The 56,501-nt window shown below is 68.4% G+C and carries 50 protein-coding genes and 5 pseudogenes (1 of these 55 running past the window's edge); 10 read left to right on the top strand and 45 right to left on the bottom strand.

Features of this window, described 5'->3' with window-relative positions; translation table 11 throughout:
- Positions 1-174: pseudogene (locus tag IG94_RS44435) on the bottom strand (IS701 family transposase); its annotated part reaches 596 nt to the left of the window's first position; the annotation flags it as partial.
- Between the two features lie 661 nt (positions 175-835).
- Between IG94_RS44435 and IG94_RS0132210 the strand changes: the two are divergent.
- The 3 genes from IG94_RS0132210 to IG94_RS0132200 all read left to right on the top strand — a co-directional run bounded on the left by IG94_RS0132210 (position 836) and on the right by IG94_RS0132200 (position 4,338).
- On the top strand, positions 836-1,513 hold the full coding sequence (locus tag IG94_RS0132210; protein ID WP_031045472.1) for a DUF3159 domain-containing protein: 678 nt from the start codon (positions 836-838) through the stop codon (positions 1,511-1,513).
- A gap of 224 nt (positions 1,514-1,737) precedes the next feature.
- Complete coding sequence (locus tag IG94_RS0132205) at positions 1,738-2,391, top strand: TetR/AcrR family transcriptional regulator (RefSeq protein WP_043485180.1); 654 nt, start codon at positions 1,738-1,740, stop codon at positions 2,389-2,391.
- Positions 2,392-2,673: 282 nt separating this feature from the next.
- On the top strand, positions 2,674-4,338 hold the full coding sequence (locus IG94_RS0132200; protein WP_078892512.1) for an MDR family MFS transporter: 1,665 nt from the start codon (positions 2,674-2,676) through the stop codon (positions 4,336-4,338).
- Here IG94_RS0132200 and IG94_RS43775 read toward each other — a convergent pair.
- From IG94_RS43775 to IG94_RS0132175, 6 genes and pseudogenes are all read right to left on the bottom strand, one after another.
- Positions 4,277-4,601, bottom strand: a pseudogene (locus IG94_RS43775) (NADP-dependent oxidoreductase); the annotation flags it as partial. The gene IG94_RS0132200 and the pseudogene IG94_RS43775 overlap by 62 nt on opposite strands.
- Positions 4,602-4,626: 25 nt before the next feature.
- Positions 4,627-4,974: a helix-turn-helix domain-containing protein gene (locus IG94_RS44430; protein WP_157852371.1), complete on the bottom strand. Its 348-nt coding sequence runs from the start codon at positions 4,972-4,974 to the stop codon at positions 4,627-4,629.
- 132 nt (positions 4,975-5,106) lie between these two features.
- Entirely contained in the window at positions 5,107-6,279 is a 1,173-nt protein-coding gene (locus IG94_RS0132190) for an ABC transporter permease (RefSeq protein WP_031045464.1), read from the bottom strand.
- Between the two features lie 11 nt (positions 6,280-6,290).
- Entirely contained in the window at positions 6,291-7,004 is a 714-nt protein-coding gene (locus IG94_RS0132185; protein ID WP_052410965.1) for an ABC transporter ATP-binding protein, read from the bottom strand.
- On the bottom strand, positions 7,001-8,218 hold the full coding sequence (locus IG94_RS0132180; protein WP_124275113.1) for an efflux RND transporter periplasmic adaptor subunit: 1,218 nt from the start codon (positions 8,216-8,218) through the stop codon (positions 7,001-7,003). Before IG94_RS0132180 ends, IG94_RS0132185 begins: the two co-directional genes overlap by 4 nt.
- A gap of 14 nt (positions 8,219-8,232) precedes the next feature.
- Complete coding sequence (locus IG94_RS0132175; RefSeq protein ID WP_052410963.1) at positions 8,233-8,745, bottom strand: hypothetical protein; 513 nt, start codon at positions 8,743-8,745, stop codon at positions 8,233-8,235.
- Positions 8,746-8,875: 130 nt separating this feature from the next.
- Between IG94_RS0132175 and IG94_RS0132170 the strand changes: the two genes are divergently transcribed.
- Together IG94_RS0132170 and IG94_RS0132165 are read left to right on the top strand one after the other, a co-directional pair.
- Positions 8,876-9,532, top strand: a complete 657-nt coding sequence (locus IG94_RS0132170) for a response regulator transcription factor (protein ID WP_031045446.1) — start codon at positions 8,876-8,878, stop codon at positions 9,530-9,532.
- Between the two features lie 66 nt (positions 9,533-9,598).
- Positions 9,599-10,723, top strand: a complete 1,125-nt coding sequence (locus tag IG94_RS0132165) for a sensor histidine kinase (protein ID WP_211269705.1) — start codon at positions 9,599-9,601, stop codon at positions 10,721-10,723.
- Between the two features lie 83 nt (positions 10,724-10,806).
- Here IG94_RS0132165 and IG94_RS43770 read toward each other — a convergent pair.
- The 3 genes and pseudogenes from IG94_RS43770 to IG94_RS0132155 all read right to left on the bottom strand — a co-directional run.
- Positions 10,807-10,954, bottom strand: a pseudogene (locus IG94_RS43770) (IS982 family transposase); the annotation flags it as partial.
- Positions 10,955-11,050: 96 nt separating this feature from the next.
- The gene (locus IG94_RS0132160) at positions 11,051-11,548 is read right to left on the bottom strand and encodes an FBP domain-containing protein (protein ID WP_031045443.1); all 498 of its coding nucleotides are present in this window, start codon (positions 11,546-11,548) and stop codon (positions 11,051-11,053) included.
- A gap of 54 nt (positions 11,549-11,602) precedes the next feature.
- Entirely contained in the window at positions 11,603-13,168 is a 1,566-nt protein-coding gene (locus IG94_RS0132155; RefSeq protein WP_031045441.1) for an MFS transporter, read from the bottom strand.
- Between the two features lie 865 nt (positions 13,169-14,033).
- On the opposite strand from IG94_RS0132155, the pseudogene IG94_RS44425 reads away from it, so the two are divergent.
- Positions 14,034-14,488 (top strand): annotated as a pseudogene (locus IG94_RS44425) (transposase family protein); the annotation flags it as partial.
- Between the two features lie 95 nt (positions 14,489-14,583).
- Here IG94_RS44425 and IG94_RS43765 read toward each other — a convergent pair.
- The 3 genes and pseudogenes from IG94_RS43765 to IG94_RS0132140 form a co-directional block, all read right to left on the bottom strand.
- Positions 14,584-14,932 (bottom strand): annotated as a pseudogene (locus IG94_RS43765) (CocE/NonD family hydrolase); the annotation flags it as partial.
- A 175-nt stretch (positions 14,933-15,107) separates the two neighbouring features.
- The gene (locus IG94_RS0132145) at positions 15,108-15,362 is read right to left on the bottom strand and encodes a hypothetical protein (RefSeq protein WP_031045440.1); all 255 of its coding nucleotides are present in this window, start codon (positions 15,360-15,362) and stop codon (positions 15,108-15,110) included.
- A 1,202-nt stretch (positions 15,363-16,564) separates the two neighbouring features.
- Positions 16,565-17,218 (bottom strand): GOLPH3/VPS74 family protein, encoded by a 654-nt coding sequence (locus IG94_RS0132140; protein WP_031045437.1) that lies wholly within the window; start codon positions 17,216-17,218, stop codon positions 16,565-16,567.
- 563 nt (positions 17,219-17,781) lie between these two features.
- On the opposite strand from IG94_RS0132140, the gene IG94_RS0132135 reads away from it, so the two are divergent.
- The gene (locus IG94_RS0132135; protein ID WP_031045434.1) at positions 17,782-19,674 is read left to right on the top strand and encodes a S9 family peptidase; all 1,893 of its coding nucleotides are present in this window, start codon (positions 17,782-17,784) and stop codon (positions 19,672-19,674) included.
- Positions 19,675-20,867: 1,193 nt separating this feature from the next.
- Here IG94_RS0132135 and IG94_RS41005 read toward each other — a convergent pair.
- The 5 genes from IG94_RS41005 to IG94_RS0132105 are packed head-to-tail and all read right to left on the bottom strand — an operon-like array spanning position 20,868 to position 26,525.
- Positions 20,868-21,506 carry a DUF6262 family protein gene (locus tag IG94_RS41005; protein WP_206432614.1) on the bottom strand — a complete coding sequence of 213 codons (639 nt, stop codon included), beginning with the start codon at positions 21,504-21,506 and terminating at the stop codon, positions 20,868-20,870.
- The gene (locus tag IG94_RS40015) at positions 21,503-24,091 is read right to left on the bottom strand and encodes a tyrosine-type recombinase/integrase (RefSeq protein ID WP_043485173.1); all 2,589 of its coding nucleotides are present in this window, start codon (positions 24,089-24,091) and stop codon (positions 21,503-21,505) included. The genes IG94_RS41005 and IG94_RS40015 overlap by 4 nt, the downstream gene beginning before the upstream one ends.
- Positions 24,084-25,244 carry a site-specific integrase gene (locus IG94_RS0132115; RefSeq protein ID WP_043485199.1) on the bottom strand — a complete coding sequence of 387 codons (1,161 nt, stop codon included), beginning with the start codon at positions 25,242-25,244 and terminating at the stop codon, positions 24,084-24,086. Before IG94_RS0132115 ends, IG94_RS40015 begins: the two co-directional genes overlap by 8 nt.
- Positions 25,245-25,275: 31 nt before the next feature.
- Positions 25,276-26,013, bottom strand: coding sequence for an NUDIX hydrolase (locus tag IG94_RS0132110; protein WP_078892509.1), 738 nt, complete (start codon positions 26,011-26,013; stop codon positions 25,276-25,278).
- Positions 26,014-26,063: 50 nt separating this feature from the next.
- The gene (locus tag IG94_RS0132105) at positions 26,064-26,525 is read right to left on the bottom strand and encodes an NUDIX hydrolase (RefSeq protein WP_224326646.1); all 462 of its coding nucleotides are present in this window, start codon (positions 26,523-26,525) and stop codon (positions 26,064-26,066) included.
- 267 nt (positions 26,526-26,792) lie between these two features.
- On the opposite strand from IG94_RS0132105, the gene IG94_RS0132095 reads away from it, so the two are divergent.
- Positions 26,793-27,164: a hypothetical protein gene (locus tag IG94_RS0132095; RefSeq protein WP_031045416.1), complete on the top strand. Its 372-nt coding sequence runs from the start codon at positions 26,793-26,795 to the stop codon at positions 27,162-27,164.
- A 128-nt stretch (positions 27,165-27,292) separates the two neighbouring features.
- The gene (locus tag IG94_RS39025) at positions 27,293-29,785 is read left to right on the top strand and encodes a tetratricopeptide repeat protein (protein ID WP_052410960.1); all 2,493 of its coding nucleotides are present in this window, start codon (positions 27,293-27,295) and stop codon (positions 29,783-29,785) included.
- A 215-nt stretch (positions 29,786-30,000) separates the two neighbouring features.
- On the opposite strand, the gene IG94_RS0132085 is transcribed toward IG94_RS39025, so the two are convergent.
- The 6 genes from IG94_RS0132085 to IG94_RS0132060 form a co-directional block, all read right to left on the bottom strand.
- Positions 30,001-31,635 (bottom strand): hypothetical protein, encoded by a 1,635-nt coding sequence (locus tag IG94_RS0132085; RefSeq protein WP_031045411.1) that lies wholly within the window; start codon positions 31,633-31,635, stop codon positions 30,001-30,003.
- A 638-nt stretch (positions 31,636-32,273) separates the two neighbouring features.
- Positions 32,274-32,660 carry a helix-turn-helix domain-containing protein gene (locus tag IG94_RS39795; protein ID WP_078892508.1) on the bottom strand — a complete coding sequence of 129 codons (387 nt, stop codon included), beginning with the start codon at positions 32,658-32,660 and terminating at the stop codon, positions 32,274-32,276.
- Positions 32,660-33,892, bottom strand: a complete 1,233-nt coding sequence (locus IG94_RS0132075; RefSeq protein ID WP_078892507.1) for a tyrosine-type recombinase/integrase — start codon at positions 33,890-33,892, stop codon at positions 32,660-32,662. Before IG94_RS0132075 ends, IG94_RS39795 begins: the two co-directional genes overlap by 1 nt.
- A gap of 120 nt (positions 33,893-34,012) precedes the next feature.
- Positions 34,013-34,750 (bottom strand): NUDIX domain-containing protein, encoded by a 738-nt coding sequence (locus IG94_RS0132070; RefSeq protein WP_224326647.1) that lies wholly within the window; start codon positions 34,748-34,750, stop codon positions 34,013-34,015.
- Positions 34,751-35,040: 290 nt separating this feature from the next.
- A complete protein-coding gene (locus tag IG94_RS0132065; protein ID WP_031045401.1) occupies positions 35,041-37,005 on the bottom strand; it encodes an ABC transporter ATP-binding protein in 1,965 nt (654 codons plus the stop codon).
- A gap of 437 nt (positions 37,006-37,442) precedes the next feature.
- On the bottom strand, positions 37,443-38,651 hold the full coding sequence (locus tag IG94_RS0132060; RefSeq protein ID WP_031045398.1) for a hypothetical protein: 1,209 nt from the start codon (positions 38,649-38,651) through the stop codon (positions 37,443-37,445).
- A 166-nt stretch (positions 38,652-38,817) separates the two neighbouring features.
- Between IG94_RS0132060 and IG94_RS0132055 the strand changes: the two genes are divergently transcribed.
- Positions 38,818-39,324 (top strand): NUDIX domain-containing protein, encoded by a 507-nt coding sequence (locus tag IG94_RS0132055; protein WP_228126009.1) that lies wholly within the window; start codon positions 38,818-38,820, stop codon positions 39,322-39,324.
- A gap of 20 nt (positions 39,325-39,344) precedes the next feature.
- Here IG94_RS0132055 and IG94_RS0132050 read toward each other — a convergent pair whose 3' ends face one another.
- From IG94_RS0132050 to IG94_RS0131950, 21 genes are all read right to left on the bottom strand, one after another.
- The gene (locus tag IG94_RS0132050; RefSeq protein WP_031045392.1) at positions 39,345-39,890 is read right to left on the bottom strand and encodes an NUDIX hydrolase; all 546 of its coding nucleotides are present in this window, start codon (positions 39,888-39,890) and stop codon (positions 39,345-39,347) included.
- The gene (locus tag IG94_RS0132045; RefSeq protein WP_031045389.1) at positions 39,887-40,732 is read right to left on the bottom strand and encodes a class I SAM-dependent methyltransferase; all 846 of its coding nucleotides are present in this window, start codon (positions 40,730-40,732) and stop codon (positions 39,887-39,889) included. The genes IG94_RS0132050 and IG94_RS0132045 overlap by 4 nt, the downstream gene beginning before the upstream one ends.
- A 60-nt stretch (positions 40,733-40,792) precedes the next feature.
- Positions 40,793-41,722, bottom strand: coding sequence for a DUF2797 domain-containing protein (locus IG94_RS0132040; RefSeq protein ID WP_031045387.1), 930 nt, complete (start codon positions 41,720-41,722; stop codon positions 40,793-40,795).
- 36 nt (positions 41,723-41,758) lie between these two features.
- Positions 41,759-42,451, bottom strand: a complete 693-nt coding sequence (locus tag IG94_RS0132035) for a dTMP kinase (RefSeq protein WP_031045385.1) — start codon at positions 42,449-42,451, stop codon at positions 41,759-41,761.
- Complete coding sequence (locus IG94_RS0132030; protein WP_031045383.1) at positions 42,448-43,527, bottom strand: hypothetical protein; 1,080 nt, start codon at positions 43,525-43,527, stop codon at positions 42,448-42,450. The genes IG94_RS0132035 and IG94_RS0132030 overlap by 4 nt, the downstream gene beginning before the upstream one ends.
- On the bottom strand, positions 43,524-44,351 hold the full coding sequence (locus tag IG94_RS0132025) for a hypothetical protein (protein WP_031045377.1): 828 nt from the start codon (positions 44,349-44,351) through the stop codon (positions 43,524-43,526). Before IG94_RS0132025 ends, IG94_RS0132030 begins: the two co-directional genes overlap by 4 nt.
- Positions 44,348-44,977, bottom strand: a complete 630-nt coding sequence (folE, locus tag IG94_RS0132020; protein ID WP_031045374.1) for a GTP cyclohydrolase I — start codon at positions 44,975-44,977, stop codon at positions 44,348-44,350. The genes IG94_RS0132025 and folE overlap by 4 nt, the downstream gene beginning before the upstream one ends.
- Before the next feature lie 56 nt (positions 44,978-45,033).
- The gene (locus IG94_RS0132015; protein ID WP_031045371.1) at positions 45,034-45,777 is read right to left on the bottom strand and encodes a 7-carboxy-7-deazaguanine synthase QueE; all 744 of its coding nucleotides are present in this window, start codon (positions 45,775-45,777) and stop codon (positions 45,034-45,036) included.
- Positions 45,774-46,184, bottom strand: a complete 411-nt coding sequence (locus IG94_RS0132010; RefSeq protein ID WP_031045368.1) for a 6-pyruvoyl trahydropterin synthase family protein — start codon at positions 46,182-46,184, stop codon at positions 45,774-45,776. Before IG94_RS0132010 ends, IG94_RS0132015 begins: the two co-directional genes overlap by 4 nt.
- Positions 46,185-46,243: 59 nt before the next feature.
- Positions 46,244-46,711: a DUF6082 family protein gene (locus IG94_RS0132005; RefSeq protein ID WP_031045365.1), complete on the bottom strand. Its 468-nt coding sequence runs from the start codon at positions 46,709-46,711 to the stop codon at positions 46,244-46,246.
- Positions 46,712-46,784: 73 nt separating this feature from the next.
- Positions 46,785-47,360, bottom strand: coding sequence for a DUF6624 domain-containing protein (locus IG94_RS0132000; protein ID WP_031045362.1), 576 nt, complete (start codon positions 47,358-47,360; stop codon positions 46,785-46,787).
- Complete coding sequence (locus IG94_RS0131995) at positions 47,357-47,812, bottom strand: hypothetical protein (protein ID WP_248783097.1); 456 nt, start codon at positions 47,810-47,812, stop codon at positions 47,357-47,359. The genes IG94_RS0132000 and IG94_RS0131995 overlap by 4 nt, the downstream gene beginning before the upstream one ends.
- 191 nt (positions 47,813-48,003) lie before the next feature.
- Positions 48,004-48,450 carry a helix-turn-helix domain-containing protein gene (locus IG94_RS0131990; protein ID WP_224326650.1) on the bottom strand — a complete coding sequence of 149 codons (447 nt, stop codon included), beginning with the start codon at positions 48,448-48,450 and terminating at the stop codon, positions 48,004-48,006.
- 167 nt (positions 48,451-48,617) lie between these two features.
- Positions 48,618-49,871 (bottom strand): acyl-CoA dehydrogenase family protein, encoded by a 1,254-nt coding sequence (locus IG94_RS0131985; RefSeq protein WP_031045354.1) that lies wholly within the window; start codon positions 49,869-49,871, stop codon positions 48,618-48,620.
- 83 nt (positions 49,872-49,954) lie between these two features.
- Entirely contained in the window at positions 49,955-50,596 is a 642-nt protein-coding gene (locus IG94_RS0131980; protein WP_031045350.1) for a GAF domain-containing protein, read from the bottom strand.
- Positions 50,596-51,186 carry a GTP-binding protein gene (locus IG94_RS0131975; RefSeq protein ID WP_043485169.1) on the bottom strand — a complete coding sequence of 197 codons (591 nt, stop codon included), beginning with the start codon at positions 51,184-51,186 and terminating at the stop codon, positions 50,596-50,598. The genes IG94_RS0131980 and IG94_RS0131975 overlap by 1 nt, the downstream gene beginning before the upstream one ends.
- A gap of 52 nt (positions 51,187-51,238) precedes the next feature.
- Positions 51,239-51,646, bottom strand: a complete 408-nt coding sequence (locus IG94_RS0131970) for a DUF742 domain-containing protein (RefSeq protein ID WP_031045345.1) — start codon at positions 51,644-51,646, stop codon at positions 51,239-51,241.
- Entirely contained in the window at positions 51,643-52,158 is a 516-nt protein-coding gene (locus IG94_RS0131965; protein WP_031045341.1) for a roadblock/LC7 domain-containing protein, read from the bottom strand. The genes IG94_RS0131970 and IG94_RS0131965 overlap by 4 nt, the downstream gene beginning before the upstream one ends.
- 66 nt (positions 52,159-52,224) lie before the next feature.
- A complete protein-coding gene (locus IG94_RS0131960; RefSeq protein ID WP_031045338.1) occupies positions 52,225-53,742 on the bottom strand; it encodes a sensor histidine kinase in 1,518 nt (505 codons plus the stop codon).
- Positions 53,743-53,768: 26 nt separating this feature from the next.
- Positions 53,769-55,670, bottom strand: a complete 1,902-nt coding sequence (locus IG94_RS0131955) for a glycoside hydrolase family 15 protein (protein ID WP_031045335.1) — start codon at positions 55,668-55,670, stop codon at positions 53,769-53,771.
- Between the two features lie 234 nt (positions 55,671-55,904).
- On the bottom strand, positions 55,905-56,279 hold the full coding sequence (locus IG94_RS0131950; protein ID WP_228126007.1) for a DUF6415 family natural product biosynthesis protein: 375 nt from the start codon (positions 56,277-56,279) through the stop codon (positions 55,905-55,907).
- Positions 56,280-56,501 lie beyond the last annotated feature (222 nt).

Here is a 56,501-nt window from a genome sequence, read left to right as displayed (position 1 = left end):
GCCCGCAGGATCATCGCGCGGGCCCCCTCCCTTGGTCGCGAAGCCACGACTGTCAGGGACTTTCGCCGCCCGGTACCGGTCCGCCTCCGCAGTCCAGGACCTGGGCAGGTAAAGCTTCCGGTCCACCAGAGCCCTTTCTCCTGAGGAGGCATACTCGACGAAGACCCCGATCTGGTAGGACACCGGCTCGCGGTAATGATCGTGAGCCGCGACGGGGCCGGTCTCGCCCGGAGAGGGTGCGCGGGTCAGCTTCGACGCCGTCGAGGGCTCGCGTGAGCGGAGCGGCATCGGGGGTTCGAGCCATCGGACCACTCCTCCCTGATTCAGACGACGCCGACATCGCCTGGTCTGCCCACGTGTGAAAAGCACGTCGAAATCCGGCTCTCCCACACAGAGATCACCGAGCTGATCGCCCCGTGCACCCACGCCCTGCCAGGAAGGCTTCGGACGGCGAGCGGCGGATTGTGGCTGCACCGTGGCAGGCCCATCAGCCACGGCTCGAACGCCACGCATCCGACCGCGAGCTGGTCGGCGCGCCGCGCCGGAGCCGGTCAACCTGAGGTTTGGTTCGGCGGCATCGCGCTGTTCGATCCGTTCACCATCGCGCGATGCGGGACACCTCCCGAGGGTCCGATCAGCCTCAACGCCGTGATCGCCGCACCGTCGTACGGACCCTGATCGCCGCGTGATGACGGGCGACTGGCTGAGCGGGGGTTTCGCCGAGGCGTGACTCAGGTCACGTCGCGCGAGGTGGCTTCGTTCGCCACTTGATGTCAAGGTGTCACTTAGTGACGCAGAGTTTGCCCCCAAGACGAACCCGGAAGAGCTGATCACCATGCAGACCACCAGTCCCCAGGAGGCGGCGCTCGACATGCAGGCGGCAGACCAACGGACGAAGAAGTCGGCGCTCGAACAGGCGGGCGGCACCAAGGGGGTCATCTACTCGGCGCTGCCCGCTGTGGTGTTCGTCGTCGCCAACAACGCCAGGGGACTCAAGGTGGGCGTCCTCGCTGCCCTGCTCGTCGCCTTGGGCATCGCGGTGCAGCGGCTGATGCGCAAGGAGTCGATCCAGCCCGCGCTCGGCGGCATGTTCGGCGTGGCGATCGCCGCCGGCATCTCCTGGTACACGGGATCCGCCAAGGACTTCTTCCTCATCGGCATCTGGCTGAGCCTGGTCGGCGCCGTCGCCTTCGTCCTTTCCGTGGTGCTGCGGTGGCCCCTGGCCGGCCTGATCTGGAACTCGACGACCGGCAAGGGCACCGTCTGGCGGGCGGACAAGCGTTCGCGGTTCTACTACGACATCGCCACCCTGGTGCTGGCCGCCATCTTCGGCGCCCGGTTCGCCGTCCAGCAGTACCTCTACCAGGCCGACGAGGTCGGCTCCCTTGGCTTCGCCAAGATCGCCATGGGCTACCCGCTCCTCGCCGTCGGCTTCCTGGTCGTCGCCTGGGCCGCCCGGGCTTCCGACAAGCGACTGAAGGCCGTAGGGCTGCTGCCCGCCAAGCGCAGCTAACCGACTCCCCGCTCCCCGTCCGTGCCGGACGGGCCCCACGGCCCGTCCGGCACACGCGTCCGCACCGCGGAGCGACCACGGCCGATTTGGGCGTCGTCTCTTGTGGGGTTGCCGACCTCCGCACCGCCGCTGCGAGCACACGGCCGGGCACTTCCAGGCCCTTCGCCGGCATAGCCGCAGCTGAACGACGTCTTTGTCCCACGGCCGAATGACGAGGTGACCCCATGCAGGTGAGCAATCGCGTCGGACCTGGGATGAGCGAGCAGCGGGGCTGCCGGATCCGGTTGGAGATCTCTCGGGAGGCGTCGCGTCTCTTCTGGGAGCAGGGCGTTGCCGCGACCAGCGGCGACCAGATCGGCGAAGCAGTGGGCCTGTCGACGCGTACCATCTGGCGGCACTTCCGGAGCAAGGAGAGCTGCGCCGAACCGATCATCTTGCATGGCGTCGCGTGGGAGATGGCCGCCCTGCGCCGCTGGAAACCCGAACTCTCCCTCGATGACCATCTCGCCGATGAGATGAGCAGGCATGGCCGCGACGCCGACAGGGCGGAGCGCGCCGACGACGCGCTCGCGATGAAGATGATCGCGCTCAGCAGCAGGGAGCCCGCGCTCCGCACGGTCTGGCTGATGGCCTGTGACCAGGTAGAACGTGAGCTGGCCGGGAGCATCGCCGACCGACTTGACCTGCCGGCCGACGACATCAGGGTGCAGGTGCACGCGGCGGCCGCCTCGGGCGCCCTACGAGTCGTCAACGAGGAGATCGGCGATGCCCTGCTCGGCGGTGCCGACGTGCGCCGGTTCGCACATGCGCACCAGCTCCTGGCCCAGGCGATCCGCGGTGCCACGGGAGGCGCCGTGGGGGACGCGGCTACGACCTGAGATCCGTACGCGACGACCCCGTCAGGTCGCACAAACACCGGCATTGAGTGTCCCGTTCGGCATGCGCCTGAGCGGGCTGCCCGCGCTGTTCGCCGTGTGTGACACAGGCCGGGTGGCAGGTCGATCCACCGGCGCCGGATCGGATACCGCCCGTTCCCGATCCCTCGAAGCATTCCCGTCAGGTGGCGCTCGGTACCCAGTGTGTACGCCACCTGCTGTCCTTGATTGGAAGACTCAGTGACTACCGACTATTCCCCTGCGACGAAGCCGGAAGCGGTGACGATGCCGCCCCGGCAGGTGCTTCAGGCGGTTTCCGGGCTGGTGGCCGGTTTGTTCGTCGCCATCCTCGCCGGAACCGTGGTGGCCAACGCGCTGCCCAGGATTACCGCTGAGCTGGGGGCGAGCCAATCCTCATACACCTGGGTGATCATCGCGGAGCTGCTGGCCATGACGGCCACCGTTCCGTTGTGGGGCAAGCTGTCCGACCTCTACAGCAAAAAGCTGCTCCTCCAGATGTCGCTGGGCCTATTCGTGGTCGGCTCGCTCGTGGCCGGGTTCTCCCAAGGTGTCGGCATGCTGATCTTCAGCCGGGTGGTGCAGGGTGTGGGGGCCGGCGGACTCACGGCACTGACGCAGGTCGTGATGGCGGCCGTCATCCCCCCGCGGAAGCTGGGCAGGTACTCCGGCGTCTTCGGCGCCGTCTTCTCCGGCGCCACCGTGGCCGGCCCGCTGATCGGCGGCCTCCTGGTGGACACCTCCTGGCTCGGCTGGCGGTGGTGCTTCTTCATCGGTGTGCCCTTCGCACTCCTTGCCATCGCGCTGCTGCAGCGCACACTGCACCTTCCGCACGTCCGCCGCGAGGTGAAGATCGACTGGCTCGGTGCCCTCCTGATCGTCGCCGGTGTCAGCGCCCTGCTCATCTGGGTCTCGATGGCGGGCAGCACGTTCGACTGGTTCTCCTGGCAGACGGCCGCCCTGGGCGGTGGCGGAACGCTGCTGCTGGCGGCGGCCGTCCGGGTCGAGTCCCGGGCCGCCGAGCCGATCATCCCGCTGAGCATCTTCCGTAACCGCACCGTGGCGCTGACCAGCCTGGCCTCCCTGCTGGTCGGTGTCGGCCTCTTCGGCGGCACCGTCTTCCTCTCGCAGTTCTTCCAGGTGGCCATGGGCAAGTCGCCCACGACCGCCGGTCTGATGAGTCTGCCGCTGGTCCTGGGATCGCTCGCCGCCTCCACGTTCGCCGGACACCGGATCAGCGCGACCGGCAGGTGGAAGCGGTACCTTGTGGCAGGCACCGTCCTCATGACCGCCGGCCTCGCCCTGCTGGCCACCATCGGATCCCACACGCCCTTCGTTCTGCTGAGCGTCTACATGGCCGTCCTGGGGACCGGCGTCGGCATGCTGACGCAGAACCTGGTCCTCGCCGCGCAGAACGACGTGCCCGCCGACACTCTGGGCAGCGCGACCTCCGTCCTGTCCTTCTCGCGCAGCATGGGCGGGACCGTGGGCACCAGCGTCCTGGGGGCGGTCCTCGCCCACCGCGTCGCCACCGAACTTGCCGACGGCCGCACGGCGGGAGGTGACACGCCGGGAGGCGGAGCCGGGCACGGTGTCCCCAACGTGATGACCCTGCCCGCGCCCTTGCGCGCGCTCGTGGAGAACGCCTACGGCATCGCCACCGCAGAACTCTTCTTCTGGGCCACCCCGTTCGCCCTGCTGGCGCTGATCGCCGTCCTGTTCATCGAGGAGAAGCCGCTCAAGACGACCACCAGCACGGAGCGACTCGCCGAGGAGAGCGCCCTCGCCGCCGGCGGCCGCGCCCTCCCGACCTCCACCGACACCCCCCGTGCCGACCTCGCCGAGCCATCGACCAGAGGCAGTGGAGGGTGCCCAGGCACCACCCGCCTGCTTGGCCGGCGACCGTCGCGACGCGCGTCGGGTCGCCCGTGAGCGCGACGAGGTCGACCAGCGAGCCGGAGCCGCAGTGTCGAGTGTCAGGTCGACGCAGTGCGGAGCGAGAGCGGTGAGGCGCTGTGCTAGACCGGGGCCGTAGGTGGTGGGAACGGCGCCGAGAGAGGTGGGGAGTGGTTGCGTTCATTGGCTGTCCCGATCACGGTGGCACCTTGTGCTACAGCGATCTTGACTGCCGCGCTCCCCACGCCTCCCTCGACGACCTCGACGACCTCGACGACCTCGACGAGGAGGGTGCGCCCCGCAGGTCCAGGTCGCGCAGTCGGTTTAGGCCGCGACGCACGAGGATGCGGTAGCCGGCGCCACGGTGACGGCGTGCAGCCGCTCAAGTTCTGCGGCGAGCCGGGCAGGCCCGTACTTGGTCTGCCGCCGCAGCGCTTCCACCAGGTCGGCGATGCCCTCGCTGGTGCGCGTAGGGCTGGCAGGCGGTCGGGAGGAGGGGGCGAGCAGGCCGCCCTCGCCGTGTGTCCGCCATCGGGCATAGCATTTCGCCAGGCAGCGACGCGAGATCCCGGCTTCCGACGCGATGTGCGCGATGGGGCGTCCAGCGTCGACGCGTAGGAACAACCGGAGCCGCCCTTCCGGGGGGAGGGGCGCGTTCGCGTGCACAGTCATGACCCACCGCGCGCCGCAGCTCGTGCTGCGGCACACGGGCCTCCGTTCGTATCGAGCAGGATCATCGAAGCCCCGGAGTGGGACGGGCACGACGCGATCGGGCATCCAGACCTTGGACGTGCCCGCCTGGGATCAGGCCCCGGACAGCGCCTCCGTCGGGGGCAGCCGGGACGCCCGTACGGCGGGGTACAGGCCGGCCAGGGCCCCGATGGCGAGGGTGGCGAGCAGGCCGCCCGCCATCGCCCAGGCCGGGACGACTGCCGGCCAGCCCTGCGCGACGGCGTACGCGGTGGTGACGCCCACCCCGATGACGACTCCGGCGATCCCGCCGAGTCCTGCCAACAGCTGGGATTCCGCGAGGAATTGGGTGCGGATGTCGCCTCGCCGTGCGCCGAGGGCCCGGCGCAGGCCGATCTCGGCGCGGCGTTCCAGGACGGAGATGACCATGGTGTTGGCCACGCCGACCCCGCCGACAAGGAGCGCAACGCCGCCGAGGCCGAGCATCAGGCCCGTGAAGGCTTTGTCGGTGGCGCCCTTGGCGGCGAGGGCGTCCGAGGGGCGGCTGATGGTCACTTCGGTGGGAGCCTCGGGGTTGACGGTGGCGGCGAGGACGTCGCGTACGGACGTGACCGCGCTGTCTGTGGTGCGGACGTAGATTGTCGTGGGGTGTCCGTCGAAGTCCAGGTACCGCTTGGCGGCGTCCCAGCCGACGAGCGCGCTGTCGTTCAGCTCGGGTGCCAGGAGCGCCTCGTCGAGGATGCCGACCACACTGAACCACTGACCGCCGAGCCAGACCCGGGTGTCCGGGCCGACTTCCCCGATACCCAGGCGGTCGGCGGCGCCGCTGCCGAGTACGACGGCCGGGTATTTGGCGGTGGCGGCGTTGAGCCAGTTGCCGCGGGAGAGAGCGCCGCCGACGGTGTCCAGGAGGTCGAGGCGGGCGGCCTTGACGTTGATGCTGCCGGTCTCGGCGGCCGGGATGTGGTCGTTGCGATAGACGTACGCCGTCACCTTGCCGGTGCCGGTTGCGGACTCGACCGGGGCGATCCGGCCCGCCATGTCGATGGAACGCTCGGGGAGTTTGGCCTCGCCGCCGGTGAAGGTTCGGCCGGGGGACGCGGTGAGGAGGTTGGTGCCCAGGCGGTCGAGAGTGCGCTGCAGTTCGGCGTGGCTGGAGGTGGAGATGCCCACCACGCCGATCATCGCCGCGATGCCGATGGCGATGCCAAGCGCGGAGAGGAAGACCCGCAGCGGGCGGGCGCGCAGCCCAGAGGCGCCGACGCGTACGACGTCGCGGGTGCTCATGCGGGAGACCTTCAGCACGCGGACACCGCCTGAACGTCGCCCTGGGCGTTCTGGGCGGAGTCGTACACGATGCGCCCGTCGCGAACGTGGACCTGGCGGGGCAGCGAGGCCGCGATCTCCCGGTCATGGGTGATGATCACGACGGTGGTGCCGTCGGCGTTCAGGGCGCGCAGCAGGTTCATCACGGTGGTGCCGGAGTGGGAGTCCAGGGCGCCGGTCGGCTCGTCCGCGAGGAGCAGGCTCGGCCCGCCGACCAGGGCGCGGGCGATCGCGACGCGCTGCTTCTCCCCGCCGGACAGCTCGTGCGGCCGGTGGTACACCCGGTGGCCCAGGCCGACTCGCTCCAGGGCGTTGCGGGCCGCGCGGCGGCGTTCCGCGAGCGGGATGCCCGCGTACAGCAGGCCCTCGGCGACGTTGTCGAGGGCCCGTACGCCCGCGGTGAGGTGGAAGTGCTGGAAGATGAAGCCGATGCTGAGCGCGCGCAGCGCGGACAGCTCCCGGTCGCCCAGGCCGGCGATGTCGTGGCCGTCGACGGTGACGGTGCCGCTGCTGGGCCGGTCCAGGCTGCCGATCATGTTGAGCAGGGTCGACTTGCCCGACCCGGAGGGCCCGACGATGGCGACCAGCTCGCCGCGGCGGATGTCGAGCGAGACGCCGTCGAGGGCGGTGACGCCGCCGGCGTACGAGCGGGTGATGTGGTCGAGGCGTACGACGTTGTGGTTCATCGCGGCACCCCGACCTTGTCGCCCGCCTTCAAGCCGGCGCCGGTGATCTCGACCCGGCCGTTCGCGAACATGCCGGTCACCACCGCGACCGTGCTGCTGACGGAGTCCTTGACGACCTGGACGCCGTATCCGCCCTCCGACAGCGCGAGGAGCGCGGAGATGGGCACGGTCAGCACGTTCTTCTTCTCCGCGGAGGTGATCTCCACATCGACGGGCGCGCCGTCGTAGCTGCCGAGCTTTCCCCTGTCCTTCTTGTCGATCTGGACCGTGACCTTGATGACGGTCTTGCCGTCGCCCTCTCCCGGAGCGCCGTCCCCGCCTTCGGTGCTGGCGACCTTGCCGACGGAGGTGATGGTCCCGGCCGCGTGTGCACCGTCGGGCAGGACGACGGTGACCTTGTCGCCACGGCGGACGAGTTTCTGCTTCTTCGCGTCGAGGTCGATGGCGACAAGCCGGCTGGTGCCGGTGTACGTCAGCACGGGGGAGCCGGGCTGGAGTATCTGGCCCTTCTTCACCTCCTGGCCGGTGACGCGTATCTCACCGTCGGCAACGACCAGGTCCGCGGGCTTGACCGTGCCCGTCTGTGGCACTCCGAGGTGCTTCTGCCAGCGCTTGACGGCCGCCGCGGTCTGGTCGGAGTACTCCTCGTCGGCGGTGAAGCCGGTGTAACCGAGGGCGGCCAGGACCCGTTCCACCTCGGCGACGTCGGGGCCTTTCGTGCCGGCGCGCAGTTCGCGGTAGAGAGGTGTGTCGCCGTAGATGAGGGGGATGGGCCGACCGTCGGCCTTGAGCGCGTTCTGGCCCTGCTTGATGGTGGCACCGAGCTTCGGCAGCCAGATCACGGTGCCCGACGCGCCGCTGGTCAGGGGCTGCTTGTCGCCGTAGCCGAGGCTGCCGGTGACGGTGTCCTGCTGAGCGAGGTCGGAGCGGGTCACCAGTGCGGTCGCCGGCGGCAGACCGCTGCCCTTTTCGGACTTCTTGCCGTTGCCGCCGCCGAAGCCGTACGCCGCCACGCCGGCCCCGCTGAGGACGACCGCGAGGGCGATCAGCGCGGCGGTGGTACGGGCACGGCGGCGACGCGGTGGGGCGTACCGCGGGCCGTCTGGTGACCTGCCCGCCGAGGCCCCTGACGGATCCTTTACCGGGTCCGGTTGAGAGGGAAACCGGTGCATCCGGGTCGTCTCGTCGCCGGTGGATTCGGGTGTGTGCGTCATGTCGGTCTCGCCTGTCACCGCTGGGCCGCGGGGTTGACGTCCTTGCACTTCTCGGCGGCCGCCTGCAGCTTGTCCATGTTCGCGTCCTGGTCGAGCGGCATGCCGCCTGTCTCCGGGTCGGGATCCGGGGCGTCATAGCCGTTGGCCCGCAGGCACTTGACGTATTCGCGCGCCTGCTCAAGCTGCTTCGCGTCAGGTTTCGGTGCCTGCTGCATGTCCTGCGCGGTGGGCGCGAACTCCTTGCACGCCGCGAGCGCGGCCTGCACCTCCTCCGGCGACGCGGTCTGCGTGGGCGCGTCCTCGCCGGCCTTCCCGCTCCCCGGCGCCACGCCCCGCTCGGCCAGGCAGGCGTTGTACTTCTTGGTCTTCTCCGCGGGCGTGAGCTGCTGCCCGCCCCCCTTCTTGTCGCCGCCGGCCGACGCGACGTCGTCGTTCCCGCCGGTGCCGCCCCCGCAGGCGGCCAGGCTCAGGCTCAGCAGCGGTATGGCAGCCAGCAGCCCCCAGTTGGTGCGTGAAACGGTACGCATGCGCTCGGCAGTCCCTTCTGTGCCGGGTCTCTCCCGGCGTCGGGGACCAGTAGAGGCGGGGCCCGGTATCCCCTCCGTAACCGCGGGCGGTTACGTCCTGGTTATCCCGGCCTCTGGCACTCTGGGGATCATGAGAGTGCTGATCGCCGAGGACGAGCGGATGCTGGCCGACGCCGTCGCCGAGGGGCTGCGTGAGGAGGCGTTCGCCGTCGACGTCGTGCACGACGGGGATTCCGCTCTGGAACGCCTTGCCGTGAACGACTACGACGTGCTCCTCCTGGACCGCGATCTGCCCGTCGTACACGGCGACGAGGTGTGCCGGGCCGTCGTCGAATCCGGCGACCGCACCCGCATCCTCATGGTCACCGCCGCCTCCGATGTGCCCTCCCGCATCGAGGGCCTCGCCATCGGAGCCGACGACTACCTCACCAAACCCTTCGCCTTCGAGGAGCTCGTCGCCCGCGTCCACGCCCTGGCCCGCCGCGCCCAGCCCGCGGGCCCGCCCACCTACGAACGGGCCGGCCTGCGGGTGGAGACGGCCCGCCGCGAGGTCTACCGCGACGGCCACTACGTATCCCTCGCACGCAAGGAATTCGCCGTCCTGCTGGAACTGCTGCGGGCGGACGGCGCGGTCGTCTCGGCCGAGGAACTCCTGGAGCGGGCCTGGGACGAGCACATCGATCCGTTCACCAACGTCGTCCGCGTGACCGTGATGAAACTGCGCAAGAAACTCGGGCTGCCGCAGGTCATCCAGACCGTCCCGGGCTCGGGGTACCAGATCCCATGACTCACCTCGCGGCTGCCGCGTCTCCCCATCCGCGTCCGGCTCACGCTCCTGTACGGCGCCCTGTTCATGGCCTGCGGCGTGATCCTGCTCGGCGTGACCTATCTGCTGCTCGACGCGGGACTGACCGACCGGTTCGACGGCGTGGCCCTGCAGATCACCAAGGAGGGCGGGATCGCCCCGGTACCCGAAGCGTCCGCCCACACCCTCCCGTCGGAGCCCGCCGCCGGACTGGCCGGCAGTCCCGAGCTACGCGAACTGCAGGACCGCTACCGGGCCGCGACCCTGCAGTCCCTGCTCCGCCAAGGCGCTCTGGCCCTGGGCGTGCTCACCGTCGTCGCCACGCTGTTCGGCTACCTGATGGCCGGCCGCGTGCTGCGTCCCCTCAACCGCATCTCTCAGACCGCGCGCCGCATCACCTCCCGCGGCGACCTCAGTGAGCGGCTGGCCTTCACCGGCCCCCGCGACGAGGTCACTGAGCTCGCCGACACCTTCGACTCGATGATGGGGCGCCTGGAGAAGTCCTTCCAGGACCAGCAGCGTTTCATCGCGGACGCCTCCCACGAACTGCGCACGCCCCTCGCCATCAACCGGACCCTCGTCGAGGTGGCCCTGCGCCGCAAGACCGCAACCGAAGACACCAAACGCCTCGGCACCTCACTGCTCGCCGTCAACGAACGCAACGAAAGACTGATCAACGGCCTCTTCGCGCTGGCCAAGGGCGAGACAGAGGTCGCCAACCGGACACCCGTCGACCTCACCGAACTCGCCCGTCATACCGCCGAGTTGCACCAGTCACAGGCAGCCGAAGCAGGTATCGGCCTCCGGCTCGACACCAGGCCCGCCACCACCTCGGGCAACGCCGTGATGCTGGAGCGCATCATCCACAACCTGCTTGAGAACGCCATCCGCTACAACGAACCGAACGGCTGGGTCCGCCTCACCACCCGCACCACCCCGCACGGCGCTGCAACCCTCACGGTCGAGAACACCGGTCCCGTGGTCGCCTGCCAGGACATCGAGGCGCTGTTCCAGCCCTTCCGCCGCCTGGGAGCGGACCGCACCGACTCCGAGCGGGGCTCGGGCCTCGGCCTGGCGATCGTTCGAGCCATCGCGCGCTCCCACGACGGCGATGTGACCGCGGCCCCCCGGGAACGCGGCGGGCTCATGGTCACCGCCACCCTCCCAGGGTGAGAGGCCCCTGCGTGAAGGGCTCTTCCTCCGGTGCCTCGGGCGCACCCCCGACGAGCTCAAGTGCTTTGCGCTGCACCGGAGTTGGAGGCGAAGCCCTTGTCCGCGATGATCAGCGGTCCGGGCCGGTCGGCGACCAAGTCTTCATCGACGTCGAGCGTGGCCCTGGAGCACTTCGCGTTCGTCGAGTTTCGGGTTCGCCAACGCCCACAGGATCGGCATCCCGGGCGGCGTGCGTCCGGCGCGTAAGACCGGAGGAGCCGCGAGGAGGCGGCGGTTCAAGGAGCGGACGGGGGCTCGGCGACGATGGCCGTCGAGCCCCCGTCGGTCTCAGTGGAAGACCCGCTCCACGAACGCGTCGAGGTTGCCGCGCAGGCGCTCGATCTGCAGCTCGACAGTGAGGGACTCCTCCATGCGCCCGCCCGGTGCCGCCTTCTTCCTGCCCCGTACGTACAACGAGCAGTCCAGGTCGGCGCAGATGTAGAGGCCCACCGAGTTGCCTGCGCGGCCGGCCGGGCCTGCCTTGGGGGCGGTCATGAGGGAGACGCCGCTGCCGGGATGCGTGGTCAGGCACAGCGAGCACATGCTGCGGCGCAGGAAGCCGCGGCTGCCGGAGGCGCCGCGCAGGGACAGGCCGACGAGTTCGTCGGCGCGTTCGACGACGAGATAGCTGCGATCGGGCGCGGACAGATCGAACCAGCCCAGGAAGTCCAGGTCGTCCCAGTGGTCGAGGTCCGCCAGGTTCTTGGGCAGGGGGAGGCGTTTGGCCGCGCCCTTCGAGCAGTTGACGAACGAGGTACGGATGTCGTGCTCGGTCAGGGGTTTCATGGAGGGTCCTTCGAGGGTGTGAGGTGGACGGTGGCGGGACACGGCTCCGGCTGGCTAGGCCGGTGCGTCGTTTCCGGCGTGCTTCGGTGTCTTGGGCCGTACGGTGACGCCCGCGACCAGGGCGGCGAGCAGCAGGACGCCCGCCGAGCACCAGTAGGCGACGGAGAAGCCGTGCACCATGCCTTCGTTGAGGGTCGCGCCGCTGTGGCCCGGATCGTGCACGTGCGAGTGGACGTAACGGCTGGTGGCGCCGGTGGCGATGGTGTTGAGCAGTACGGTGCCCAGCGAAGCGCCCATCTGCTGAACGGTGTTGAGGACAGCCGAGGCCACACCGGCGTCCTGCGCGGGCACGCCGGCGGTGGCCGTCGCGTAGACCGGCATGAAGGTCAGGCCCATGCCCAGACCGAGCAGCAGCAGGGCGGGCAGCACGTGCGGGACGTACTGCGCATGCACGGTCAGGCTGCTGAGCAGCACCATGCCGGTGGCGGCCAGCACCATGCCGGACGACATCAAGGTGCGCGGCGCCGTGCGTGGCAGCAGGCGGGCCGCGATCTGGGTCGCGCCGATGACGATGCCGGCCGAAATCGGCACGAAGGCCAGGCCCGTCCGCACCGGCGGGTAGCCGAGGACGACCTGCAGGTAGTACGTCAGGAACAGGAAGACGCCGAACATGCCGATCGTGGCCAAGCCCATCGTCGCGAGCGATCCGGCCCGGACACGGTCCTTGACGATGCGCAGCGGCAGCAGCGGGCTCGCCGCGCGGCTCTGCCACCACACGAAGGCGACGAGCAAGATCACGCCGGCCACGAGCAGCGTGAGCACCGACGGGCTGGTCCAGCCGCGAGGTTCGGCCTCGCTGAAGCCGTACACGAGGGCGACGAGCCCGCCGCAGCCCAGGAGCGCGCCCGGCACGTCCAGGTGCCCGCCCCGGCGGCCGGAGCGGTCGCGCAGGAAGGCCGGTGCGCCGAGCAGGGCGGCCAGCGCGATGGGCACGTTGACGTACAGGGACCAGCGCCAGTTCAGGTACTCGGTCAGCAGACCGCCCACGATCAGCCCGACCGCGCTGCCGCCGCCGGCCAGCGCACCGTAGACCCCGAACGCCCTGGCCCGCTCCTTGGGGTCGGTGAACGTCGTCGTCAGCAGCGACAGGGCCGAGGGCGCCAGGACCGCCGCGAACGCACCTTGCAGGGCCCGCGCCGCGAACAGCATCCCGGGACCGGCCGCCGCGCCGCCCAGCGCGGAGGCCGCGGCGAACCCGGCCAGGCCGATGACGAAGGTGCGCTTGCGGCCCACCAGATCGGCGATCCGGCCGCCGAGCAGCAGCAGCCCGCCGAAGGCCAGCGTGTAGGCGGTGATCACCCACTGCCGGTCGGCGTCCGACATGCCGAGAGCGTGCTGGGCGGAGGGCAGCGCGATGTTCACGATGGTGCCGTCAAGGATCACCATCAGCTGGGCGAGGGCGATGACGGCCAGCGCCCACCAGCGCTTCGGATCCGGTGCCGGTGCCGGTGCCGGATTCGGTGCGGGAGTCGCGGCGGGAACCTCGCGGTCCGGGGAACGGTCGGTGGCCGTGGAAGGGGTGGAAGGGAGGGATTCCCCTCCGGGATGTTTCTTGCTCATGGCGATTGCGCACATTTCGTGTCGAAGTGCTGTCGAGACAGCCGGCCAGGGACGGTCGCAGTGGTGACGACGGGCCGGTGTACGCAGCACGGGGACACGGCATGGCGATGGGGCAGCGGGAACCGCGGACAGCACCCGGGGCCTGCCTCACCAGCTGCGTGTCACTCACGCCGGCGCTCTTGCTGGTCGTGAGACGGAGAGCGCCGAGATCACGGTGACCAGCAAAAGAAGGGCCCGTCTTCGGGCACGCGCCCCCGCAGGCCGCGCGGCGACGAACCGGGCAGGCCAGGACGTCTCGTGACGCGGCATCTCAGGAAGATGCCGAAGACGAGAAGAAAGAAGGGGGAAGAGTTACCGCGCGCCGCAGAGGAGGGAGGGCACACGGCCGGAGGCAACTATGGCCGCAACGCATTCAGCACGGTCCATGTCTCTCGCCTCCTTCCGGGTAGGGCACGCGGTGCGTGTCGACGCCGAGCGCGTCGAGCGGGGCGGCAGAGAACCTGCCGCGCGAAATCCCGAACAGCTTATCCCATCGATGCCACCGCGCCGACCGGAATTACCGACCGCCCGCGCGCACACGCGCCAAGCATGGGTGATTGCTTGAGGGTGGAAGTCTCTGGGGGAAGAGGTGGTGCCAGCCCCGAGCCGGGAGTACGGGCGGGAAGCCGTTGAGGATGTCTGACAGCTTCTGGTGCAACCCCGACACGTATGCGGCCTGGCCGCCGCGGGGCTTGATGTCCGGCACGACCCAGGTGCCGAGTAGTCCTGCTGCTCTCGCTCGACCAGAGCGCGGCGTTCCTCTGGGTCGACGTCGTCAGACAGGACGTCGACGACCTCGACGTCAGCTTCCGTGGGCTCGGGAGCGATCCTGTGGGCGCCGGCGAACCCGAAACTCGACGAACGCGAAGTGCTCCAGGCCATGCTCGACGTCGATGAAGACCTGATCGCCGACTGGCCTGGACCGCTGATCATCGCGGACGAGGGCTTCGCCTCCAAGGAGTTCGAGAACGACCTGGTCATGCGTGGGGCCGAACTGCCGCGGCCCTCGTTCAAGGGGAGAAGAAGCGCAAGGGCGAGGGCCTGCTCAAGGCGGTGCGGCAGCTGATCGAGTCCGTGAACGACACCCTCAAGGGGCAGTTGGACCTGGAACAGCACGGCGGACGGACCTTCGAGGGTGTCGCCGTCCGTGTCGCCCGGCGCATCCTCGCCATGCCCGCCGCTATCTGGCGCAACCACAAGACCGGCGCCCCGAGCACGCGGTCGCTCGTCGCATTCGATCACTCAATGCATCGGACTTATTCGTCCAGTTCCACGAGTTGAGCGCCGGGCACTCCGTGTGCCGCTTCTCCTGGTCGGCCTGGCCCGGCCGCGCTTGTCGCCATCCAGCGCCTGCCGGAGGTACGAAGATGTTTGTACGCGTCGAACGACTTGCCGTTCATGTCCACTGCGCCTGTGGGACCACGACTGCTTCGCGCTCCAGTTGATCGCGGCCTTCACATCGGCCTGCTCGCCGGGTTCGCCGAAGTCGGGACAGCCGGTGGAACGGCCGAACTCGCGCGTATGAACCATCACGACGGCGTAGCCCTGCCCTTGTCGAACAGGTCGGTGCCCCTCATGAAGTTCTGGAAGCGCTTGGACGGACCGGTGCGCTCCCAGCCTTCGGGCCCGAGCTCCCCGGAGTACCCCAGTACGAGAGTGCGAGCTCGTCGACAGGCTGACCGACGCTTTCTTGCCGTTGGGCAGCTCTACCGGAAGCAGGATGTCGGGGACCCCGCGCCCGACGCGGTTGCGACCGTGCTGGCCAGCGGGCGAACGGGCCCCACCCAGAGCCTGCGGCCCGAACGGCAGGAGACGGACCGGGCTGTTGGCGAGACAACGGGGAGCGGCCACCCTGCGCAGCGCGCCAGGGTGGCCGCCTCTTCCGCGCCTTGCGAAGCGGTCAGCGCACCCAGACGGTGTACTCGGCGCGACCACCCGGACCGTCGCACCACACCTCGTCATACCCGTTGTGCTGGGCGTTCGGCAGCTCCTCAGCCTCGCACTGCCTCTTCGAGTCATACGTCATACCGCCAGCCACGTGCCAGCCGCTGCCGGGTGGGGGGACGGCGACTGCGCTGGTGGCGGTCAGCGGGACTGCTATCGCTGCGGCGCCGACGGCGAGGCCGACGCTGATGCGGGAACGCCACGACTTCATGAGCTCTCCTTCTGTTGGCTGCAGTGTCCCTAGGTAAAGCACCCGGGATCCGTGCGTGGTGCCTCTGCGGCTTGCAGCGTGTCTTGATCGACATGCCGCCCGCAGAATAGCACGTAGTGCCATTTTGGCATTTAGTGACTTCGGTGGCCACCCTCGGTGGAGTGGCCTGAGTCACAGCAGAGTGGCCACGCTGAGGCTGTGGCAGCAGACCTTGACCGCACTCGAGAGAGTCCACGGGCCACAAGAAGGCGGTAAGGGTTGGTAGGTGATCTGCCGTCACCTGAACGGATGGGGCTGGGGCACCCCAGCCGGTCGCTCGCTCGGCTGAACACCGTGAGCAAGGACTGCTCGATGCGCGGGTCTGTCCAACGTGAAGTCCATGGTGCAGGGCCTCACCGCCGCCTTCGAACTGCAGGGCGGTGTCCAGTGGGAAGCGACCTACGACGGGCTGCGGGTCGCCGAGGCCAAGGGCAACGGCGGTGGTCACGATCGGCTATCCGGGCAGGACCATCGCCGACGTGCGCCCCGTACCTCGAAGGCCGGCCACGGCTACCCAGGCCCGCGAGCACGGCATCAGCCGTGGCGCCGTGCGCACCGCTGTGGTCGACCTCATGCCCGACCGCAGCGCGGCCGGCCACCAGGCCACATCTGCCATGGGCAGTCGTCACCCTCGATCGCCGGGCAAGTTCGCCGAACTCCTCCGCGTGACCGAGCTGGACGACGCCGAGTGGGCCACTCCACCGCCGCTCCCGCCGTGCACTGCCAAGCCGTTTGACGGCCCCCAGGGCGCCCCGACCGTCCCGGATGCAGCGCAAGGCCCGCCGGGAGTACGAGATGGACGGTTGCGGTTCCGGTGACGTCGGCCAGGAAAGCGCGCTGCGGCGTGATGGGTTCCCGCTCACCGGTGGCGAACTCACCGGTCGCGGACGGTATTTGTGGGGTGTACGGGACGCGGTCCGGGTGCGGCGGTGTTCCCTTGCGGTGTTTGTCTTGCCGTGGCGCGATTTTTCTCCGTCGCGACTCGTCACAACGACTGTGGCGCCGGCGATGATCAACCGGAGCCCAAGGGGTGGACGTGAGCTCGGCACTTGGCTCCATCGGCCACCATGCGGCGAACGCGGCAACCAGAGTCTCCAGCACCGGCCTTGATGTCGCTCGATTTTACTTCGGCTCGCATTCTGCGGACGTGCGCTTTGTCCTGCTCAGCTCCATCCGCCGCCGACAGACCGACTGGAAAGCACCGAGTTTGACAGGGCTTTGCGCAGGCCCGGTATTTCTCGATCGAATTTCTTGGCGAGTTCCTCAAGCGTATCCTTGTGTTTGCGGCGCTCGGAACGGTTCAGTACGACCCCCATGGTCGCGTCGCTCTCCAGGGCGATCACCGGCAGTGCCACTTGTGCCAGGGGCAGAGTGGACGGGTCGGGAGTGGTGCTGACCCGCGTGCGCAATGCTTCCTGCACAGTTCGGGCCTCCTCTTCCCGCCGCAAGACAACTTTGCTCCCTCCGAGCAGACTCAAGGTGAGGCCGGTCTTCTTTTCGATAATCCCAGCAGCCGTCAGCTGGTTTTCGACCGGTTTCTCCGCCTTGTGCGCGGTGTTGTGCACCAGTGATATCCACTTTTTCGGCCTCGCGTGCAGCTCTTCCCACACAGAGGCAAGAAACGGATCCGTCGGTGATTGGTCTCCAAGTACGCGAACCCGGCGCCCGTCGGTCTCAGCCTGTCCCGCAAGGACTAGCTCGGTCAGGGCGGCAGCGCGCAGCCGCTGCCCGCGGAACTGCAGAAGAGTAGCCGGAAACTTGTTCTTCTTGAAGGCGTAGGCACACAGGTAGATCTGCTGCGGAAGCGTGAGATCCATGTGAACTCCTTGAATACGTGGCAACAGGACCAGTTCCTACTGCATGGCGCGATCTACAAGGGCCGTTGACGGCATATTGGATTCGCCGACCTCGGCCGTCGACCTGTCGGCGTGGCGTTTTTCCTGACTCGACGGGACTGCAGCCGCTCGAAGGTGCCATGAATCCGCACCACGGTCACCCGACTCACAGCAGGAAGCTCTTGATCTTCATGGCCGTCAACTCTCCCGAAGGCGATCTTGCGCGACCTCACCATCGTGTCACTAACTGCAATACTGACACTTGGTGACAGTGTTGCCCACCCCTCGCGCATGTGACCTGTGCCACGAGTTCACTGCCAGTCGAGCGGTCGCTCGGGGGAGGTGGGGCTGCAATCGACGACCCATAGCGGCTGGACATGCGGCGCGCTTGCCATTACTGTCACTTAGTGACACTGTCATTAAGTGACAGCCTTCGATCGCTGAACGGTGACCGGCTCCAGGCTGCGGACCCACTCAGAGCCCTTGCCGACCATCATCAGGGCCTCATCACTCGCTGTCCGGGGACAGCCACAGGAAGGACCCACATGGCACTGCCGAAGCCGATCAGCGTCGAGGAGTTCTTTGCCCCTCCCGTCCGTTCGAGGGCCTCCCTCTCGCCGGACGGCACCAAGATCGCGTACCTGGCTCCTTGGGGAAACCACCTGAACCTGTGGATCGAGAGTGTCGACGCGCCCGGGGACGCGCGGCGGGTCACCTCCGAGGACCGCAACCTGCTGAGCTACCACTGGACCGACGATCCGAGGTGGCTGCTCTATACCCGTGACCAGGGAGGTGACGAGAACCGGCACCTGTACCGCGTCGATCTCGAAGACCCGGACGCAGCGGCTACCGACCTCACCCCCTTTCCCGGCGCACGCATCATGGATCTGAAGCTGCCCGCCGGGCGGCCGGGGAAGGCGGTGTTCTCCTCGAACAGCCGGAATCCCGCCACGTTCGACCTCTTCGAGCTGGACATCGCCACCGGTGACCTGCGGACCCTCGCGGAGAACACCGGAGGCGCTGCCACCACCCTTTTCTATGGCGGCAGCAAAGGCCCCTTCACCAGTGACGTCACCGAACAGGGCGACCTACGGCTCTCGCGCTGGAACGAGGCCACGCAGACGTTGTGCCACATCGCGCAGTTCGAGGGTGAGGACTATCCGCTGGGCATCTATCCGCTGGAGGTCACCGCCGACGCCGGCGGCGTTCTCTTCGGTTCGAACCGGGGCTCGGACAGACTCCGCCTGGCCCGGCTGGATGCAGAAACCGGCGAGGAGACGGAGGTCGACTCCCACCCGCAGTACGACCTGGACACACGAGCCCGTGTCTTTCCAGCACTGCCCTCGCCGCTCATCTTCAGCCGACGTACCGGCGAGCTCATCGGAGTTCGCTACCTCGGGGAACGACTGGTGATCAACGCACTGGACCCGCACTTCGCCGAGGTCTTGGAGAACCTGAGGAATCTGTCCGATGGCGACCTGGCCCACATCTCGTCCGACGAGAGCGAGCAGCGGTGGGTCGTCAGCTTCACCCACGACCGCGATCCCGGGGCCACATATTTCTACGACCACTCCTCGGGCGAGAGTCGCCTTCTGTTCCGTCCTCTTGGTCACCTGGATCCCGAGCAGCTGGCGCCGATGACACCGGTGACGATCACCGCTCGGGACGGTCTCGCGCTCCCCTCCCACCTGACACTGCCAATCGGGACAGAGCCGCACCGGCTGCCGCTGGTCCTGCTTGTGCACGGCGGTCCCTGGGACCGGGACAGCTGGGGGTTCAACCCTCTCGTCCAACTGCTGGCCAACCGGGGCTACGCGGTGCTTCAGGTGAACTTCCGCAGCTCCACGGGGTACGGCAAGTCGTTCATGAAGGCCGGCATCGGGGAGCTGGCCGGCAAAATGCACGACGACCTGATCGACGGTGTGAACTGGGCCATCCAGCAGGGATACGCGGACCCGGACCGGGTGGCGATCTTGGGCGGCTCCTACGGTGGCTATGCGGCACTGGTCGGAGTCACCTTCACGCCCGATGTCTTCGCCGCTGCGGTGGACATCTTCGGGGTCTCTGACCTCGCCAACTTCCTGCGCAACCAGCCGGATTTCGTCCGGCCGGCCCTTGCCGCCAACTGGTTCCGCTGGGTCGGCGACCCCGCGGATCCGCAACAGGAGGCCGACATGCTGGCCCGCTCACCGATCAGCCGGGTGGACCAGGTCCGTACACCGCTGCTCATCGCCCAGGGCGCCAACGACGCCCGGGTAGCGCAGGCAGAATCCGACAACATGGTCCAGGCTCTTCGGGCACGTGGGGTCCCCGTCGAGTACATACTCATGGCGGACGAAGGGCACTCCATCGAGAACCCGGAGAACTTGATCGCTGTGTACCGCGCCGTGGAGCGTTTCTTGGACGAGCATCTCGGACACGGCCGGGACGCTACGTAGCCGCCGTCCGGGCCTTGGCGGCAGGCGGTCGGCGGTCGGCGGTCGGCGGTCGGCGTAAGGAAATCCGTGAGGACCCGCAGCCCGGAGGCCGCATACTCCGCGGCCGCCAGTAGCGGATGCTCTGTCCGCGGCTGCGGAGGTGTTGCGGGAAGCGGCGGCGGGGAAGCGCGAGGCGCGAGCGCCTGAAGGAAACACAGCGAGCCGGAACGGAGCCCGCGCAGCCATAGCCAAGATGTGGGAAAGCTACCGAAGCCTCCCTGCGCTTCGCCGGGGGTAACCCCGGATATGGCGGGGCGAGGAGGAGCTGACCCTCGGCTCGCCTCAGCAGCGTGTAGTGCTGGCGGCGCTGCCGTCGCGGCGCGGGCGCCATGTCACCACCGTCACGTGCGAACCTATTCAGACGGCACCTACCGCGTGGTGGCACACCCGGGGAAGGAGGATGTGTCGGAGGACGTCGGGAGATCGCGCCGGGTACCTATCGCACGTCCGGGGGAGCTGTCGGACTTCTACTGGGAACGGACGGCGAAGGACGGGGGCACCATCGACAACCAGTTTGCAATGTCCGCGCAGACGATCACTGTGACGATCGCGCCAACCGACGGTTGGTTCATCACGCGAGGGTGCGGGACCTAGAAGCCGGTGTAGTAAGGAATGCAACACAGCTGGAGTTGACACAGAATCGACCTGGAACACCCCGTGTCCGCGCGGGCGATCATGCGGTAGACGTCCGGAGCGTCGGGTGGGATCGAGGCGAGTTCGAAGCGTACGCCGCAGTGCTGGGCGATCAGGCGTGCCGACCTGCTGATGGATCGTAGGCGGGGCCGGTCGCGGGCGCAGCCGAACCCGGCATCCCGCCGGAGCCGGACCCGCCCGATGATCTACGCCATGGTCATCGGCCGCCGACCGGCACGAGTATCCAACTCACCATTCACACCGGACCCGTGACCTGCGAATTCACGATGCACACCGCTCACTGATGCCGCTGCGCGCTGAGTGGGCCTCCTGGCCAGCAAGCAAGGCAATGCGACGCCGCTCGCGAAGTAGCGGGGGTGCCGACGCGGGCTGATTCAAGATCTTCAGCGGGTCCCTGAGGATGACGCTGTAGGACTCCGCAGCTGGGCGGACGCCAACGTGGGCTCCCAGCGCGCCAGAAGCGGCCTCATCGCACTTGTCTAGGAGCGCTTCGGGTTGCCTCAAGACCGAGGCGAGGGCTTGGAACGTCTGACGGCTGAGAGTGACTGAGGCGGGATCGGTGGTGGGGTGCATGAGGGGTCCTGTTCCAGGAGTTGGACCTCGAGGTCCGCGATGCGTTTGTCCGCGAAACGGAGGTTGGAGCGGGCACCTTCGAGTCGTTCTTGGAGCTTGCGGTGCTCCTGTGTGAGCTGGTTGACCCGGTGTTTGAGGGTGGTGTTCTCGGTGGTGAGGGCCTGCACCGACTCGCCGGGGACCATCTGGTCGAAGTCGCGGAGTTCACCCATGAGTTCACCGATGCGCTGCCGCTGAGTGAGGACCTCCTTCTGGGCTCGGGCCAGCTCTGCCTCGGCGTTGAGCGCGCGCTCGCGCCAGGTGGCCTCAACGCGATCGTGTTCGTGCTGGTTCTTCTGGTCGTGGCGGCTGCGGCTCTCAGCGACCGCGTTCTTGACGAGGGCGCGGGCGCCGGCGTTCTCGTAGAGGAACGTGGCGGAGACGCCCGCGCGCTGAGCGATCGCTTTGACCGTGAGACGTCCGCGTTCGCGGCGTAGATGGCGGATCGCAGTTTCGACCCAAGCGAGCTTCTCCTCGCTCTGGCGCTTGCGAGCGGCGATGGCGGCCTCGGGGACGGTGGGCCTCATGCTGCGGTCCAGTCCGTCTCGTGCTGGGCTAGTTCCTGAGCGCGGAAGGCGGTAGCCCAGACACGGCCGAAGTACTCCTGCGGCCGGCGGAGATCGAGTGCGAGGGCCTCATCGAGTAGGCCGACGGCTTCGAGGGCCTTTTCCAAGCCGTCAATTGCGCGGGCCGTGGGTTCGAAGATGTCGTGCAAGTAGTCCGCGGTCGCACTGTCGGATGCCCCCTCGGCCATAGCGTGCCATTGTTCGCGCTTTCGGTGCCAGTAGACGAGGTCAGCGCCGGACATGACGAACTTGTCGCAGTTGTGGCAGTCCATATTCCATGGGCACGCCTGTCCGTCGACAACCGCTTGAAAGGTGCAGAAGCCACCCTCGGCAGGCGTCGACTTGCGCGAGAGATCGACGGCAAGTGCCTCGGCCTCTGCGCGGGTCATGGGTTTGCCTGAGGTGAGAGCGAGGCCGGGCTGGGCGGCGCCGGGGCCGGCGACCCAAACGGCATTCAGTGCGTCGTTGAGTTCGGAGTCGGTGTTGGCGATGTGTACATAGTGCTCGGCCATCACCGCCGAGATCTGCCCCAAGTACCGTTTGATCTGAGTGAGGTTCGCACCTGCCTTGAGGAGTTTGGTGGCTAGGGTGTGCCTTGCCTGATGAGGGACTCCATGACCTACGTCGAGTGTCTCCAGCCACGTGCGGAACAGATTGAGGAACCACTTGTAGCTGACGCTTTTGAGCAGTTGCCGGTTACTTGTTCGGCGCGGAAATAGGGCGATCTTGCTTCGTTCGTGTGGTCCTGGCGGATGACCTACCCTCTGAATGTATCGGTCGATTGTCTTTTTCTGGCGCCGCTCCAGGCGAAGGTATAACCGCTCGGGGATCCGAATCGCCTCGTCGAGATTCCCAACTTTCGTTTGGTCGTGCCAGAACAGGGGGACGCCGTTCAAGCGGCTGATGCAATCCAGCCGCACGTCGCGAACCTCCTTTCCTCGCCGCCCGGTGAGGACTTGGGTTTCCCAGATATCCCACATGCCACGGTCGTCTTCGTCAGTTTCCTCCAGCCTCTCCAGGTTCTGCTGATTGGCGACGGCACGAGCGAGAACATCTGGAAAGGGGCGCCTACGCCCCGTTCGCATGTCGCCGCCCGGCAGCGCAAGCGCGAACCGACGGTCAAGGCCAAGGCGTTCGGCATCACCGGAGTCCATCCCGAACCGGAGCACGCGGCGGGCGCCGTTGAAGGTGGCGGACTGAATGCACTTCGTGACGATGCCTGGAGTGCCGTTTTTCGTAAGCCGACGTCTCAGCATAGGGAGACCGTGCTCGGCGCGGTGACGTTGATCGGCGACGAACCCCTCCATATGGGAGGCGGTCAGTACGGTGGGGTCATGGCCGCCGCCCGGTGCCTGGGCGTCGAGATAGGCAGAAAGTTCGGCGCAGGCGCGACGGCTCATGTCGAATGGGGAACGGCTCTTGGGCGGATCGGTGAGGAGCCGATTCGCGAACATGTCCCAGATCAGGTCTCGCAGCCAACGCTGGCTGATCGGGCTCAGGTCAATATGACTGTTGCAGGACGAGAAGCGCACACCAAAATGGTCCGTCTCGATGAAACCCGCTTCTTTTGTGTCCTCTCGTGTGAAATAAACTTGCCGAAGTGAGTTGAGTACCCCGAAGAGCAGCAATCGAGAGAGGCGTCGGCAGTTCTCCTGATCGAGGTCGGCCAGTGAATCCACTCGTTGGCCACGGCAGTCGTCCACGAGATACTGCACCCACACCAGAGGCCAGATCATGCCCTCGGTTGGGCTGTTGCTGTGCTGGAAGAGAGCCCACTTGATTTCTGCTTTCACAAGCGGACGCAACCCGAGCAGTGATACTTGCCCGTTGGCTCGGTTGGCGAGGCCGGTTTCACGACACCACTTCTCGAAGAGGCTCTTATTGACGTATTCGATCGGAATGGGTTTGCTGCGTGTGACGATCCATCGGGCCCAGTTTGCTGCCAGACGCGCACCTCCAGGTTTTGCGTCTCGCTCGTAGTGGGTGATGTGCCGATGGCAGAGCCCCAGTGGAGCTGATGCCTGTTCAGGGCAGGGGAGAACCTTACATTGCCCGAATTGAGGGAAGGGTACCTGTTTAGCGAGCCATTCCTCGTAAACGGGCACCACTCCGTTCCTGCCACGACGTTCTGCACGGTGACTCATCCATCGGGTTCCATGGAGGTAACACAATCGCCTGGTGTCCCATGCCGGCGCGTCAGGGCAGACCACGCAAGACGGAGGATCGATCCAGGACTTAGGAATCAACGGCACAGCTGCCGCATGGAATTCGGTGATGCCCTGCCCGGCTTTCTGTGCTGCGACCCATTCCAACTCGTGAACCTTGCAGAAATCGCGTGCCGGGCCTTGTGCTCTCTGGCAGCCGCTGACGCCACAGCCCCACCCATACGTGGGGTGCCCGCGGGGAACCTTGATGACATCGTCGCGGAACAACGGATCGAAGTTCGGCGCCGAGATGAGAGCCGTGAGGAGTTCCAGCCGGTCACTGGTCGTCCGCGTTGCTACGCTGCCGTCCGCTACCAACGGCAGCAACTGGAGGTCACTCATGGCCTTCATCCCCCCAGACGTGCTGCAGCGCCGCGGTGAATTCCGGTGAGTGCAGGTCCGGGTGTCCGTAGACCTCGTCGACCATCTGGGCCGATGCCCAGTTGCCGACCGCTTTGGCTACCATCGAGTTGCCGCCCGACACGTCCAGGACGTCGTTGGTGATTTGGTGCCGGAATGCCTTCGGCGTGATCCTTCCCGGTAGCTTTGCCCGGCGGCCGGCTCGGCGCAGCATCCCCCGCGCCCCATCCGCGCTCCAGGGCTCACCGACGTTCTCTCCCGCGAGCTGGATCAGCAGCATGCCGTGCCCTGCCGCGTACTTCGCATACTCCGTCGTCATGTACTTGAAGTAGCTGTTGATCATGGCGGGGCTGACTCGGTAGATCTCTCCGCCGGTGATCACCCCATCAACCATCTTCCAGTCCGGTTTGATCTTTGCTGCGGCCCGGTTGGGGTTGCCCCAACGATGGCAAACATGCAGGTGAGGGCTCGTGCACTCGCCGCAGCCCGCGTTTTCCCGCAGATGCAGGTCGACCAGGTGTAAGCCCGTCAGCCCGCCGATCCGCAGGCTCGTGTCGGACAACCACCGCACGACCATCTCGTCGCGGGCCGTGTTCACGGCTCCCAGCAGTTCCGGCTTGGCTCCATCAGGCAGCATCTTCGGGTGCCGTCTCCTGGGAGGCCGCGAAGGTGCCAGCGGGTTGGCGGGCATCGACTTCTTCACATGTCCCAAGAACGCTCGGCTCTTGTCCACCTTCGTCGGTAACCGGGTGCCCAACAGGGCATTCCTCAGCTCGTCGTTCACGCCGCTGCGGGCGCATGCGTCGAGATAGAAGCCTTTCAGGGCAGCTGCCGCGACCTGGAGAGCCGAGGCGCCGTACGGGCGTTGGGGAGGAACCCTCCACGGCTGCCCGTAGGGCATCTGCACTTGAGCGCCTACAGCCCCCATGTACCGCTTCAAGTCGAGGAGCCCGATCGACTCGGTGGTCAGCCCTTCTCGGATCCGCCACCGCAAGTGATCCACGAGCGAGTAGGCGTACGTCTTCTGCGACCCTGAGCCGTCGAACGGACGCAGATACGAGTCCGCTTCCTCGTCGACCGAACAATCTGGCCAGACGATCACGTACGACAGCCCGCCGCCCGATCGCTTCAACACCTGGACTCTGAGATCCCCAAGTACTACTCGACTACGCGCCACTCGTGCCTCCTCGCTGGTTCTTCCGATGTTCTGAAGACAACTGGGGAGGTTGGTTAATACGAACGGGACAGTGGAGGAGAGGGTCCGAACGAGTGACGTGAGGACTCGTGGGGCGGTCGGTAAAGTTGTAGATCAGGGCCGAGGCGTTGGCCGCCTCTGGCTCGACCGGGAGCGGCAGTTTGAGCAGCTTATTGCGCAGCGCCGGGGAGGTCACCCGGTCCACGGGACGCCACTCGGTGCCGCCGACCTCCTCTTCCTGCAGCGCGACTGGCACCTCGGTCGTCTGCAGACGGAAGAGGAACCGGAGGTCGAAGTGCTGGTGTCCGGGCTCGCCCTTGCCCGGACGGGCGTCGATGTCGTGAATGTCGATGTCCAGCGGCACGGTCTCGTAGCCCGGCCACGGCGTGACGGCCCCAGGCGGGAACCCGGTCTCCTCGTGCAGTTCACGCAGAGCAACCGCTGCCAGGGAGTCGTCGGTGGGCTCGGTGTGCCCGCCGGGGACGAGGACCTTCCCGCTGGCCAGGTGCAGCACGTGCAGGATACGGCCGAACTGGTCGATGACGATCGCGCCGCAGGTGACGTGCCCGGTGAAGGTCGAGCGGCTGGCGATGTCCTCGCCAGGCCGGTCGAGGGCGTCCAGGAGGACGCTGAGTTGCTCCCGCTCGTAGGGGTTACGGGCGAGGTAGGTGTCGACGGTGGTGCGGATGTGGTGGTGCGACAACGGCATGGGGACTACCTCAGAGGGGCGGGAAGGAGGCGAGGTGGGCGGGGTCGAGGTCAGCTCAGCCGCATCCCCTCCGCAGGGATCTCCTCGATGGCAGAGGGGGATGTGGTGGGCAGGCCCCACCGCTCGCGTGCCGTGTCCGCAGCGAGTTGGGCCTGCCGGGCTCCGGGCAGGCCCCAGCCCAGCAGGGCGGCAGTCTGGGCGGGGGTGGCGAGCAGGCGGGCGAAGGGATGCCCGGTGGCGGGGTCGACGGCCGCCGGCCCGATGTCGGTGACCCGGGCGGCCAGGCGGAGCCGGGCGTTGGGTCCCACGCCTCCGTAGACGTCGCCGGTCTTGTCCAGCACCCAGCCCAGTCGCACCGGGTCGGTCAGGGTGAGCTGGGCTTCCTCGGCGGCTTCGCGATGCAGGGTGTCCTCGGGCGTCGCGTCGGTGCTCTCCACGGTGCCGCCGGGCAGCATTGGCAGCGCGCCCCGCGGGCCGGGGTCGGCCATCTGGTGCAGCGCGGTATTGGCCATGGTCGAATGGTTCCGCATGAGCAACTCTTATGGGCTATTTCGGGTCTGAAGGCGACGATGCGCCGGTCAATGAGACCCACGAGTGGTTCATGTGGAGACATCAGCCGCCGTGATCTCCGATCCCTCGCCGAGCCCGGCGGCGGCACTGATCGTCTCGGTGATGCGAATCATTGCTTCAGAGAGGTTCCGGCGAGCTAAGGGTCTGTCACAGGCAGGTCTTGCTCCTTTCGCACCTCGCTGAGTCAGGTGGTGCGCCATCATGCTGTAATGGACATCTGGCAGTTGCTGCGCTGGGTAGGCGCCATCATCGGTGTGATCGCCTTGGCCGTATTCATGACGCTCCTGGGCCTGGACAGGGCTGACAAGCTGAGCAGCGTGCTGAGCTTGTTTTTTACTATCGCTGGCTTCGTTCTGGCCCTGGTGGCGCACTTGCGTCAGCGGGCTTCGGGTCCTGTGTTGGCGCGCGGTGGGTCGATCGCAGCGACCGGGAGCGTGCGAAATGCCCGAGTTCGAAGCGTTGGTCCGCGGCGACGACCGGGAGCGGGGACGCCGCCGGAGGCGGGGGTCTGGGCCGAAGGGGGGTCGATCGCCGCCGGCGGTGATGTTGATGGTTCCTCGGCCTACGAGGGGCCCCGGTGAGTGACGCCTGGTGGCGGCGCGGCTCAGAACGCATCAAGGGGCAGGGTCGTGGGGGACTAAGGGCTGAACGGGGCTCGATCGTCGCAGGCCGAGATGTCGCCAACGCGATTGCCCTGCAGGTAGAGCAGATGGTCGTCCAAGCTGCGCGACAGCCTGCCGCCTGGCCCTACCAGCTGGGCTCCATTCCGCAGAGGGCTGGCAGCTTCCAGACGCGCGGCGAAGTTGCCCAGCTGCGGGAGGCTGCCATGAGGAGGGAAGCCGGGTGCCTGGTGTTGTCCGGCGCTGGGGGAGTAGGAAAGACCCAGCTGGCGGCTGACTACGCCCGCGCTGTCCAGGGAGCCGGCTCTGTGGACGTGCTCCTGTGGGTTCCGGCTGGTGGTAGGGCGTCCGTGGTCGCTTCCTACGCGCAAGCGGCGACGGAGCTTCTGGCCAGGGACTGGGACGACGCCGAGCAGGCGGCAGAGGCTTTTCTGGCATGGCTGGAGCCGAAATCTGAAGCTGCGCAGCAGGCGTCGTGCCGTTGGCTGGTCGTGTTGGACGGTGTCGAGGACCCTGCTGAGGTTGAAGGGCTCGTGCCAGCGGAGAGCCGTTGGGGGAGGACGCTGATCACCAGCCGGCGGCGTGACGCTGCTCTGGTACACGGCAGGAAACACGTACCGGTCGGGCTGTACAGCGAGGAGGAGAGCCGGGCCTACCTTGCTGCTGCTCTTGACTCGCATGGACGCTCGGATGATCAAGAAGAGCTCGCGGCTCTGGCGGGGGATCTGGGACACCTTCCGCTGGCGCTGGCCCAGGCCGTCGCCTACATCGTCGACGATGGCATCGACTGCGCGGACTACAGGCGTCTCCTAGCCGACCGTGCTACCCGGTTGGAGGAACTCGCGCCTGACCAGTTGCCTGACGGGCAGACCGCTGCAGTGCATGCCGCTTGGTCGCTGTCGATAGATCGGGCTGATCAGCTACGGCCTCACGGGCTGGCTCGGCCCATGCTGCACATGGCCTCGCTGCTTGATCCCAACGGCATTCCGCAGGATGTCCTGACATCCGATATGGCCTGTGCGTACTTGGCAGGCCCCGGGGGGAAGAGGACGGTCAGCCATCGGGATGCCAGCAGGGTACTGCGAGTTCTGCATCGGCTGTGCCTGATCGACCACGACAGGGACACGGCGCACCGCGAGGTGCGGATTCATGAGCTGATCCAACGTGCCGTCCGGGATGAGCTCTCAGTTGGAACGAGCCAGGTGGCCGCAGTGGCTGCGGGAGCGGCCCTGCTCACCAGTTGGCCGGACACTGCCCACGCGACGGCCCTGGGGATGGTGCTGCGCTCCAACGCCGCCGCGTTCGCTGCCCACGCTCACGCCATCGATGACATGGGGTTCGCGGTTTTCAGGGTGGTCCTTCGGGCGGCGAGCAGTTTTGGGCAGGCTGGGCATCTCTCCACTGCGATCGACTGGTTCCAGCGTCTGGCGGAGGCCGCCCGGCCCAAGGACCACGAACTTGCCTTGAACACTTGGTATCAACTTGCGCATTACCGAGGAGAGGCAGGGGAGGTCGCCGAGGCGATCGCCATCTTGCAGGAGATGCTTCCCCGCGTGCGCCGCGTGCTTGGACCGGAGCATAGGGGAGTTCTTGCTGCAGGACATGAACTGGCCCGCTGGCAGGCGCAGGCGGACAACCACTCAGATGCGCTTAAGGTCAGCAAGGAAATTCTCGCTGCCGCTGTGGACGCACATGGTCCCGATTCGCCAGACACGATCACGTTGCAGTTGAATCTTGCTCTCAGGCAAGGAGACGCTGGCGACCTTCCCAGCGCCGTAGCCACCCTGGAGGACCTGGTTCCGCGTGCGATTCGTGCCTATGGGCCGGAATCCACGACTGCCCTCATGATTCAGGGATACGTTGCCCGATTTCAGGCGGACGCGGGCGATATGAAGAGCGCGCGACGCACCTTCAGGGACCTAGCAGCTGAAGAGCAGCTCTTGATGGGGAGTGATGATGTAAACGTCCTCCACGCTCGGCACGAGCTAGCCTTCTCCCGCGGCGCCACAGGAGACATCAAAGGCGCCCTACGTGACTACGACCGGCTACTCGCCGATCGAACGAGAGTGCTTGGGCCGGACCATCCAGACACACTCCTCACCCAATACAACCTCCTCACGTACCAGCTGGAGGTAGTCCAGGCGATGGAGTCCGCAGCAGCACGTCTGACCCGGTCCATGAACGCAAGAGGATCGGATCGCCGGCAGGCGTCGTCTGCTCTCCACGAAGTCATGTACCTGCGGGACATGGTTAACCACGATGCGGAGAGTGTTATTGCCTCAGTGAACAACGTCGTCGAGCACGCCAACACCGTTCTCGGCTCGGACCATCCCCTCGTCCGCCGCTTCCGCAGCCTGCAGGAAGAAGCCGCGAGTGTGGACCTGAAGCATCAGGCAGCTATTTCCACCGGCAGCACAGAAATGACCTTATCGGCGACCGCAGCGCGAGACCCGAAGACCTTTCTGGTCGAGATCGAGGACAAGATCCGTCGGGATGCCGAGCGCATTTACGGACCCAGCATCCATGTGGTCCGCAACTTCTCCGAGGAAGACATCGCCAACCTGTTTAACAAGAACGGATAGAACACCCCTTAGCCTCCGAGTGTGGACTGGTGGACGCCTCCTCCCGGGTGAGAAGATCCTTTAGTAGACGGACAATGATCATCAAAAGTTGATAACGCCACGGGTCACCCCCATTCGTGAACGCCTCGATTCACCCTGATAGCCGGACCCTGTGAGTGCCCGTCAGGAGATCAGCGTGAAAGACCGCTCTCTGTACGCTGACGGGGGCCGGGGCCTCACTCGGGGGCGGAGGGGGGTGGCTGGTCCTTCAGCCGCATGGCGACGTAGCTGGCGCGGTCGGTGGCGGAGTGCAGGTGCCAGCGGTGGGCGGTGGCGTTGCAGGTTCCGATGAGGTCGGCGAGCATCTTCCAGTGCACGGAGCTGACCAGGGAGAGCCAGGCGCCGTTGCGGGCGAGGCGGGTGGCGGGGATGCCGTGGCGGACGAGGCGCTCGCTCAGGGCGTTCGCGGTGAGGTGGCGGCCGGGGCGCATGCCGGGGAAGAGGTAGGGCGTCGGGTGGGACCGGGCGATGACGGTCGGTGGTGTGCGGCTGTCGATCAGCCGTTGCAGCAGAGCGGACAGGCGTGGACGCAACCAGAGCGGATCACGTCCGAAGAGCAGTCCGAGGGTGTCGGGCTCGTTCGGATGGTGCTGGACGTCGTCCATGGTGAGGCTGACGATGCGGGTGCACAGCTGCCCGTACTGGAGGACCAGGCATCCGGCGACGCGGTCGGCGAGGGGGACAGTCTCGTCGGTCTCCAGCCGCAAGGCGGTCAGGACACGTTCGGTGTCGCTCATGATCGACCGGTTCTCCGCGCGCTGGGCTGCAGCGATGGCGATGCGTGGCGGGGACAGGCGGGCGTCAGCCGACCAGACCAGGAAGTGGCGGAGTTCTGCCTGGTAGTGGCAGTGCTGGGTGACCCATCGGTCGCAGCGGGCCTGGGTACAGTCGGCCAGGAGAACACCTCGGTAGTGGAGATGGCTGAGGAACTGGCGGGCGACGCGAAGGCGACGCAGGAGGTAAGCGCGTTGGCCCTTGGTCAGGGGCTTGCCGTGGCGGATGGCGTGCTGGGCGAGCGGCATCAGGGACCAGCGGCCGTAGCGAGTGAGGATGAGCCGGTTGCCGGGGTCGAGTGCGGTGGCGTAGACGGTGACGTCCCGGGCGAGCTGAGCGAGTTGTTCGTCGCGCGGGGGCAGGATGCCGACCAGGATGAGTACATCCCGCAGATGGTTGACCGATGCGGTCTGCCGCAGCTCGTCGAGGGCCTCGTGCGTGGGCAGGAGGGCGCCCGTGGCAAGCTGGCTGATCAGTTGTCCGCCGGGGCCGCGGAGGTAAGCGTCGAGACTCGACGGGTTCTCGTAGGCGGCCAGCTCGTCGACGAGTGGCAGCAGCCACTCGGGTGCGGCGCCGGTGACCGGGTCAGTGGTGAGGGCGGTCAGCCGGCTCTGGGCGGTGCAGGCCCGGCAGCATGCGTCGGATTCGAGTCGTGCGAAGCCGCGGCAGGTGCGGCAGCGGTAGGAGAAGCGAACGCCGGCGCACTCAGGGCAAACGGGGTCGCCGTCGTGATGTTGGAAGGCGATGCTGGGCTGCTGGCAGCGGGAACAGATGGCGGGGCTGGCCAGGACTTGGTCGACGCATGCCCGGCAGACCGGTCCTTCGGGCCAGCGGCGGTCGGCGCGGGCGATGGTGCCACAGCGGCTGCAAGAAACCCGGAGCTTCCCATAGCAGGATGCGCAGCGCGGAATGCCGTCTTCGACGGCGGTGACCTCGGCGGTACGCAGTCCGCAGTCCCGGCAGGGATGTTGGGGGAACCGGTCCTGGCGGCGGCAGCGAGTGCACAGAGGTCCGTCGGGACCGCGGGCGACGATCACGGCGGTGGTGCCGCACCGTGCGCAGGGGCGGGAGCGGTCGCGACTTCGGCAGTACCGGCACTGAGGGCCGCGCTCGTCCCGGTCAGCAACTTCCCGGCTCTTGCCACAATCCCGGCACGGCTCATGCGGGCGTATCGACGCGGCGCAACGGCGGCAGATCCTCTTCACCGCGTTCTGCATCTGGCGAACTTCTCCGCAGACCGAGCACTTCAGACGAGGGGTGCGCTGGCGGTAGCAGCGTTCACACAGCGGTCCACCCTCGCCGCGTTGGTGGACCGGGCGTACTTCGCCGCAGCCGCGGCATGGCTCGCCGGGCTGCTGCTTCTTCCAGCAGGTTTGGCACAACGGTGCACCATCGTCCAGCCGCTTCGTCACGACGCGAACTTGGCCACAACGGGTGCACGGCTGGGCGCTGCGGTGTCGTTGGCACGCCTGGCATACCGGGCCGGCAGCGGTGCGAGCGTAGGGAACCCGGTGGCGGTGGCAGTCGACGCACTCCTCGGTTGGCCGACGGCGATCGGCACAGGTCGCACACAGCCGACGTGAGCGCGTGTTCACCCGTAGATACCGCTCGCGCCCGCAGTCGTCGCACGAACCACGGCCCCCATGCTGGCTCTTGTCGATCACGGTGGGGCCCGTCAGGTCTCGGCGTCGAAGAACCCGGCGTCGAGCATCGGCGACTCCGGCAGCAGCGGACGCGGCCCGGCAGGCTCGGGCAGTGCCGACACGTCGCTCTCCGCCGAAGCGACCTCGACGACGAGTTCCTCGAACCGGCAGCCGAGGATCTTGCACAGTGCCAGAAGCAGTTCGACCGGCATTTTGGGCGGCTTGTCGCCGCTGACCAGCCGGTAGATGTGGCTTCGGTCGAAGTCGAATCCGTACTCGTGCAGGGCCTCGGTCAGCTTGGTGGTGGTGTACCAGTTCTTCCGGACGGCCATCAGCTCGCGCAGCCGCCACTCGTACCGTGGCCTTGAGCTGGCCCTGACGCCTTCCGGACGGGGCTCCGGAGCGGGCACGGCCCTCATCACGCGCCCCTGCGGGACTCGGCGCCCTGCAAGGCGAGAGTGATCGCCAGCTCCTCATCGCACTCCGCCTCGATATCGGCCTGAGCGAACGCGAGACGGAGCACCTCGGCCTCGGCCGCCTCCAGGTGCTGGCGAACCTGCAAGTTCTTGTACTCGCTGCTGAGCGCGGTGTAAATCGCCGTCGTGGCGGCGTGAGAGTGGCCAACCTGATCGGTCACGAACCCCGCGTCGTAGCCTGACTCGATGAGCCTGGTGACGTACGTATGGCGAAGACAGTGGGGACCAAGTTCCTCGGCCAGGTCGGCCTTGTCCCGCCAGTGCGCGAAACGGTCGTTGAGTGACCGCTCGCTGATCCGCGAACCGCGCTCGGTGGGGAACATGACGCCGTCGTCCCGGCGGCCTTGGTAGAACAACGGCCGAACGTGCTCGACGTAGAACCGGACCGTGGATACTGCCCACGGCCACACGGACACCACCGTTCGGCGGCGCGGCGGCTGCCCGGCCATCGCCTTGCCCCAGCGCACCGCCAGACCGCCGAAGTCCCCGAACTCCGGAAGCCGGGGCTGCCGACGCCAGTCGTGCAGGTCGAGCCGGGCGGCCTCCCGGCGCCGCAGTCCCCACGCGTACGTGGTCGTCAGCAGGGCAAGATCCCGCGCCGCCGACAGAGCCCCCTTGTGACCGACCGCCTGCAGCCGCCGGATCTCCGGATCGATCTGCCCGATCAGCGAGCGGATCTCCGGCCGCGTCAGCGGGCGGTTCCGATTCGGTCGACCGACGTACTCCTGCGAGTGCCGAACCCGGTTCAGGTCCCACAGAGCCCGCTCGTTGAACGTTCCGAACAGTTCCTGACAGACCTCGCGCCAACCATACGCCGGCTCGCACAAATACGTCAGATATAGCCCGAGCTTCTGCTGATGGGCGATCACCGTTGACGTAGCCACCTTCTCGGCGAGGGCCGACGACCAGCGGTCGTACAACGGCGCACCCCAGGTGGGCTGCCACGGGAAGGCTCCCGAGAACGCCTGTAGCTGCCGCACGGTCCGCTCGCGACCACGGATCGTGTCCGGGTCGAGATGCCGGGCCCGCTGACTGTCGCCGAACCCGGTGAGGGTCTGCTCGAAGACCACGGATGGAGACCGCAGCCGGGCTACCCCGTCCGGCACTTGGTGGGTCGAACTCCCGGGCCCTGACCGCCGTGTCCGGCGCGTCGGCAGGTCGATCGTCGTGCTCATGATCCGCTCTCCATCTCACAACTCGCCGATGTGATTGAGGCATCGGTGATGACTTGCAGTCATCACAACGAGTGGAACCGCAGATGGGCACGCTGCCCCGGTGGTCAGGAAATGGTAGAACTACGGAGAAGTCGCTCCAGAGATGCGGACAGGTCGGCTTTTGGGGACCGCGCTGATGATGACTCCCGCGCAACTCTGCGCGGAGACGACGACGACCCGGCCGTCGGGGATGAAGCACCACGCCCAGGCTTGCCGCACGGGCAGCCGCTCGGGCACGGGGCTGCGGTGGAGAGGGCTGTCCCACAAGGGCCGGTAGCGGACGTGGACGTCGTGCCGGTCCAGCGCCGGGACCTCAAGGATGTGCTGGCCGTCGGCGAGGTGCGCGGTGGCGGTGTTGCCGAGCCGGGCCCGGTAGGCGGCGAGCATGATTTCCCTGTCCACGGGGCGCAGCCGCTGGACCGCATCCCGGGTGTCCAGGAAGGCGCACTCGGACAGCTCCTCGTGCGGCAGGCGGATCGCCTCCACCTGGTCGGGGGTGAGGACTCCCCCGTCGAAGACGAACCGGACCTCTCCAGGGCAGTGCGTGCCAGGCCGAAGGTCGGGATGGTGCGCGGAGAAGGAGTGGACGGCGAGTACGGCCGACAGCGGCAGGTCCAGCCCCACTTCCTCGGTGATCTCGCGCCGACAGGTGACATGCGGGTGTTCACCGTGTTCGACGACACCGCCGGGCAGCACCCACGAGCCGTCCTCACGGTAGGTGGGGTGCACCAGCAGGACCTGGCCCACCTCGTTGGTGATGATCGCGGCGGCACCTAGCCACGCGGCATGTCGGGCCGCGGCGTACTGATCTGCTGGCACACCTGCACCCGCTGAGACGTTATCCGAAGAGGACACGGGAGAAGTCACGTAGCTCTGCCTTCCGAGACGATGGACGGGCGGGTGCTCAGCGAGTCGGCGAGGGTGCTCAGAGGGCACCGCTGGTCATCCGCTACTGCGGCTCCTCCCCGGAGACGATCGGCCGGTCCACGGTGATGAGCATGTGCTTCTTGGTGAACACGTGTGGCTGATGGCTCGTGTCCGCAGAATCACGGCCAGGTGCCTGACGCGATGGGGGGGTGTGGTCACGGTGGGCCTTTCGGGCGAGCGGCTCATACCTGGTCCGGGACGGTGGGCCCGGCGGGGTGGGGAATGGCCGTGGTCGGGGCGTATTGGGCGGCTTGGGCGTCGAACATGGCGGCGTATCGGCCGCGGGCGGTGATGAGTTCGTCGTGGGTGCCATGCTCGGCGAGGTGCCCGTTGTTGAGGACGTAGATGTGGTCGGCGTGGCGGACGCCGGACATGCGGTGGGTGACCAGGACGACGGCCCGGTTCGGGGCGGCGAGGCGGCGGATGCGGTCGAAGGCTTCGATCTCGGCTTCGGGGTCGAGGGCGGAGGTCGGCTCGTCCACGATGAGGACGCCGTCTGCCTGTGATGTTGAGCTACGCCAGTGCGTGCGGGCCAGGCCGATTTTCTGCCATTCACCGCCGGACAGTTCGATGGCGCCGCGGAACATGCGGGCCAGCAGGCTGCGCAGGCCGTCGGGGAGTTTGGCGATGACGGGGCCGGCGACGGCGTAGTCGACCGAGGGCTTCAGGTCATCGTCGGTTGCCGGGTGGTCGGGGCGGCCGAGGCGGATGTTCATTGCGGCGGTCACGGGCCAGCGCTGGAAGTCCTGGGTGAGCAGGGAGACGCGCTCGAAGACCTGGGCCCGGTCGAGGTCGGTAAGGTCCGCCTCGCCCCAGCGAAGCGTGCCGCTCTCAGGCAGGAGCATGCCGGAGAGGATCTTCATCAGGGTGCTCTTGCCGGAGCCGTTCTCGCCCACGACCGCGGTCACCGACCCCATCGGCAGGGTCAGGGTCACCCCGTCCAGCGCCGCGGTGTCCCGGTCGGGGTAGCGGTAGGTGACCTGGTCCAGAACGATCTCCTTGATGCGTTCCGGTACGGGCGCTTCGCCGGTGGGCAGGATCCGCTGGCCGGCCTCGGTGAGGAAGCGGCCGTGGTCGCGGACGTAGAGGCTTTCCTCGTGGAGCTGGTTGATGTTCATGACCAGCGCGCCCAGGCTCGCCGAGCCGGTCCGTACGGCGATGACAGCGGTTCCGGCGACGGCGAGGCTCATGTGCCCGGCCGTGATCAGCCAGAACATGGTCCCGTAGGTCGCGGCCATCGCCAGGCCGGACAGTGCGGAGGCGACCCATTCGGTGAGGGCCTTGCTGGAGGCGAGGCGCTCCTGTTCGGCTTCGGCGCTTTCGGCCATGCGCTCGTAGCGGTTGAGGAGGAAGGGGCCGACGGCATGGAGACGGATTTCCTGGGCGGCGGTGCGTTCGGTGAGCAGGTTGCCGATCAGGCGGCTGGCCCGCACGTGTTCGATCCAGCTCATCACGGACACGTAGCGTTCCTGGGCGACCCGCATGGCGCCCCAGCCGCGCGGGGCGGCGATGAGGATCAGCATGGGCAGTAGCGCGGGGTGGAGCACGGCGAGGACGCCGGCGGTGGTGATCAGGGAGATCAGGCCGTTCAGCGCGGCGACGCAGGAGCTGATCATGCGGCGTGCGGAGCCGGGGCCGTGCTGGGCGATGTCCACGAGCCGTCTGAAGTCGGGGTCGTCGATGGCCTCCAGCTCGACGCGGGCTGCGGCGGCCAGGTACTGCGTGGTCGCGATCCGCTCCACCTTGGGCTCCAGCCGTCCGGCGCGGGAGGTGGACCAGGCCGACAGGGCGGAGTTGACGACGCCAATGATCGCTGCAGCCAGCAGGCCGGGTAACAGGGCGTGCAGCCGCTCGGCGGCGCTGCCGTTGCCAGCGAGCAGGGCGTGCATGACCGCGTTGACCGCCAGCAGACCGGCGGCTGCGGCAATGCCCTGGCCGATCTCGCTGACCCCGACCGACAGCAGGGCACGCCGGTCGGCCTGCCACGCCATGCGCAACGTGGCCCCGACGAGGCCGGGCATGGAGCGCAGCGCCGACAGCATGGTCAGGTCCAACGTCGCGTGCTCGTGCTGGGACCAGCCCATGTCGTAGCGCAGGGGACCGCCGAACAACTCGTGCTCGGCGTCGGACACCTGGGGGTCGGCCATCGTGACCGGACCGAAAAACCTTTTCACTGGGTGCCTCCCGGGACGCTCTCTGCCCAGGACGGGATTTTCGTGTGCTGCGTCATGCCAGGTACCTCGTTTCCGGCCGTGAGCCTTCGGCCGGCAGGGCTGCAGGGTCAGAGGTAAGGCGGAGCCTGGTGCCCGAGGAGACAGCGGTGTTTTCGAACGCAGGATGAACAGATGCAGGGCGACGTACGGGATGCATGCGGATTCCTCGGGGCTTGATGCGGACGAATGATCGGTTAACGGGGGCTCCGATACCGCCGTAACGGGTAGGGGTAGGCGAAATCTAGAACTCGATTTCGATTACCTGGCCTTCTCCTTGTGTGGTCGGGTGGGGCGGGGTGTGATGCTGTGTTCGATCACTCATGTGGGTTGCGGTACCTCCTGTGGGGGATTGCCGGGTGCCGCCTGGTCGGTCATGGCGTGGCGAGGTCCGGGCGGAGGGCGATGGCGTCGCGAAGGAAGCTGCGCTTGGAGTAGAAGGTGTGCTCGGTCGCCCAGCCGCGATGGGCGAGGTACTCGCAGAGCCAGCTGTCGATCCGCTTCATCTCGATGAGTACCTCGTCCTGGTCGTGGTCGAGGATGCTGCGCGAGCGGAGGTACTCCAGCTCGCACTGAGACAGCACTGCGTCGGGGGCCGCCAGGAGGGCGCAGCGGTCGAGGAAGATGCCGTAGACGTGTCCGGTGCGCAGCGACTCGCACTGGATGTCGTAGCGGACGCGCTGGAAGGGCGGCATGGCCCGGACCTGGAGGCCCAGGTCTTCGTGCAGGAACGTCTCGAAGCGGTCAGGGGTGATGTCGAGGCCAGGGGTGAGTTCCTCGCGGCGGGCGAAGGCGTCCTCGGTGAACCACTTCCGCTTGAGCACGTGCCCGGCGGTGACGGTGGGGATGAAGGAGGCGTAGCCGATCTCGGGCTCGGGGCCGGTGACGTCGAACAGATGGTTCTCGGTGTGGTGGATCTGGAACTCTTCCCGGTACTCCGGACGGCAGCCTTCCAGCTTGCCGTCGCGCAGTGCCTTGAGCAGTTCCATGGACGCGGCCCAGATGTCCGGTGCCGGGTCGAGGGTGTACTTGAACTCCAGCTCGGTGCCGGAGAAGTGCTTGCGGAAGTACCGCAGGTGGTTGTTGAGCGCCGTGCTCGACTCTGCGTGCGCCGTCAGCACGGGCCCGAGCCAGCGCAGTTCCTCGACCGGGCCGTGGCCGACTGGTTCTCGGGTGGTGCGGACGAAGCAGGCGTCCTCGGGGTGGAAGCGGATCTGCGCGTACGCGTGGTAGCTGCCGCCGGGGTGTTCGGCCAGGTAGCACAGCGGCACCAGGCCGGGGGCGGCCTCGGTGCCGACCAGTCCGCGCAGGGCAGGGCCGGCGATGGCGTCGGGGAACAGTTCGCCGCCGTCGACCCTGGCCGCGCCGAGCCGGGTGCCGCCGGGGTGCAGCGCTTCGGCCAGGCAAGGCCCCAGCGCGTTCCAGCGGACGATCACGGTGGTGGCCGGCCGGCACACCTCTTGCGGTGGCACCCGTACGAGCACGATCGGCTCGTCTGGTCGCCGTGGCGCGGTGCGGTTGAGGAGGTGGACGCCGCCGAGGACGACCCAGGCCCCCCGGTCCGAGGTCTGCTCATCGTGCACGCTGGACTCCTTCGTGTGAAGCGGGCGCCACGGGTGATCGCCCTGCAGCCCGAAGGGGCCACCGGGTCGGCCGGGCACCCCTGGATGGCTGCCTGCTCGTCGCTGCGGCGTCCGGCCGGTTCGTCGGCCTAGGGTGGGACGGGTGAGTCATGGTGAAGTCGGTCAGGTGATCTTGGACGAGGCTGTTGCGGATGCCCGCCTCGCCGCATGGGAGTTCGACGGTGCACGGGCCTGGCTGGAGGAAGCCCGTCGGCATCCGATGGAGCCGCTGGCGGCCGAGGTGTGGGTCACCGACCCTGCTTTCGAGAACGTCCTGCTGGTCAAGCACCGCGTGCGCGGATGGGTGCCGCCCGGCGGCAAGGTGGAGTCGGGCGAGGCGCCGCGTGCGGCGGCGGCACGAGAGCTGCTGGAGGAGACCGGCCTGCGCAGCGAGCTGCTGCCAGAGCCCGCAGCCGTGGCGGTGCGTTCCTACCGGGCCGACTGGTCTCCGACGCTGGGCCTGTCCTATGCCGCGGTCGTCGGACGCGACGTACCGCTCGCCGGGGAGCAGCACCAGCCGGCGGCATGGTTCCGTCTGGACGCCGACTGGGACAGCGTCTTCCCCGAGGACCGTGAGCGGATCCGTGCGCACGCTCGCCGCCTTGCGGCCGGCCGGGCGGTCGGCTCCCGCTGAGGTAGGCCCTTGGTCGCCGTTCACAGGACGGCCTCAATCCGATCGAGGTCGGCCGCGGGCAGGGTGACGAGCTCAAGATCGTGCAGGAAACGGCACCACACCGGCTCCAGGCCGGGTTCGCGCTCGAACTCCTCACGGTCCAGGCACCCATTGGCGTACGCGGCGGTCCGCAGCGCGTGCTGCTGCAGCTGGTCGGGGTGGATCCACCGAGGGGCGCGGACCTCCCGGGGCGAGGGGCACAGCGGCCCGGAGCCCTCGGCCTGGAAGATCCACCAGTGGTGACCGACCGGACCGCTGGGCGTGCGGCGGCAGCGGTTGGGCCGCCACTGGTCCAGCAGCAGGTGCAGGTGGGTGACGGTGAGACCGACCTCTTCGGTGACCTCGTTGCGGGCGGTCTGCTCGGGGCCGCCATGCTCATCGATGTGGCCGGCGACCGGGGCGATTCCGGCCGGAAGGGTCGCCCGCTCGAACACCAGGAGGCCGCTCGGGGAGGAGATCAGTACCCCGACGCTTGCGTGGTCACAGAGGCGGACCCTGCCGCCGGGAGCCGGGACTGCCGGGGTCATGCGGCGGCCTCCGGCCGTTGGGCGACGACGACGAGCCAGCTCGTCACGGCCGCGGCATCGGGGGTGGTCATGGCGTAGGCGGTGTCGAGGATCTGCATCCGCTGGGCGTGGGTGAAGTCGCCCTCGGGCCGCGCGAAGACGGGGATGGACAGCCATGCCTTCTTCTCGGCCATGGTGCTGTGCTGGGCGGTGACCTCTGTGCCGACGACCGTCAGTCCCGCCGCGGTCAGCTGCTCGGTGACTGTCTCCAGCGGCAGCTTCGGCGGCCTGTCGGCGTCGCGAGGCGGTGGGGTGTATCCGTGGGCCTCAGCGGCTACTTGGCGGATGAGGGCGTTGAGGGGAGGCCCGGTGCGGGCGGACAGTTCGTCGGGGTGCCGGACGCCGGCGAAGCCGCCGCCGATGTTGAAGACGAAGTGCCCGCCTGGGCGCAGGATGTGGGCGACGGCCGCGAACACTGCGGCGGTATCGGTCTTCCAGATGGCGGAGTTGCACACCACGGCATCGGCGCTGCCAGCGTGGAGGTGGTCGGCGAGCCGTTCGGCCGGGGCGGTGATCCAGGTCAGGCGGGCGTCGGTCAGGGTGCGGCGGCCGACACGCTGCATCGCGGCGGCGTTGTCGACGGAGACGACCCGGGCGCGGGCGGGGATCAGGTCAAGGATCGCGCGGGCGGTCGCGCCGGCTCCGCCGCACAGGTCGACGACCAGGCTGGCGTCGGCCAGATGGCCTCGGCGGGCGAGGTCGCGGCTGGTCGCGTCGTACATGGGGTGGGCGCGGGTAAAGGCGTTGTACGCCTCGGCGTTGCTGTCCTCGTCCCAGCCGAGGATGGCGTCCTGGGGTGCCATGTTGCTGTGGCCTCGCTTCTCAGGGCGGCCCGGCAGTGCAGGCCGGGCGTTCGGACAGGGTCAAAAGAGCGCGGACTGTCCGGCGGCGGGCGGTGAGGAGAACTGTGCGCCGAGGAGGATGCGTCGGCCCTTGAGGGTGCCGAGGTCGAGCAGGTAGGGCAGTTGTTCACCGTCGCCGTCGAGGGTGGCGAGGACCTGGGAGCCGAGGCAGGAGAGCACCGTCAGCCCGTGCTCACCGGAGCGTGGGTCGTGCGGGTACAAGGCGCGCCCGGTCTCCGGCGTCCGCAGCAGGTCGCCTTCGCCGGGCGGCGTCCACGGTTCCGGTGTGGCCGGGACGTTCAGGCCGCTCAGGGCCTCGATGGCGCGGTCGAGGTGCTGCTGGTGGGCGGCGCGGGCCGGGGCGAGGTCGCGCAGCTCGGCCAGGGCCGTCAGCTTGGCTGCGGCTCGCACGGTCTGCGTCAGGCCGAGGCGGCGGGTGAGGGCATCCTCCAGAAACCGCACTGCGCGGCCGTCAGGACTCCGGACGAGGTAGGTGGCGATCAGGGCCCCCTGTTCGTCGAGGCGGGAGCGCTTACGTGGTTCGGCCGCGGTGCCGATCTTGGTGGTGCCGTCGGCGAACGTTGCCAGGTACAGCCAGTGCGGCTGGGCCATGTACGCCGCCAGGGCGTCGGGAACGTGCCCGCCGGAGTGGAACCGGTGGGCGAAGCGGAAGACGTCCCGCCCGGCGCAGGCCGCGCACTGGCCGCCGGCCTCGGCCGGGGCCCGCTCAGGGCAGGCGACTGCCTCGACGCGGACGCGGTCGGCGAACCGGTACCGGCCGGTGCACCACCGGCCGGTACCGCTCACCTGGTAACCCAGGCGCCTGCCCGTGACCGGGGCGTAGACAAGCGGTCCGCCGGTCACGGGGGCGAGCAGAAGACGGGGGTCTCCGCTCGCCCAGGTGATGCCGTGGCAGACGTATGTCCCGCTAGCGTGCATGGCCTGGTCCATGGTGCGTTCCTTGTCGATGGGGGAGGGAGGGCCGGGTCAGACGGTCAGGTGCAGACGGTCGGCCAGGGCGGTGGCGGCGGCCTTGAAGACCTGGTCGCGGTCCAACTGAGCGACGTCCAGCGTCAGCCAGGTGCCGCACTCTGCCTGTTCGCGCATCTGGTGCAGGACGGTGTCCTGGTAACGGATGAAGTCCTCGTCACCGCCGCCGGCGTGGCCGGCCTCCAGGGAAGTGAACGAGCCCTTGCGGACGAGAGCCTCGCGGGCACCGATGTTCAGGAAGAACACCAGGTCCGGCTTCGTCAGATGCGCGAAGACCTGCTCGCACAGGCGGGGGCAGACCTCGGGGTTGACCGCGTACCGGGCGAGGATCTTGTGGTGCGCGTTGTCGAGGATCACGTGGGTACCCGCGGCGAGGGCCGGCTGGATGACGAGCCGGTCCTGCAGGGTGTACCAGGAGGCCAGGGCCAGCAGCCAGTAGTGGTCGCCGCATGCCTGGGCGACGCGGGCGTCGCGCCGGTAGACCAGCTCGTTGAGGCGGTCGAGGTAGGCGGACAGCTCCGGGGCCTGGGGGACGTCGGTGCTGTGCTTGCCGATGAGGACTGCCGTGTGGACGGCGTCGTTGAGGGCCTGGTGCAGGCGGTCGGCGAGGGTGGACTTGCCGGCCCCGTCACCGCCGACGAAGGTGATCAACTTCCCGGCTGCGGTGGTAGTCGGCGCGTTCGCCGTCATCGGGATTCTCCCAGGGTGTGGGTCGGGCCGGCGGTCAGGCGGCCGGTGATGATGGTGCGGATGCGGTCCACCAGGACGGCGCGTTGGCGCAGGACGTCGCTGTGACGCTCATTGGACAGGTCGGCGGGGTAGTGGGTGGCGAGGTTGTTGGAAATGACGTGGAGGTAACCGAATCTGATCCCCGCCTGGCGCGCCGCCGCCCCCATGGGGCCGATCTCCGGGTCGACGAAGGCGTACGAGGCGGTGTGCTGGACCAGCCAGTCGCGGTTCTCCAGCAGGATCGACGGGGAGGAGACGTGCAGGCCGCTGCGCACCCCGTCGTGGGCGGCGGCGTAGTCGCCGAAGAAGTCGTCCCAACTCACCATCGCCCCGCGTACCAGGCTGGTGTTGCCGGTCGCTAGCCAGGCGTTCGGCTCAACGCCAGGGGTCAGCGAGCCGACCTTGCCGACGTAGACGACATCGCCTGCGCCGAGTTCGGCAAGGCGCGCGACGACCCGTCCGGCCACGTCTCCCCAGATGCTGTGGAGGAACCCGAGGTAGACCACGCGACGGTCGGCGACTTCGGCGCGCTGCCAGGCGTAGCCGGATCCGCGGGTCCACACTCCGTTCTCGGGAGCGAGGTACTGAAGGCCCCAGCCGACGATCACCAGGTCGCCGTCCAGTTCCAGATCAAGCGAGTTGAGCGCCGTTCGGCACTCCTCCTGCTCGGGCGGCTGATAGGTGACGGTGTCGGCCGGGCGGCCGGTCATGGCCAGGAACGTGGCGATGATCAGGGCGTAGTGCTGGACATAGTCGGCTCCGGGGAACGCCTTGACGACGAGGTCACGGCCGTGGACTTCCGCGGTGGGCCGCTCGATGTTGAACAGCTTCCCGGTCTTCTCGCACCGGGAGACCACCGCCGTGCGGTCGTAGCCGCCGATGACGCGGATGCTGTCCCAGTCCTGGTCCTGGATGAGGTGGTGGACCTTGATCTCCAGGTAGCGCAGCAGCCTCGCGTGGGTCATAGTGTGCCCGGCCGGCTCGATCGGGGCGGCGCGCAGGAGCCCGGGGGTCGGGTCGGCGAGTAAGGGCGTCATCGGTGCTCCTCGGCGATCGTCACGGTGCTGCCGGCCGCCGCGCGAACGACGGAGATGTTCTTCCGGATGAGGTCGAACCGGTCCTCGGGGATCGGGCCGAGCTTCTCGATGCGGGGCGTGGAAGGCTTCTCGTACGGCCCTTCGGGCAGCAGGGCGACGCCCATCGCGCCGAGGATGACCGGGGCCGCGCCGTCCACGGAGGAGATCCACTCGTGCTCGCGCTGTTCGATCAGTTCCAGGTGCCCGGTCCGGCCAAGACCGAGCAGCCGGTAGATGAGCAGATCGTCGACCAGGCCGTGGGACTGAAGGTAGGCGGTCGCCAACCAGCGGGTGCGGCACAGTTGCTCGTCGGGATCCGGTCGACGCGAGGCCGGCAGGGCGATGGCCCCGGCCCAGTCACTGGTCACGAAGGCGTCGTAGATGCGTAGCCACTCGTCGTCGTCCGCGGCGTGCAGGACCGCGCACAGTCGGAATGCATCGCCGGACAGCTCTCGGATCTCTCGCGCGGCCTTCTCGCTCGCCTTCAAGGTCGCGGTCCCGTCCCGCATGACGTCCGGCAGGATGATCTCCCTTGCGGACACCGCCAGCGCGGCTTCGACGAGGCTTTCCGTCGGCAGGGCGTAGCCGAGGTCGAAGAGCCCGTTGTCGATGATGATCTCGGCGCCGCGCTCGGCCTCGTGAGCGAAGAAGGCCCGGTAGCTCTCGTCGGACAGCACGCGCTGGGCGGCCACGTGGTGGACGCGGGCCGGCTCCTGGGCGACGAAGTCTTTCAAGTAGGCGGGCGGGGCGATGACGGAGAAGTCGATGCCCGTGGTGGTGATCACGACGCCCCCCACAGGCCGGTGGTGAGGGTGAGGAACTGCTGGGAAAGGACGGGGTCGGTGCCGAAGCGCCCGCCCGAGTGCACCGTGGTGGTGCGAGCTTCCTCCATCCGGACGCCCCGCATGCTCATGCACAGGTGCACGCCGCGCACGGCCACGGCGACGTCCTCGTGTCCGATCACGCCGTTGAGGTGTTCGGCGACCTGGCGGGTGAAGCGTTCCTGGACCTGCAGTCGGCCGGCGAAGTGCTGGGCGATCCGCCCGAACTTCGACAGGCCCACCACCTCGCCGTCCGGCACGTATCCGGCCGTGACCTGCAAGTTCATGGGCAGCATGTGGTGCTCGCAGAGCGACCACACGCTCATGCCGCCCACGATGACCAGCTGACCACCCAGCTGGGACTCGGTGAAGCAGGTGGCCGTTGCGGCGCCGTCCGGGGACAGGAAGGAGTTCCACCAGGCCGCTACGCGGTCCGGAGTGCCGGTCAGCCCCTCGCGGGCGGGGTTCTCGCCCAGCTCGACCAAGAGCTGGTGGATCAGGCCGGCGACCCTGCCGGTGTCGATGACTGCAGCGGGCCCGGCGACGGCAGCCGTCGGCGCCGCCGCAGGGCTGGCAATAGAGGTCGTCATGGGCGTCTCTCGTTTCCGGGGGCTGGGGAACGGATGGGGCGTGGAGTCGCGTGCGGTTAGCGGCCCCAAGTGTCCGCGAAGGCCAGCACGTGAAGGCGGGTGGTGAAGTGCCAGTGCCGGGCCGCGACCCCGTCCGCGAGGACCCGTGTGGTCGCGGTGATCGCCTCGGGGGTGGTGCCCTCCGGCATCACCCAAACCGGCGCCAGCCGGTGGGCGTCGGCCAGCTCGGCGATCCGGTCGAGGTCGTGCACCGTGGAAGCGACGAACTTGAACGTCGCCCGACCGGAAGCCACAAATGCCTCCAGCGCGGCTGGCACGATGCTCTTGGTCTCCTTCACGCCGAAGCTGGCAAGCTTGGGCGAGACGTTGAACCGGACCCCGTCGGCCACCAGCTGGGGAGTGGGCGCGATGGTGCCGTTCGTCTCGAACTCGACCCGCTTGCCAGCGGCCAGCAGCCCCCTGGCGAGAGGCACCAGTCGCGCCTGCTGGATCAGCGGTTCACCGCCGGTGATCACGACCAGCTCGACCGGTGAAGACGCGGCCCAGGCCACCAGGCCCGCCACGGACCGCTTTGTCGACTCCTTGCGCTGGTCGAACCGGGACCAGTCCCAGGTGTACTTCGTGTCGCACTTCGTGCAGGTCAGATTGCACCTGGACAGGCGGATGAACAGGGCAGGGTGCCCGCAGCTCGGGCCCTCGCCCTGAAAGGTCGGCACCTCCGCGCCGAAGCACTCGGCGACGATCAGGACTTCGCCTTCGGCCGCCTTCGGCTCGGGTCCCAGCCGCTTTGTCGTCGTCATTGCCCCTCCACGTCGAAGCGGGCCCAGCTGCTCGCGGTCTCGCGGACCAGGACAGCGACAAGGCGGCCGGGAATCGCCGGCTGGAGGTTCTGGGCGAACCAGCCGGCCAGGAACTGGGCCAAGCGTTCCGAGGTGGGCTCGAAGGGCAAGATCTCGTGCAGGTTGTGGTGGTCTAGTTCGGTGTCCAGAAATGCCTTGAACGGAGCAAGCGCACCGAAGTCTGTGACGAAGCCGGGCCCCTCCAACGCGGGAGCGGTGAGGATGACCTCAACCTCGTAGCTGTGCCCGTGCTGATGCGAGCACTTGTGCTCGTGTGGCAATCCAGGGAGCCGGTGGCCGGCCTCGAAGCTGAACTTCTTACCGATGGTGAAATCACCGGATGGCAGTGGAACGGCAGCGAAGTCCATTGGTTTCCTCCGAAGAGTGAGGGTCTGGCTGACTCGGGCGGGATGAGGCAACCGCCTCTTCAGGCGGCCGAGGGCTGTGCCAGGGGGTGGTTCTTCGCGGCCTGGTCCAGCACCCGGGTGAAGTGCTCGGCCCGCTCGTCGCCCTCGGCCTCCTGAGCGCGGAGGTCGCCGAAGCGCTGCCAGCAGCGCCGGCAGACGTCACTGCTCATGACCATCTCTGCGTAGAACGGCAGCTGTCCGTCGCGGACGCGGCCGAGGCAGTGTCGGAGGCTGAGGGCGCAGATGAGTCGGTTGGCCGACATGAGCTGCATGTACTCCTCGGCCTTCATGTCCTCGGGCTTCCGCAGCTCGGCGAGGTCGACGTTGGTGGACACCCGGTTCAGCCAGTCGAGCTGGTTGCCCGCCAGGAGCGCCTCGTGCCGCTCGGCCTGGTGCCGTGCGTCCTTCCTGAGCCGGGCGGCTCCGACCACGGCGGTCGTGAGGGACGGGGCAGCACCGGCAGTGAGGACGGCGGTGGTGAGCTTCATCGGTCAACGATCCTTTCGCAGATTGAATGTGCGGCATGAAGGCCGAATAGTGGGACCACGGTGTTCTGCTTCTTCACGCGGCCTCCGCGAGGACGACGCTTGGGACTTCATCGGCAGAGCCGTTAGGCATGTACCGGCGGCGCACCGTCTCCAGTGCGACAGCGATCGGCGGCAGACCGACCGTGGCCCTCCGTTTGTCGACGGACTCCGGCGCGCGCAGTGGGCACAGCTCGATGCCGTCGGCGCTCAGCAGGAGCTGGGTGCCGTACTCCTGGGCGCGCCTGCTGGTAATGAGGGCGCGGTCGTGCAGGTGCGCCCAGTGCTGGACCAGGGCGTCGCCGGCCTCGACCGCACGCCCGAGCAGGATGGTGGCGGCGCGCTGGAAGATGAGATCGTGGTCGCTGTGCAGGGCGATGCTCCAGGCGGCTCGGGCAGCAGCAGGGCCGACGAGGCGGTGGCCGGGCCACTCGTATTCGCCCAGGACGCGGCGCAGAAACTTGGTGTTGGCGTGGTCGGCGTGCCGGCCACGGCCGAGTTGGACGCCGTCGAGCTCATTGCGCAGTCCGCGGACCCGGTGCGCGGCCGACGCTTCAGCGCGGGCGATCAACTCGCGGGCGAGGTCGGGCCGCTGCGGCTCGTCGGTTGTCACGCGCTGCTCCGATCGTCCGCTGTCAGATGAGGAACGTGGGCCTGGCAGCTGATCAGAGCGCTGAGTCCGGGGCGGTGCTCGGCGGTCAGTTCGAGGCGGGCGACGCGGTCACCCTCTCGTCCTGGGCCGGAACCGCGTACATCCCAGCCCATGTCGGTGAGCCGACGCAGCAGGGCGGCCATGGGCTCGGCTTGCAGGGCGTGCCGGGCCAGGACTTCGGCCCGTACGAGCGGGAGGCTCTGCCGGGCGGCGAGGTCGGAGGCCCACAGGGTGATCAGCCGGGTGATGTCGTCGGACTGGTCGGGCAGGGTGTGGACGCGTCCCAGGCGGAGGCAGGGGCCTTCGCCCCAGCTGAGGCCGGGGTCGCGCGCGGGGACCATGCAGGCGAGCAGCTTTCCGTCCTCGAACAGACCGGCCGACTTCGTCTGCGGGTCGCGGAACAGGGCAGGCACGTCAGCTTGAGCGGGCACGGGGAGACCACGCAGGGTGAGCCAGCGCTGCCGGTCCTGAACGAGAGCAGCGGCTTCCTCGCGCTCGGCGTCCGTCCGTAATGTGCGCACCGCGTATACGGCGCCCAGGGGCTCCGACGCGTCCGACGCCGGAGCCGGACGCTCTTCGCGGGCCACGGGAGTGACGGGCCTGCTCACTGGCTCGCTCCGCTCCGCGCCGCCGGATCGGTTCCCAGCAGCTTCCAGCCGTGGGCCAGAATCACCAGGTGGGTGGTGTCCCGTGCGCCCGTGTCGATGAGGAGCTGGTCGAGTGCGGCGCGCTGGTCGGCCGGGGCGAGCTTGGCGGCGACGGCGATGTCGCGGGCATCGCTGTGCTCGGCGACGGCTCGGAGCAGCAGCAGTTGCTCTGGGCTGAGCTGTGGCGTCGGCCTGTCCGCCGTGGGCGAGGCCACCTGCTGGACGGCGAACAGGCGGTGCACGATCACCGGGGGCTTGCAGCGGGGCGGGCAGTGGAGGCTCTCGCGGATGTCGCGGAGGTACTGGCGGACAGTCACGGCCGCCAGTCCGGTCTGCGTGGCGATCTCTTGGGCCGTGAGGCCGTTCGCGAGGTGCTGGGCGACGCGCTGCAGGGTCGGCGTCAAGGGTGTGATCGGTGCGTGGGCCGTCGTCACGGGCGGGGTCACGGTGTCTCTCTCGGCTGGGTGGATGGTCACTGGGAGGGGTGCCGTCGGTCCCCGCGGGGGACGGGGGCCGGCGGCACGGGCCCGTGCGCGGCGGTGGGGAGTCACGGGGTGCCGCGCGCGGGGGCTCATGCGGCGGTCGGGTCGGGTCGTGCCCAGGCGGCTTCGGCGGCGAGGCGTTCGGACCACTGGATGTGGTCCTCGTCGAAGGCGGCGTCGGCCAGGCGTATGCGCTGGACTTCCCCGGTACCGGCCGGTGGATAGGTGTGCTGAATGTCGCGCCACAGGCGCTGGAGGACGTAGTCGCGATCGAGGGCGTGGGCGCCGTGCAGTTCCATGGCGTCCTGAGCGGACTGCATGGCCCACCGGTGGCCAAGGTATTTCGCGTTGATCAGGTCGGCGTCGCAGGGCAGGCCCTGGTCGAGAAGGTGCACGGCCTGGTAGGCGAGTATCCGCGCTGCGCGCAGGCGGGCCTCCATGCCGCCGACGCGGTCCCGCAGGACGGGCAGGTCGGACAGGGTGCCCCGGTAGCGGGGGCGGGTTTTCAGCCTGCTGGTGGTGGTGTCCACGACGGCTTCGTGGATGCCGAGGCTGACGGCGGCCAGGTTGGGGCGGCCGTAGAGGATGCTGCTGCTCTGGGCCACGCCCAGTCCCTGGCCGACCTCGCCGACCACGTTGTCCTCGGGTACGCGGACGTGATCGAGGTCGAGTCGGCCGACGGAGAAGCCGTGCAGGCCGAGCCCGGCACGGTGGTCGGGGACGCAGAGCCCGGGGCGGTCGGCTTCGACCATGAACGCGGTCAGCGCCTGGGAGGTGTTCACGCCGGGTGCAGCGGTGCGGGCGATGATGAGGTGGGCTCCGGCAAGGTGGCTGTTGCCGATGTGGGTCTTGTTGCCGGTGATCACCCACTCGGTGCCGGCGCGTTCGGCGGTGGTTTCGATGCCGCCGATGTGTCCGCCGGCTTGCGGTTCGGTCACGGCGATCGACAGCAGCAGGGACCCGTCCGCGACCCTGGGAAGCCAGCGGCCCTTCTGCTCGTAGGTGGCGAAGTGCAGCAGGGCACCGACGGGGATGAGGGTGGCCTGCAGGATGGCCGCGGCAGCCGCCGAGACCCGCGCGATGCGGTGAACCAAGACGGTCTTGGCCACGTGTCCGGCGCCCAGTCCGCCGAAGGCGGTCGGCACGGTGACGGCGAACCAGCCCCGGGCGGCCATCAGCTCGGCTACCTTGCGCTCCACCCTGCCCGGAGCGGCCTCCATCCGCGCGGCGCGCGGCGCGACGTGCTCGGCCGCGAAGGCGTCCGCCTCCTCCCACAGCAGATCGTGGCGGGCGGTGAGGTAGGGACGCAGCGCCGGTGGTGGCGTGGTGGGTGTGGCGGACATGGTCTCCCTCTCCCTGGATGAAGGTCGCAACGCGTGGAGCGGCCGGGGATCGCCTACGGCTCCCGGGTGGGGGGTGTACGGGCTTAGTGGACGAGGGCCCGGGACATGTGGTCCATCACCAGCGCACCGGCGTTGATGGTGATGTCCCTGATCCGTCGGGCCTCGCGCAGAGGCCGCTTCTCGGGGTCGATCACACACACCGTGCCCAGCACGGTGCCGCTTTCGTGGATCAGCGGTGCGCCGAAGTAGGAGCGGATCCCGACGGCGTCGACCACTGCGTTGCCGCTGAAGCGCGGGCTGGCGTGTACATCGTGTAGCGGGAGGGCCTTCTTGCGGGTCATGACCTCCGGGCACCAGCCGTGGTCGCGGCTCATGGTGCGGCCGACGATGACGTACCCGCTGTCCGCGGGCGGCTGGTGCAGCCCGACGAAGGTCTGCTTCTCCAAGCCCAGGTTGACGAAGCCGTACAGGAACCCGGCCCGTTCAGCCATGTCGCGGGCCAGCTCGTCGAAGTCCTCGTTGGCCACGGGGGGCACGCCCAAGCGGTTGAGCAGCTCGTAACGCTGCGCCAGTTCCAGCGATTGCTGAGGCCGCTGGCTGGTGAGGGCGGTGCCGGGCGGGGTGAACGGCCCACGGTTGGTGTCCCGCATGTCGCGCCGAGGCAAGGACCCTGCGGGCGGGGCAGTCTGCGGCGTGCGGTAGGGGGTGCTGGGGTGCTGTGACATCAGGCGTCCTGGAGGGGCGTAGAGGGGGCGTGACCAGTGCGATTGGTGGTGGCGGCGCTGTTCACGGCGTGGTCGACGAGGGCCAGCAGAACGCCGGCGACGTGATTCGTGTCGCGGGCGTCGCAGGTGACCACCGGTACGGCAGCGGGGAGTTCGAGAGCGGTGCGGACCTGCTCGGGGTGGTAGCGGTGCGCCCCGTCGAACTGATTGACGGCGACGACGAAGGGCAGGCCGATGTCCTCGAAGAAGCTGACGGGGGTGAAGCTGCTCTCCAAGCGGCGGGTGTCGACCAGGACGACCGCGCCGACGGCGCCGCGGGAGAGGTCGTACCAGAGGTCGACGAATCGGTCCTGGCCCGGAGTGCCGAACAGGAACAGCTCCAGAGGAATCGGCGCGTCGGGCAGGCTCAGTCGGCCGAAGTCAAAGGCGACCGTCGTGGTCTGCTTCGCCTCGATGCCCGCCAGGCTGTCGACGTCCGCGCTCGCCTCGGTCAGGTACTCCTCCGTGCTCAGCGGCGTGATCTCGCTGACGGCGCCCACGGCGGTGGTCTTGCCCGCGCCGAAACCGCCGGCGATCACGATCTTCAGCACGGTCGGCGCACCGCCCCGCGGGTGCGGCGAACTCCGCGGCACGGCGGTCGGGTCATCCGGCCTGGGGATAGGCGACGGCATCAGGCCACTTCCTCTTCAAGCCGGCGGAAACGGCTGCCAGCATTTGGGTAGACGGACCGGATCCTGCGCCGGTATCGGCATAGGAATGGGTCAGGGGGACGACGAGGGCGTCGGCGTCCAGGAGGTCGGAGACGAGCACTTTGACGGCGCTGACGGGCCGGCCAAGGCGTCCCGCCAGCTCGACCACCGACCGTCGGCGCTCCCGGCACAGGGCGAGGATTTCCTCGCACTCCTCGGCCTGCGCCGGGCCTGGCCTTCCCTGCCCGGCCTCCAGCACGGTTTCCAGAGCGAGCAGGTGCCGCGGCCTGGTACGCCCGCGCACCACGGTGTACGTCCGCACGAACGCCGACTCCTCGGCCGCGCGGCCGTACGTGGTCACCGGACCTCTCCGCCCGTGCCGACGCGGACGGGGATCACCATGTACGGGGCGAACTTTGCAACGAGCCGGCCCATCTCGAAGCCGACGGTGCCCACGTCGGCGTCCCTGGTGGCGATGACGGCGAGGATCGTGTCCACCTCACCGCGTTCGTTACCGGGGTGGTTGTCGAAGGCCGCGCTGCACCCGGCGCTCTGGACGAAGAACAGGCAGTCGTCTCGCTCGATGATGACCTGCCGGGCCGGCCTCTTCTTGTGGCTCGGGCCGGTGATGTTCGCCGCGAGGGAGGCAACGCCGCTGAAGGCGGCCGACAGTTCGTCCGCCCAGTCCTTGTCGACGTCGCTGTCCAGCAGCCGCAGTCCGTCGCGCGAGAGCAGGACGGTGTGCGTGACGCCCTGCGTCTCGGAGGCGAACTGACGCAGCAGCCAGACCATGCTGTCCCGCTGTCCGCTTGGCGTCGTCGCAGATGCAGCGTTGCCGTCGGTCACGTTGTTCATCGCGGGGTGGGTGCTCATGAGGATCGCTCCAGAAGGGGGAAGGGCCAATGGGTGTACCGGCCACCGGGAACGCGGAAGGACGGGTCAGGGGGTGGGCTGTTCTGTCCAGGCGGGAGAGGGACTGGCGCTGCCGCCGGCCTGGAGGCCGTTGCGGAAGGCGGCTGCGAGCCCGGGCGTCGCCGCGGACACGGGGGCTTGCTCACGCTCCTGTGGTGGACGGAAAGATCCCGTCCGGCGTGTGCGTGTCGGCAGAGCGGGCGCGTCAGTCGACTGACCTGCCTCCGCGGTCGGTGCCTCGCCGACGCCACGGCGTGCGGCCTGTGCTGCCTCCGGCACGGCGGGAGTCACGGCCACCTGCTGCGGCTGCCGCCCGGAGCCGCGAGCTTCCTCGGACGGCGGCGCGCCCGCATCTTCGACCGATGGAATTGCTACCAGGAGCCGTGCCGGTATGACGACCAGGGCGGTGGTGCCTCCCGTCGTATTCTCCTGCAGGAGGACGGTCATCCCGTGTGACTGGGCGATCTTCGCGGCGACCAGCAAGCCGAGCTGCCCGGCCCGGACTTGGCCGCTGACGTCGACCTCGTCCGGGGCTTTGAGCAGGTGGTTCATCTGTGCCCGTGTCTGTGGGTGCATGGGGATGGCGCGGTCCTCGACCTCGATGGCCAGCCCGTGTGGCACCCGCTGCGCGCGCACCATCACCCGCGTCTCTGGATCCGAGCACTCGCAGGCGTTCTCGATCAGCTCGGCCAGCAGGTGCGTCAGGTCCGGCCCCACATGGCCGGGCAACCCCAGCTCGGCGCCCACGGATCCGGCCGCGACGGCCACCCGCGGATACTGCACGACCTCGGAGACAGCGCCACGCAGGGCCGTCGTGACGGGAACGGGCCGGCGCACGCTGCGCAGGGACTGTCCGCCTAGGACCGCCGTGCTCTCGACCTGGCGGCGCATCCGCGTCACGAGGTGATCGATCTCGAAGATCTTGGCCAGCAGCTCCGGGTCGTCGGTCAGCATCTCCAGCTGGCTCAGTGCCTGGAGTGCCTTGCTGACCAGGGCGTGCTCGCGCATGGCCAGGCGGCGAAGCACTTCCAGGAGGACCACGGACTGGGACTCGTCGTGCACGCGGATCAGCGACATGATGGCCTGCGCCTGGAGGGCACTCAGCGCGTTGTCGATCCCGGCGTTCGCAGTGGGCGACTGGGCGGTGTGCGGGTCCGGCAACGCTGGACGTTTTCCGCGGCACAGCTCGTCCGCCGACCACTGCACCGACTTCTCAACGGCTGCCGCTGCCCCTGTGACCGCTGTCAGCGCTGCTGACTGGGACTCCTCCACTGCCGACTGCACGGCACTGGCCACGGTGCGTGTTCCGTGTGCCGCCATCGCGACGACCGCCGCCAGTCCGCAGACCATGCCAGCCAGGACCCAGCCGGGGCCTACGACGGACCCCGACCGGAGAGCGAAGGCGGTGAGCAGCAGCGCGGCAAGGAGTGCCAGGGGCAGTGCCACGGCGCGACGGGCGAGGTACAGCGTGGTCGCGTCGACCGGGGGCCGCCGTCTGCGGTGGCCGGTAGCGGCCGGCCGTGCCGGGAAGGCGCTGTCAGGCATGGGAATCCTCGTCAGGGGTGGGGTGGCTATGCGTGCTGCGGCGTCAGGTCTGCGGTGGACTGGCGCGTGCTGCGGGAGGCTGAGCGGGGCGCTGGAACCGCGAGCGCGCCGTGGCGGGGGGAGGACTGCGTCGCCATCTGTTGAAGGAGCAGGGCGCTTTGGATCAGGCCCATGTGACTGAACGCCTGCGGGAAGTTGCCGAGCTGGCGCTGCTGGACGGGGTCGTACTCCTCCGCCAGGAGCCCGAGGTCGTTGCGCAGAGCCAGGAGGCGTTCGAACAAGGCGCATGCCTCGTCGGGGCGGCCGGTCAGGGCGAGGCCGTCGACGAGCCAGAAGTTGCACAGGAAGAAGGCGCCCTCGTCGCCGGTCAAGCCGTCCACCCCGACCTCCTCACCACAGGTCGGGTACCGGTACACGAGCCCGTCCTCCGTTGAGAGTTCACGACGGACCGCATCCACGGTGCCGATGACGCGCGGGTCATCGGGCGGCAGGAAGCCGGTGCGGGGGATGAGTAGTGTGGCGGCGTCCAGTTCCTGCGAGCCGTAGGACTGGGTGAAGGTGTTGCGCACCGGGTCGAAGCCCTTGTCACAGACCTCCCGGTGGATCGCCGCTCGCAGCTCGACCAGCGGGGCCACGTCGATGTTGAGGGCGCCAGCCTCGGCCAGGCGGATGGTGCGGTCGACCGCCACCCAGGCCATCACCTTGGAATGGACGAAGTGCCGGCGGGCCCCGCGGATCTCCCAGATGCCCTCGTCGGGCTCCCGCCAGCGCTGGACCAGGTGCTCGATGAGCCGCTGGTGCAGGACCGCGGTGTCGGCGCAGTGGGCGACTCCGCTCCGGTGCGCGAGGTACAGGGTGTCGATGACCTCGCCGTACACGTCGAGCTGCAGCTGGTCCGCAGCCCCGTTCCCGACCCGTACGGGGGCCGAGCCCTCGTACCCGGGAAGCCAGGGAAGCTCCCGCTCCCGCAGGTCACGTTCCCCGGTGATCCCGTACATGATCTGCAGGTTCTCCGGGTCCCCGGCCACAGCGCGCAGGAGCCATCGACGCCATGCCTGTGCCTCCTGCCGGTATCCGGTCCCCAGCAGCGCGGCAAGCGTCGTGGCGGCGTCGCGCAGCCAGGTGAAGCGGTAGTCCCAGTTCCGGTCGCCGCCGATCTCCTCGGGAAGCGACGTGGTCGGCGCCGCGACGATCCCGCCGCTCGGCCCGTAGGTCATGGCCTTCAGCGTGATCGAGGACCGGACCATGGCCTCGCGATAGGGCCCGTCGTAGGTGCACTCCTGCGTCCAGTCCTGCCAGAAGACGAGCGTCTCGGCGAGCGCGGCCTCCGGGTCAGGGACGTCCGGTGCGGGGGCGTGGGACGGGCACCAGCTGAGCACGAACGCCACGCTCTGCCCGGCGCTGATGGCGAAGGCGCTGACGACCACACCGTCCTTCTCCATCTGCGGGACGCAGGTGTCGAGCCACACAGCGTCCGCGCCGGCCTCCGCGACCATGCGCCCACCGACCTCGTGGATCCACGGGCCGACGCTGCCGTATCCCGGCCGAGGACGCATGGCCGAGACCATGTCCACCTCGCCGCTCAGGCCCTCGGCGATCCGGATCACCTGCGGGGTGCCGTCGCGCGGAGGCATGAAGTCCAGGACGCGGACCGAACCCGTTGGGGTGCGCCACACCGATTCGAGGATGAGCGAGTCACCGCGGTACTGGCGCTCAGCGACCTTCTCTGAACCCCTCCGGCCTGCGGACGGGGCCGGAGAGATCTGCCAGGAGCCGTGCTTCTGCGTGCCGAGCAGACCGGCGAAGACGGCCGGCGAGTCGAAACGGGGCAGGCACAGCCAATCGATCGAACCGTCATCGCAGACGTGGGCACTGGTCTGTGTGTCGCCGATCAGGCCGTACTGCTCGATACGCGGAAGGCGTTTCATCGTGTGTGGATCTCCGTTAAGCCCCGTTGGTCTGGGGGTGTTATCGGGGCCGCCGAAGCAGCCGGGGACAGGCCGGGAATCAAGGAGTCAGCGGTCACCGCGGGGACGCAGGCTCGCGCGGGGGTGGTGTAGAGGTCCTGTCTGCGGGATCGAGGCGAGTCGCACGAGTGCCTCGGCACACCGGCCATGCCATCGCGACGAGGATCAGTCCGATGAGGAGCGCCCCGGTGAGGGTCATGTCCGGGGCACCGAAGCGGCCCACACCAGACAGGTGAGGGCGACTGCGAAGACCGCACCGCGCAGCACGTTGATCTGCGGCGTCCATCGAGCCAACGTCCGTGCCGGTCGACTCGCTCCGACGTCGTCCAGCCGGATCTTCGCGATGAGTTCCTGCGTTGCCTTGGCGAGTCTGACGAGGTGCACCCGGCTGTGCAGATAGTCCTCCGGGAGCCCGGCCGAGCAGAGTCGCTGCGCACGGAGCAAGGCCGGCTCTTGCGAAGGCATCATGGTTCCGAGCTGGTTGACGTGCCCTCGCAGGCGCAGGACGAGGTTCTCCACATCGGCGGCGGTCTCGGGCACCGGGGAGTCCTCGCCCAGCACGAGCGTCACCGTCTCCGTCGCGGACACCGCTTGGTCACGCTCGGCGCCCCTCTCACCGAGGACTCTCCGGTCCTGACCACTGCGTTGGCAGAACGCCCGGCGAGGGGCCAGAGAGAGACGCATGACACAACTCCTAAGAAGTCATCTCATTTGGTGAGTCTGCGGTAGCAGATGAGGGTGCAGGCGATGCTGGTGAACGCGAGGAAGTGGTCGGCCTTGCGTTCGTAGCGT

It is taken from the genome of Streptomyces olivaceus, assembly GCF_000721235.1.
Lineage (GTDB): Bacteria > Actinomycetota > Actinomycetes > Streptomycetales > Streptomycetaceae > Streptomyces > Streptomyces olivaceus.
The sequence above is the reverse complement of the archived record's forward strand: the minus strand, read 5'-3'. Positions and strand labels throughout refer to the sequence as shown.

Excerpts from the sequence above, each read along its gene's own strand:
- IG94_RS0132180 (WP_124275113.1), bottom strand. The coding sequence starts at position 8,218 with ATGACGCACACACCCGAATCCACCGGCGACGAGACGACCCGGATGCAC.
- IG94_RS0132005 (WP_031045365.1), bottom strand. The coding sequence starts at position 46,711 with ATGAAGCTCACCACCGCCGTCCTCACTGCCGGTGCTGCCCCGTCCCTC.
- IG94_RS41005 (WP_206432614.1), bottom strand. The coding sequence starts at position 21,506 with ATGAGGCCCACCGTCCCCGAGGCCGCCATCGCCGCTCGCAAGCGCCAG.
- IG94_RS0132160 (WP_031045443.1), bottom strand. The coding sequence starts at position 11,548 with ATGAAACCCCTGACCGAGCACGACATCCGTACCTCGTTCGTCAACTGC.
- IG94_RS0131955 (WP_031045335.1), bottom strand. The coding sequence starts at position 55,670 with ATGAAACGCCTTCCGCGTATCGAGCAGTACGGCCTGATCGGCGACACA.
- IG94_RS0132010 (WP_031045368.1), bottom strand. The coding sequence starts at position 46,184 with ATGGACTTCGCTGCCGTTCCACTGCCATCCGGTGATTTCACCATCGGT.
- IG94_RS0132175 (WP_052410963.1), bottom strand. The coding sequence starts at position 8,745 with ATGCGTACCGTTTCACGCACCAACTGGGGGCTGCTGGCTGCCATACCG.
- IG94_RS0132050 (WP_031045392.1), bottom strand. The coding sequence starts at position 39,890 with ATGACCCCGGCAGTCCCGGCTCCCGGCGGCAGGGTCCGCCTCTGTGAC.
- IG94_RS0132185 (WP_052410965.1), bottom strand. The coding sequence starts at position 7,004 with ATGAACCACAACGTCGTACGCCTCGACCACATCACCCGCTCGTACGCC.
- IG94_RS0132035 (WP_031045385.1), bottom strand. The coding sequence starts at position 42,451 with ATGACGGCGAACGCGCCGACTACCACCGCAGCCGGGAAGTTGATCACC.
- IG94_RS0132065 (WP_031045401.1), bottom strand. The coding sequence starts at position 37,005 with ATGGCCGACCCCCAGGTGTCCGACGCCGAGCACGAGTTGTTCGGCGGT.
- IG94_RS0132075 (WP_078892507.1), bottom strand. The coding sequence starts at position 33,892 with ATGAGCACGACGATCGACCTGCCGACGCGCCGGACACGGCGGTCAGGG.
- IG94_RS0131985 (WP_031045354.1), bottom strand. The coding sequence starts at position 49,871 with ATGTCCGCCACACCCACCACGCCACCACCGGCGCTGCGTCCCTACCTC.
- IG94_RS0132040 (WP_031045387.1), bottom strand. The coding sequence starts at position 41,722 with ATGGACCAGGCCATGCACGCTAGCGGGACATACGTCTGCCACGGCATC.
- IG94_RS0132210 (WP_031045472.1), top strand. The coding sequence starts at position 836 with ATGCAGACCACCAGTCCCCAGGAGGCGGCGCTCGACATGCAGGCGGCA.
- IG94_RS0132095 (WP_031045416.1), top strand. The coding sequence starts at position 26,793 with ATGGACATCTGGCAGTTGCTGCGCTGGGTAGGCGCCATCATCGGTGTG.
- IG94_RS0132170 (WP_031045446.1), top strand. The coding sequence starts at position 8,876 with ATGAGAGTGCTGATCGCCGAGGACGAGCGGATGCTGGCCGACGCCGTC.
- folE (WP_031045374.1), bottom strand. The coding sequence starts at position 44,977 with ATGACGACCTCTATTGCCAGCCCTGCGGCGGCGCCGACGGCTGCCGTC.
- IG94_RS0132200 (WP_078892512.1), top strand. The coding sequence starts at position 2,674 with ATGCCGCCCCGGCAGGTGCTTCAGGCGGTTTCCGGGCTGGTGGCCGGT.
- IG94_RS0132190 (WP_031045464.1), bottom strand. The coding sequence starts at position 6,279 with ATGAGCACCCGCGACGTCGTACGCGTCGGCGCCTCTGGGCTGCGCGCC.
- IG94_RS0132145 (WP_031045440.1), bottom strand. The coding sequence starts at position 15,362 with ATGAAGTCGTGGCGTTCCCGCATCAGCGTCGGCCTCGCCGTCGGCGCC.
- IG94_RS0132045 (WP_031045389.1), bottom strand. The coding sequence starts at position 40,732 with ATGGCACCCCAGGACGCCATCCTCGGCTGGGACGAGGACAGCAACGCC.
- IG94_RS0132015 (WP_031045371.1), bottom strand. The coding sequence starts at position 45,777 with ATGACGACGACAAAGCGGCTGGGACCCGAGCCGAAGGCGGCCGAAGGC.
- IG94_RS0132140 (WP_031045437.1), bottom strand. The coding sequence starts at position 17,218 with ATGGATCTCACGCTTCCGCAGCAGATCTACCTGTGTGCCTACGCCTTC.
- IG94_RS0132155 (WP_031045441.1), bottom strand. The coding sequence starts at position 13,168 with ATGAGCAAGAAACATCCCGGAGGGGAATCCCTCCCTTCCACCCCTTCC.
- IG94_RS0132135 (WP_031045434.1), top strand. The coding sequence starts at position 17,782 with ATGGCACTGCCGAAGCCGATCAGCGTCGAGGAGTTCTTTGCCCCTCCC.
- IG94_RS44430 (WP_157852371.1), bottom strand. The coding sequence starts at position 4,974 with ATGACTGTGCACGCGAACGCGCCCCTCCCCCCGGAAGGGCGGCTCCGG.
- IG94_RS0131965 (WP_031045341.1), bottom strand. The coding sequence starts at position 52,158 with ATGAGCACCCACCCCGCGATGAACAACGTGACCGACGGCAACGCTGCA.
- IG94_RS39795 (WP_078892508.1), bottom strand. The coding sequence starts at position 32,660 with ATGAGGGCCGTGCCCGCTCCGGAGCCCCGTCCGGAAGGCGTCAGGGCC.
- IG94_RS0132110 (WP_078892509.1), bottom strand. The coding sequence starts at position 26,013 with ATGCCGTTGTCGCACCACCACATCCGCACCACCGTCGACACCTACCTC.
- IG94_RS0132165 (WP_211269705.1), top strand. The coding sequence starts at position 9,599 with ATGGCCTGCGGCGTGATCCTGCTCGGCGTGACCTATCTGCTGCTCGAC.
- IG94_RS0132205 (WP_043485180.1), top strand. The coding sequence starts at position 1,738 with ATGCAGGTGAGCAATCGCGTCGGACCTGGGATGAGCGAGCAGCGGGGC.
- IG94_RS40015 (WP_043485173.1), bottom strand. The coding sequence starts at position 24,091 with ATGAGTGACCTCCAGTTGCTGCCGTTGGTAGCGGACGGCAGCGTAGCA.
- IG94_RS39025 (WP_052410960.1), top strand. The coding sequence starts at position 27,293 with ATGGTCGTCCAAGCTGCGCGACAGCCTGCCGCCTGGCCCTACCAGCTG.
- IG94_RS0131960 (WP_031045338.1), bottom strand. The coding sequence starts at position 53,742 with ATGCCTGACAGCGCCTTCCCGGCACGGCCGGCCGCTACCGGCCACCGC.
- IG94_RS0132030 (WP_031045383.1), bottom strand. The coding sequence starts at position 43,527 with ATGACGCCCTTACTCGCCGACCCGACCCCCGGGCTCCTGCGCGCCGCC.
- IG94_RS0131980 (WP_031045350.1), bottom strand. The coding sequence starts at position 50,596 with ATGTCACAGCACCCCAGCACCCCCTACCGCACGCCGCAGACTGCCCCG.
- IG94_RS0132105 (WP_224326646.1), bottom strand. The coding sequence starts at position 26,525 with ATGGCCAATACCGCGCTGCACCAGATGGCCGACCCCGGCCCGCGGGGC.